The sequence below is a fragment of the Ruegeria sp. CDSA221 genome (assembly GCF_059611825.1).
Genome location: NZ_JBXWPK010000002.1, coordinates 225,651 through 283,321, shown reverse-complemented (window position 1 = coordinate 283,321; position 57,671 = coordinate 225,651). Strand labels below are relative to the sequence as shown.

The window sequence follows — 57,671 nt, the reverse complement described above, 5'->3', positions numbered from 1 at the left end:
GCCTGATCGCGGGAGCGCGAAACAAGCTCTGTTCGAAAGCCCTCGATATCGTCGGCCAGAGAGGGCTCACCGGCGACGGGATTTGCGCGCGTCAGGGCTAGGTGTTCCCACACCCATGCCTCATTCTGCTGATAGTTCGTGAAGCTGGCCCAACTGGTCGCCACCGGCCCCTGATTGCCCGAGGGGCGCAGCCGCATGTCGACCTCATAAAGTCGCCCCTGCGACATTGGGGCCGACAGCGCCGTGATCAGTGCCTGCGTGAACCGGGCATAGTAGGTCCGCGTGGCAAGAGGCCGTGGGCCCTCGGACATGTCCTGATCCAGCGGGTCGTAGATCACGATCATATCAAGGTCAGATTGCGAGTTGATCCGCCCTGCCCCCAGGGATCCCATGCCCAACACAGCGGCACCGCGACCAGGTGCGGGCCCGTGTTTGTTGGTGAACTGGTCCACAACACATGGCAGGATCGCAGCGATCACCGCGCTTGCAAGTTCGGCATATTGCTGCCCCGCCTGCACGCCGTCGATCAACCCGCGCAGATGGTGAACGCCGATCCGGAAATGCCATTCCTTGCACCAGCGCCGCGCCAGATCAAGCTGGCTTTCGTAGTCCTGCTCCTGCGAGAGTTCTCGCTCCAATTCGCCCTGCAGCACCGTCCGGCCCGGCCAGTCGTCAAAGAAGCTGCCGCCAATCACCGCATCAAAGACCGAGGCGTTGTGCGACAAATGCGCGGCCAATGCATGCGACGTGCCTACTATATCGACAAGCAGGTCGATAAGCTGCGGGTTGGCCTCGAACAGAGAAAACAGCTGCACGCCCGCAGGCAACCCGCGAAGGAACCCGTCCAGTGCCAGCAGCGCCTCATCCGGTTGGGCGGTTTTGGCAAGACGCGTCAGCAGCTCTGGTTTCAGCCGTTCGAAAATTCGCGCCCCGCGCTGAGAACGCAGTGATGGGTAGGTCGTCCAGCGCGCCAATATGCTTTCGTCAAATTCAACTTCTGGCAAAGGTGCACGGGCTGTCGGGCCGGGGGCGAAAAAACCTTCGGTCAACTCATGAACCTCGGTCAGCCGCCGTTTCAGATCCGCAGTCAGATCGGCGCTATCAATCCCCATCAGGCATGCAATCCGCTCAATCCCGTCCGAGGATTGCGGAATCTTATGGGTCTGCGCATCATGGATCATCTGAATGCGGTGTTCGACTTCGCGATGCGCGCGGTAGTGATCGGTAAGCTTTTCAGCCACGTCCTCGGGCACCCACCCTTTGCCGGCCAAAGCCGCCAAACCCGGAACAGTACCACACACGCGCAGGTCCGTATCGCGACCCCCGGCAATCAACTGTCGGGTCTGAGTGAAGAATTCGATCTCACGTATCCCGCCTTGCCCTAGTTTCATATCATGACCCGGAATGGTCAGCGCACCGCCTGTCCCTTTGTTTTCGCGGATACGCAAGCGCATGTCATGGGCATCCTGAATAGCCGCGAAATCCAGATGCCTTCGCCAGATGAAGGGGCGGAGCGTATCCAGGAAACGCTGCCCCGCAGCGATATCGCCAGCGCAGGGACGCGCTTTGATATATGCGGCGCGCTCCCAAGTGCGGCCCAGACTTTCATAGTACCGTTCGGCAGCTTCCGCGGCCAGACAAACTGGCGTCACCGCAGGGTCAGGCCGCAGCCTTAGATCGGTGCGAAATACATATCCATCCGCTGTCTTGTCACTGAGTGTGGCGCAGAAATTCCGTGTCGCCCGGACCATCCCTTGCCGCGCTTCATAGAAATCGTCCGGATCATAGCGCGTTTCGTCAAACAAAACGATCAGGTCGATATCAGAGCTGTAGTTCAACTCATGCGCACCCATCTTGCCCATGGCCAATATGATCATTCCCGCGGCAGAGGCGACATCATCTTCGGTCATCCCCGGCAATTTACCTCGCCGGATCAAGGTTGCAATCTCGGCCTTGGCGGCAACATCCGCTACCATGGCCCCGAAATCGGTTAGTGCCCCTGTAACTTTTTCCAACGGCCACGCCCCTGCCAGATCCGCCAGGGCGGTCAACAGCGCCAAACGCCTCTTGGCCTGCCTCAGCCCCGGCCTGAGTTGATCCGAAGGCAAGGTCCTTGCGGTTTCCATAATGGATGCAAGCATCGCGTCCGGTTGCGCCAAAGCTTGCGGTAGCCAGTCGGCTTCCAGATCAATCAGGCCTTTGAGATAGGGGCTGGAGCCCGCAGCCCCTGCGATCAGTTCCCCCTGCTCAGGTGTAATGCCGCCCACTGCATCGCGCGCTTCGGAACCAAGTGAAGGATCAAAGGCGCGCGGTACACGGTTGACGGCAAGAAGTCCTGTCATTTCATCTCCGATGGCGTGGTTTTTAGTATTTCTGTGACCAAATTTCTAACCCGACATTGCAACAATTAGGCGCTTAACTCAAAACAGCGCCGCAGCAGACAACCCAGTCAATGATTGAAAGAAACCGTGGTGCGTTAGACTGAAATTGCGCTTGTTCAGATGTCAGGTCAACCATCCGAAATTCAGAAATGTAAATCATTTTCACATTGACCTCTTGTAACTGGGTTTGGTGCCCCCATCTATTCAATGTGAAAACAATTTACATCTAACCCGGAGAGCACCAATGACCGCATTGACAGAACACGCCGTCCCTGAAAACCCGGGATGGCTCAGCCGCGCAGAGGCCTGGCTTGACGATAAAGGCAAAGGGGCCTGGATCGCTGCCATGGTCCTTGGCTTTATCTTTTTCTGGCCCGTCGGCCTGGCCCTTCTGGCCTACATGATCTGGAGCAAACGTATGTTCAACAAATCCTGCAGCCGTCGCAAATCCTGGCACAGCCACATGAGCGCAATGAAACCCTCGGGCAACAGCGCATTCGACGCCTACAAGTCCGACACTCTGGCTCGGCTGGAGCGTGAGCAACAGGAATTCGAAGCGTTCCTGCATCGCCTGCGCGAAGCGAAAGACAAGGCCGAATTCGACCAGTTCATGGATGAGCGCGTCCGCGAGAACCGCGAAAGCGATGAAACCGGCGATAACGCCTGATCGACCTTGCCCTGTTCCGACAATCGGGACAGGGTATTTGAAACATCTACCGGAATGACCCGTATGCACTCCTTGCCAGACCCGAACCGACAGCCCGAGTTTTACCAGTCCGTCACGACCAAACGGTTCCTGGCCTGGCTGTTCGATATCGCCTTTATTTCGCTGCTTTGTACCGTCGCCATCGTCCTGACCCTCGGGCTAGGCGTACTGATACTCGCCCTGATTTATGCGGTGGTCAGTTTTGTCTATCGCGTCGTCACAATCGCCAACGGCTCGGCCACTCTGGGTATGCGTTTCATGGGGGTCGAACTGCGCGACGCTTTTGGTGAACGAATGGACACAGGTAAAGCGGTCGCACACACAGCCGGTTATTTTGTCAGCATGGCATTTCCGGTGCTGCAAATCATTTCAGTCATCATGATGCTGACCGGCGCGCGCGGCCAGGGCCTGACCGACACCCTTCTCGGCACGGTTATGATTAACCGTCGCGCTTAAAAGACTGTCGCGTGAATCACTTGGCGGCTCCGGGAACGGTTGTTATCATCCCGTTTCAGGAACCATAGGACATTCATGCGACACACGCTGCCAATCGCGCCGCAATTCTACGTTACGGCCCCTCAGCCTTGCCCTTATCTTGAGGGCAAGATGGAGCGTAAGCTGTTTACAGCGCTGCAGGGCGAAGGCGCGAATCAACTGAATGACTCCCTTTCCCAGCAAGGGTTTCGACGGTCTCAGAACGTCCTATACCGCCCTTCCTGCACTGATTGCGCCGCGTGTTTGTCCGCGCGGATTGACGTTTCGGCCTTTCAACCCAGCAAAAGCCAGAAGCGCGCGGTCAGGCGGAACTCATATTTGCGACGCCGGGCGAATTCCCCATGGGCTACCGACGAACAGTATGACCTGTTCCGCACCTATCTTGACACCCGACATGCGGATGGCGGCATGGCGGATATGGACGTCTTCGAATTTGCAGCCATGATCGAAGAGACCCCCATACGCAGCCGAGTGGTCGAATATTCAGACCCGGAATCCGGTAATCTGATCGCTGTCAGTTTGACCGATGTCTTGGATGACGGGCTGAGCATGGTCTATTCATTCTATAGCCCGGATCAGCCCCAGAATTCACTGGGCACGTACATGATCCTGGATCACATCGACATCGCACGCGAGGCGGGTCTGCCCTATATTTATCTTGGCTACTGGGTGCCTGGCAGCCCGAAAATGGGATACAAATCCCGCTTTGCAGGGCTGGAAGTGTACAGTCAGGGCGAATGGAAACGGGTCAAGGATCCCTGTGACATTGCACATGACGGCCACCACCCGCTGTCCACCGCCCCCATCGCCGAACAGGTTGCCAGCATCCAACTGCCTGATCGTCACCCGACCAAAGGCTGAAACCTGATGCGACAAAGCCTCCACGCCGTTACGCTTGTCGTGCCGGATTACGATGATGCCATCGCCTTTTTCACGCATACACTCAGCTTTTCCCTGACGCAGGACATCGACTTGGGCGCTGGAAAAAGATGGGTCCGCGTAAGCCCACCCGGATCCACCGGGGGCTCACTTCTACTCGCCAGGGCCGCCGATGCAGATCAGAGAACCGCAATCGGCAACCAGACAGGTGGTCGGGTCGGCTTCTTTCTGGAAACAGACAATTTCGACCGCGACTATAAGGCCATGCTGGCCAAAGGCGTCCATTTCGAAGAAGCCCCGCGCCATGAACCCTATGGAACCGTAGCAGTCTGGCAGGACCCGTTCGGGAACAGATGGGATCTGATCCAATTCACCTGATCCGCATCTTCATCTGGCCAAAAATACCTCGGGGTTGAAATGACCGCAGGCCAAGAAGGGGCTGGCCCCTTCTACCTACAAACAAAGCAAAGGGGGCCAGCTGGCCCCCTTTTCATTTGAACACCTGATCTTTGATCAATTCGGGATCAGATCCGGCACGATGGTCACAATCGCAGGGAAGAACCAAAGGATTCCGATACCTACCACCTGGATCAGCACAAACGGTACAATCCCACGATAGATGTGGCCGGTGGTCACTTCTTTCGGCGCGACCCCGCGCAGATAGAACAGCGCAAATCCAAAAGGTGGTGTCAGGAACGAGGTCTGCAGGTTCACCGCCACCATGATCGTCACCCATTTCGGATCAAAAGACCCGCCGTAGATTACCGGGCCTACAATCGGGATCACGATGTAGATGATTTCCAGGAAATCCAGTACGAACCCAAGGAAGAACAGCACCAGCATCACGATCAGGAAGACTGTGAATTCATTGTCAAAGCTCTTGAGGAACTGCTGGATATAGTGCTCACCGCCAAACGAGATCACCACAAGGTTCAGCAACTGAGACCCGATCAAGATGGTAAACACCATTGAGGTCACCTTGGCGGTCTCCCGCACCACCGGGGTCAGCACGCCGCTGGAATACAGAACCCAGCAGCCGAACAGCAAACCGAACAGGGCATACAGATAGGCCGCATAGGCTATGATGAAGGCAATCCAGGTTTCGGCCGAGGCGCTGCTCTGATTGATGCGCAGATCAAAATTGACCCCCATCAACAGGGCAATGACCACGGCGAAGGTGGCCCAAATGATGACCTTGCCAGACCGCTCCTGATCTTGCAGCTTTCGATAGGCCGCCAGCATGATCGCACCACCCGCGCCCAGTGCCGCCGCCGGGGTCGGGTTGGTCACCCCACCCAGGATCGACCCCAGCACCGCGATGATCAGAACCAGCGGAGGAAAGACCACCCGGATCAGATCATTGGTGGCACAGCGCGCCGCAGCCTCTTTGCAGCCATAGATGGCCAAGGCAAAGGGCAACGCCAGCATCACAAAGGTCAAACCTGACGACGTTGTTGGCGACACGAACAGAATATCGACAAGCAACATCAGGATCAGACCAATGGCCCCAAGGATCAGCGGCTGCGGCGACCGAGACGGCGCGATGCCCCGACCCATCACAATGGTCAGACCCAGCAACAGAACCATCACCGCAACACCCGTTCCAATCGGAGCGGCGTTGGCAATCTTCTCCTGCTGCGCGGTGGCAAGCTCTTCCTCGGTCAGACGAGTTGATTCTGCGGCACCACCTGCGTCATCAATGGCCGTTTGCTCGGCCACGGCCTGATCCCAAGCGGATTGACCATGCAGCTCGATCATCGAGGCTTTGCAGGTTTCGGAAACGTTGGTCCGCAGGGATGCGCCCTGCCCGATATCGGAGAAGGCCGAGACCGAGACGTTCTGGCTGCCGATAACCCCCAGATTGCCCAGCAGAACTGTACCCACGATCAGCGCGACAGGCGCACCCAGCAACCAGGTGAAACCTTCTGAACGGGTAATGGGCTCTCCGCTGCCGCCGGTCATGGGCACCGCAGGCGCCTTATGCGGGTTGAGCAGCGCATAGCCAAAGGCATAAAGCGCATATAGCAGCGCCAACATGATCCCTGGCAGCAAAGCGGCCTGGAACAATGTACCGACCGAGACAACCGCAGGCTCACCCAGATAGGTCAGTGCGTCCGTGCATCCTGCGTCAACCGCGCGGGTCTCTTGAGCCGTCGAATACAAGTCACCGGCCAGCGTTCCCAGCAGAACAATCACGATCGAGGGCGGGATGATCTGCCCCAGCGTACCTGAAGCCGCAATGACACCCGTCGCCAATTCAGGCGAATAGTTGTTGCGCAGCATGGTTGGCAGCGCCAGCAAGCCCATGGTTACAACGGTCGCGCCCACGATCCCGGTTGAGGCCGCAAGAAACGCCCCCACGACCACAATCGAAACGGCCAGACCACCCGGCAACGGTCCAAAGACGCGCGCCATTGTGGTCAGCAGATCATTGGCGATCTTCGACCGTTCAAGCGTGATGCCCATCAGCACGAACATCAAAACCGCCAGAAGGGTTTCAATGGACTGACCGGCCAGAACACGCTCGTTCATGCGGTTCACGATGAACGACACGTTGCGGTCCAGAGCGGTTTCCCAGCCCGAGACAAAAACAGGCTCGGCAATCCTTGGTAAGTCCGGGAAGCGGAACACTGATATGGTATCGGGTTTAACCCCCGTGCTGACCAGATCCTGATACGCCGCAGAGCCGGTGTCGATCGCCTGGTGAATCAGCAAACCTGCGCTGTCCAATGCGGCGATGATGCCGAATGAGATCACTCCTGCCCCGCCGATGGCGAAGGCCACCGGAAAACCGGATAGAATACCTCCGAAGAGGCAGAAAAATACGATAATGAGGCCTATCTCGACGCCATCAAGTCCGAATAGCATTGTCTGGTTCTCCGTCCCTAATGCGCGCCTTCGTAGGCTTCTTCACCCTCGCCAAGGCTGTCCTTGTCGAGGTATTTTCCAACACTTTCCGGGCCTTCCACATATTCCAGATACGAGCGGTACAGGAATGCAATCGCGTGCAAGAACACCATCGCTGCGAAGGCGATAAGTAGGATCTTGAACAGGAAATAGCCGTTGAATCCGTTGGGGCTGAACCCGATGGTTTCCACGTTCCAGCGCAGCGCGCGGGACTTGGCCACCAGCCGGTCCAAAGTATCACTGGCCGAGGGCTTCGGCACGATCAGATGCCGCCACATGAAGTACCAGCCATACATCCAGGTCAGCACCGCCATCGGCATCATGAACAGTATGGCACCACACATGTCGACCACACGTTTGGCGCCGTGGCTGATGCCAGCATAGATCAGGTCAACGCGGACATGGCCGCCCTGTACAAAGGTGTAGGTGCAGCACAGGCACACGACCATGGCGTTATACAGTTTCAGCTCTTCCGCGAACCAGCTGATATCCATCTGAAACGGGATACCCAGCCCAAAGGACATATCCGGGCGGGTAAAGACCCGCTGCATGAACACGATGATGATCTGCTGAACCACCATCAAGAGGCCTGCCCAGGCGAAGAAACGCCCCGTCGTGTTGGCAAAGCCTTCAAGCCCGCGCACCATCGCCCACATGAAGTTGCGGTAGTAAAGACCGATGGCCGTCAACACCAGAAACAGCGTGAAAACCACAAAGAAGAACTCGACCGACCCGCCGTAATAGACAAAGCGCATGACTGCTTCTTTGTCCGACCAGTCCAGCCAGAGTTGCGGATGCGTGATGGCGTATCCGAAATTAATGAAGGCTTCGGCAATGCTCTGAATGAACCATATCAGTCCATTCCACAGGGCGCCGAAGAACGAGATACCGTTTTCGTCCTGCATGTTGTCCCCAGGTCGCGTCAGTTGCACATTTGAGAGTTACAGTTTGTCCGACCGTCAGATGCGCAACGGGAAAGGCTCCCCCGACATGCGGGGGAACCGATTTCAAAGATCGAAGTGACTTAGCCGCGAACGCGGTCGCGCTGCGAGGTGTAGACACCCGAAGACAGATTGTTCCAGGCCGAAGACGCGGCCATGGATTCCATCGCGCTGTCGTGGATGCGCTTGAACAGCTCGTCGCCCATGTTCTCGTCCAGGACTTCCTGGCTTGCGGCACCAAACGCGTCCCAAACGCTGTCCGGGAACTCCATGACCTTGACGCCACCTGCCTGCAGACGCTGCAGCGCCGCGCCGTTGTTGGCCAGGAATTGCGCCAGGTTCCACTGATGGCATTCACCTGCGGCGATCTCGATGATCTTCTGCTGCGAGGCAGACAGGCTGTCATAGACCTCGCGGTTGGTTGCCAGCGAAAGACCCGCACCCGGCTCATGGAAGCCCGCGGTGTAGTATGTCTTGGTGATTTCCTGGAAACCGGCTTTTTCGTCAGCCCACGGACCGATCCACTCGGTTCCGTCGATCGCGCCGGACGACAGCGCCTGATACACTTCGGAGCCCGGAATGTTCTGTACGGATGCGCCCAGTTTACCCAGAGCTTTACCGCCCAGCCCCGGCATGCGGAACTTCAGGCCGTTGAAATCTTCGGGGCTGTTGATCTCTTTCGAGTACCAGCCACCCGCCTGCGCACCGGTGTTACCAGCCAGGAAGGATTTCAGGCCAAAGATTTCGCCCAGCTCGTCATGCAGTTCCATACCACCGGCATGGTAGTACCAGTTCACCAGTTCCTGGGCGGTCATACCAAACGGAACAGCGGTAAAGAATGCATAGCCCGGATGCTGACCCACAAAATAATAGTCTGCCGCGTGGTACATATCGGCCTGACCGGATGATACCGCGTCAAACACTTCGAACGCGCCAACCAGCTCACCGGCTGCTTTGATCTCAACGTTCAGGTTGCCGTCCGACATGGTGGTGATGCTGTCGGCGCAACGCTGCGCGCTGTCGAACACACCTGCAAGGCCACGGCCCCAGGATGTGACCATGGTCAGCGTGCGCTTGCCCTGTGCATAGGCCGGTGCCGCCAGCGTGGTCGCTGCAGCAGCCGAGCCGCCCAGTGCGGATGTTTTCAGAAATGAACGACGGTCCATATGAGTGATCCTCCCCTTCATAATCATGACCCGGATTGTCCGGGTCTGTCGTATTCAACAGCGGCAAGACTAGTCACAAGGAAGTGAAAGGGAATACCTACTACTGCGTAGAAACGCGGCTTTCTGCGCGAATTGCACAGGCAATAACGGTCCAATCATAGCAAAACAGGGATTTTTGGTGCCGTTTTCCCGCCAGGCGCCCAATCTTTTTGCAATTTTGCTGTGGCTTGCGTATCGATTCGTCCATGCAAAGACTTCGACAACTGGTCTCGTTGACCTATGCTCAAAAGCTGTCGCTGGTGGCGGCGATCCCGCTGGTCGTGGCGGTGGCCGCGATTGCGGTGATGGTTGCCTATGAGGCGCGCGCCACTGCCGAGCGCGAAATTGAAGCACTGGAACGCTCTTTGATTCAGGCCAAGAAGGAAGAGCTGCGCAACTATGTGACTCAGGCGCGCAATGGGTTTGCCTATATCTACGGGCGCGCGGCTCCGGATGACACCGCCGCCAAAACTCAGGTCGCGCAAATCCTGTCGGCCATGATCTATGGGCAGGACGGGTTCTTTTTCGTCTATGACTATGACGGCACCAATCTGGTCAGCCCGCGTCAGACTGAGTTCATCAACCGAAATTGGGAGGGTCTGACCGACAGCGACGGCACACCGGTGGTGAATGAGTTCATTCGCCTTGCTCGTCAGGGTGCGGGTTGGCACAGCTTTATGTGGCAAAAGCCCTCGACCGGGGAAGAAGCGCAAATGATCGCCTATGTCGTCGGCCTTCAGGATTGGCGCTGGGTTGTGGGCACCGGCGTGTTCATCGACGACATCGTTGCCGCCGTTGCCAGCGCCCGGGCCGAGGTTGAAGCGCGCGTGCAGCGTACCTTTATGTATATCGGTGCCATTGTTCTGGCCGCTGTTCTGATCGTCTTTGCCTCGGGCATGCTGTTGAACATCCGCGAAAGACGTCTGGCCGATGCCAAGCTGAAACAGCTGACCCAACGGGTGTTCGACGCACAAGAGGAAGAGCGCGGCCGTGTGGCACGCGAGCTTCATGACGGGATCAGCCAGATCCTTGTGGGCGTGCGCTTTGCGTTGGACAACGCCCGCCGTCGCCTGTCGCGCGGCGATGATGTGGGCGCGCATGATCCACTGGACAAGGGGATCGAGCATCTGGGAACCGCCATCAGCGAGGTCCGCCGCATCAGTCGCGACTTGCGCCCAGGCGTGCTGGACGATTTGGGCCTCGGCCCCGCGCTTGAGGCTCTGACAGATGATTTCCGCGAGAGAACCGGGATCGAGACCGATTTCTCGACCGTTGTTTTCCGCAACCGGCTGGATCAGGATAGCAAGATCGCCCTCTACCGCATCGCCCAAGAGGCCCTGACCAATATCGAACGCCATTCCGGTGCCACCCATGTCACCATCGATCTGCGCGGGCACAAGAAAGGCGCAACCATGCGAATAACCGACAATGGCCGCGGTTTGCGCAACTCTCCGGGTCGGGGCAGTACCGGGATTGGGTTGCGCAATATGCAGGAACGGATCGAGCAACTTGACGGATCGCTGCGTATTCTGTCATCACGCGGCCACCGCAGCGGCACAGTGATCGAGGTCAGCCTGCCACTCAGCCACCTGTTGCCGCCACAGGAAGACGCAACTCCGAACCGAAAGGCCGGTACATGAGCGACCAGACGATCCGGGTCCTGATTGTCGACGATCATCCAATGGTGGCCGAGGGGATCCAGTCGATCCTCGAAAGCTATGACGACATCACCGTGGTCGGGACACTCAGCAGCGGAAAGAAAGCGGTTGACCAGGTTGCCGATCTGAAGCCTGACGTCATCCTGATGGACCTGAACATGCCCGGGCTAAGTGGCCTGAGCGCAACCGAGATCATCCTTGAACGCATACCGGACACCTGCATTCTGATCCTGTCCATGCATGACAGCCCCGAATATATTTCGACTGCTCTCAGCCATGGTGCAAAAGGGTACGTGCTCAAGGACGTCCCAACGGATGAAATCAAAAAAGCCATCGATGCCGTCATGCGGGGTGAACAATATTTGTGCACGGGCGCAAGCGGTTCCCTCAAACCCAAAGGCGACACAACGCGCGAGGCTTTGACCGGGCGCGAGCAGACGATCTTGCTGGAGCTGGCACAAGGGAAATCGAACAAGGAAGTCGCCCATACGCTTGATATCTCAGTGCGAACGGTCGAGACCCATCGCAAGAACATCAAACGAAAATTGGGCATATCCTCAACTGCCGGCCTGACCCGCTATGCGCTGGAGCACGGCGTTCTACAGGGCACCAGCCCAGGGTTCTGATCCCGTAGCGCGGCACGCGCTGCTCGGCCTAGCCTCCGCAGGCAGGCGGGCAACGGGCGAGAGCACTCTTAGTTACCGTCAATCCAGAAGGGCGTCACGCCGGACTCCTTCCTTGTCATGGTGATGCTGAAGAACACGCCCATATAACTGACGGGTCCGTTCCACCCCACCGCACATGCCTTCGGTTTCGACAAAAGAAAAGATCCCGACATATCGTCTGCGCTCTCCTTTCACGGGAGCGACCCGGTGCAAGGAATAGCGCCCTTTGAAAATCTGCAGATCCCCTGGGTTCAACACCAACTGGTGCACCCGTTTCCGATCACCGTCCAGTACTGCAGAAACAGCCGCGAAATTCTCATCCTCGGCGCTTCGCAGGTTGGGGGCATATTCGAATTCACCACCGAATTCTCCATTCTGAATGGCCAGCGTCACGGTGTAGTTGTTGGTGTCAAAATGCCAGGGAAACCCCTGCCCTTCTTCGACCACGTTGATGATGACATCAGCCAAAGGATCATCGTAGCGAAAGAACCGGTCTTCGGACTCGTTCAATGCCGTTCGAATGAAAGGTAAAAAACCAGCGAACTCATAAATACGTCGCAGCGGTCCGGATTTGGAAAAACTGTCCGCTGGCACAAAGGCATTCGACCGATCATAAAATCGACGCACCGGATGGCTTGGCGCCAATGCCGGGTCGTCTTTGGTGAAATACGCATTCGTTCGGCTAAATGACCTATGTGCACCTACGGCAGTCTTATCGGCTTCTTTCAGCAAACGCGCCACGCCATCCTCGTGTACGAAACTTGGAAGAACAGCACAGCCGTCCCGATCCAGCTCGCGCCTCAGATCACCTATCAGCTGCTCATATGCCCATGAACCGGGGCGGTCTATCGGGTATCGCCCGAGATCAACCAGATCCTGCAACATGTTCGGCCTCCCTCGCCACTGCAATTAAGTCCAGCGTGACTCAGCCTAAAATCACGATCATGCCCGTTTCGGACATCGGCATGACGCATTTCGACACTTCCGTGCCACTCACCAAGCATTGCAAAGGGGCGAAAATCCCGAAAGTTCCGAACATGCGTCAAAATGCGCAATAAAATGTCGCAAAAACCCGCCCGAAAGTTAGAAAATTGGCAAATTTGCCTGTTGACGCCCCTTTCCACCGCCCATAATGTCCAACCCACGCAAAAAGGAGCCTCTGGCGATGAGAACGCTAGTCGTAATCGTAGGAACCACGCGCATGGGCCGGTAACGGTAAACCATAATCGAACCCATGCGCCTCCGAAAATCTCGGGGGCTTTTTTTATGCGAAACGCAAGACACATGTCGCCAATGGAGCAAAGCAGATGACACGTGAGATGACCGGCGCAAAGATGGTAGTTCAGGCCCTCAAGGATCAGGGCGTGGACACGGTATTCGGATACCCCGGCGGCGCCGTGCTACCGATCTATGACGAGATCTTTCTGCAAAACGACATTCGCCACATTCTGGTGCGCCACGAACAGGGCGCGGTTCACGCCGCCGAAGGCTATGCCCGCTCGACCGGCAAGCCCGGCGTTGCGCTTGTGACCTCGGGCCCCGGCGCTACCAATGCGGTGACCGGGCTGACCGATGCGCTTCTGGACTCGATCCCGATTGTTGTTCTGACCGGACAGGTTCCAACCTTCATGATCGGCTCGGACGCCTTTCAGGAGGCTGATACTATTGGCATCACCCGCCCCTGCACCAAACATAACTGGCTGGTAAAGGACACGAATTCGCTGTCCGATACCCTGCACGAGGCGTTCCATGTCGCCACCTCGGGCCGCCCTGGCCCGGTCCTGATCGACATTCCCAAGGACGTCCAGTTTGCATCCGGAGAATACAGTGCACCGAAACCATCTACCTCGCACTATCAACCTGTTCTGAAAGGCGATCTGGAAGAGATCACCGAGTTGGTTGCTGCGATTGAAACCGCGAAAAAGCCAGTGTTTTACACTGGCGGCGGCGTCATCAATTCGGGCCCGGCAGCCAGCCAGTTGCTGCGGGAACTGGTAGACGCAACAGATTTCCCAATCACTTCGACCTTGATGGGTCTGGGCGCCTATCCGGCGTCTGGCAGGAATTGGCTGGGCATGCTGGGCATGCACGGGTTGTATGAGGCCAATCTGGCGATGCATGATTGCGATCTGATGATCAATATCGGCGCTCGTTTTGATGACCGCATCACTGGACGGATCGACGCGTTCTCGCCCGATTCCAAAAAAGCGCATATCGACATCGACCCGTCTTCGATCAACAAGGTGATCCGCGTTGATATCCCGATTGTTGGCGATGTGGCCCACGTGCTTGAGGACATCCTCAAGGTCTGGAAATCGCGCGGTCGCAAGACCAACACCGCAGCTATTGCGAAATGGCAGGAACAGATCGGCGAATGGCGCAAGGTGAACTGCCTAGCCTATACCAACAGCGAAAAGACCATCAAACCGCAATACGCGCTGCAACGCCTTGAAGAACTGACAAAAAAACATGACCGGTACATCACGACCGAAGTTGGCCAACACCAGATGTGGGCCGCTCAATACCTTGGCTTCGAAGATCCCAACCGCTGGATGACCTCAGGTGGTCTGGGCACAATGGGTTACGGATTCCCGGCCTCGATCGGTGTTCAGATGGCACATCCCGACGCGCTGGTGATCAACGTGGCCGGTGAGGCCTCGTGGCTGATGAACATGCAGGAAATGGGCACCGCTACGCAGTATCGCCTGCCGGTGAAGCAGTTCATCCTGAACAACGAACGCTTGGGCATGGTGCGCCAGTGGCAGGAACTGCTGCATGGCGAACGGTATTCGCATTCCTGGTCCGAAGCGCTGCCTGATTTCGTCAAGCTCGCCGAGGCGTTTGGCGCCAAGGGTATCTTGTGTTCTGACCCCGCCGATCTGGACGATGCGATCATGGAGATGATCAACTATGACGGCCCCGTGATCTTCGACTGTCTGGTCGAAAAGCACGAGAACTGCTTCCCCATGATCCCGTCGGGCAAGGCCCATAACGAGATGCTGCTGGGCGAGGCCGAGACGCAGGGCGTGATCGATAGCAAAGGTTCGGTTCTGGTATGACAGCGCAGATGATCAGTTTTGACGCAACGCGCTTCCAGCCTACGCCGGACGAGTTGAACGAAGAAGCTGATGATTTCATTAATCCTGATGTGTTTGGCAAGGAACTCAGCATCTTTCTGAGTGAAGAGCTTGCCGCATCCGGGTTTGAGGTTTCCTTCGCCTGTGCCGAGGACTGGGGATGGTATCACGAAATTGATCACGACGAGCCGTTTGCCCTGGTTTTCGGCTGCTCAAACTATGGTGATGGCCACCAGGTTCAATTCTCACCAAAGACCGAGCATGTGAGAAAGATGTTCAAGAAATACCACGCAGCCCCCAAGGTGGATGCATTGCGTGGCGCAATTTGGAAAATTCTGGAGAATGCCGAAGGTGTATCGAACCTTCGCTACGAAGAGGACTAGCTCAGCATGTCTGCCCTACATATCAAAAAAGGCTCCACCCGCCATTCGGCCTATAACCTAAGACCCACGTTTTCCGACGTACAGGAACGCCATACCATCGCAGTTCTGGTCGAGAATGAACCGGGGGTTCTAGCCCGCGTCATCGGCCTGTTCTCGGGTCGTGGTTATAACATCGAAAGCCTGACCGTCGCCGAAGTGGACCATACCGGCCACCTAAGCCGCATCACCATCGTCACCACCGGCACCCCGCAGGTGATCGAACAGATCAAGGCGCAGCTGGGCCGGATCGTATCGGTACGCGACGTGCATGACCTGACGGTCGAAGGCGCGTCGGTCGAGCGGGAATTGGCCATCATCAAGGTGGTCGGCGACGGCGACAAGCGGGTCGAGGCGCTGCGTCTGGCCGATATTTTCCGTGCCAATGTCGTGGACAGCACGTTGAATTCATTCATTTTTGAGATCACCGGCGCACCTGACAAGATCGACGCCTTTGCCGATCTCATGCGCCCACTGGGTCTGATCGAAATCGCCCGGACCGGCGTTGCAGCCCTGTTGCGCGGCGATTGACCAAAACTGCCCCGCCGGCGAATCCAGTTGGCGGCGGGGTATCGGCAATACCCAATTTGCAAGATCACAATACGCCAAACGTGAACATCAACGTCACATTTGCCTAAAAAGTTTAAGCTAAATCAGAATTAACCTATTGCGTCTGTGCATCATCGCGTTAGCCTTCAAGGGTAGCGCGGCGTTGGGATGCGTCCGCTGGGTCATCTGTACGATTTCAGACAGCGCCTGGTTTGTTGGCCAGTTGTGTCGCGGTTATTCGGAATACACACAAGTACCGGGACGAAAATGACGAACGACAGCCGCAGCCCCGACGACCTACGCAGGATGTTCGGCGCCAATCTGCGAACTCTTGCTGGACAATATAATTCAGTTTCCGAGCTGTGCCGCCAGCTTGGAGTGAACCGAACTCAGTTCAATCGCTATCTTGGCGGCGAAAGCTTTCCCCGACCCGATGTCCTTGACCGAATATGCCGCTTTTTTGATGTTGATGCTCGGATTTTGCTCCATCCCTTGGATCAGATTGACCAACCGTCCAAGCACCCGGCTGCCGTCGCCCTGACCGAGTTTCTGGGATCCACCCCAGCCACCCTGACTGAAATTCTGTTTCCCGGCGGGTTCTATTATGCGACCGAGACAGAACTTGATGGCACAAAACCCCTGAGACACAGGCTTTTTCACGCCAGAAGGTTACCGCAATGTACTTTGGTTAGAGGGTTTGAACCAATTTCCGAGACACCCGGAGCATCAGTCGCAGAGCGCGAAGTACAGGGTATTGTGGCCTGTGCCGGGCGGCAGATTTATATGCTCATGTCCTGTCGTGCGTCTCAGAAAAGCAGGATTTATCTGGTGACACGTGGAATTGAAAATCAAACAAACTGTTGGCGCGGTGTCGCAATTTGCCTGTCAAAAACTACAGCTACCGCAACGACGACACGGCGGATATTGCTCAGACATTTAGGGGACGACACCTCGACAGTCCTGGCCGCCGCGCGCATTGCACGCCGACCAGAAGCCATGGCCCGCGCTTGACAACGATCCTGGCGTGTTAACCCGCGATTTCCCCGCCCTGAGAGATCAGCCAGTATAGGTGCCAACTGGCGTGCCCCAATAGCGGCAGTACGATCAACAAGCCGAAAAACCAGGGGATCATTGCGGCAAACGTCAGAACCGCAATCAGCGCGCCCCACCCCAGCATCAATCTGCGGTTTGCGGCCACATAGCTATAGCTGGCAATCATTGCGGTCACAAAATCCAGCTCTCGGTCCAAAAGCATCGGAATTGAAAGCACCGTGATCATGTAGAGGATGGTCACAAAAATCGCGCCAACAGCTGTTCCAACCGCCAACATCGTCAACCCGTTTGATGTAAGGAACACCTCAAGGGACGAAGACACATTGGTCATGGTCGATAGCCCCATAAAAAGGGCAAAGATCATGTGGCCAAGAAAGAACCAGAACAGAAACATCACAACGATGATGGCGCAGATCGAAGGCAACTGACGGCGGCTTTGACCCAGGATTACGCCAAATATGGCCCGAGAATCCAAACCTTCACCCTCTTGAATGCGCCGCGATACCTCATACAGCCCCACCATGGCAAAGGGGCCCAGCATCGGGAAACCGATTGCGGCCAAAATCAGCCAATAGGTCGTTCCGGTCGTGAGAGTGACCCAAACCATCAGCCAACCCATCAAAACATAGAACCCGGAAAAGAGCAGCCCAAAGAGCGGAGCGCGGCGAAAATCGCTCCAGCCTCGCCTTAGGGCCTCGTGCAGCATTTCGACATCTACCCGCCCCATGTTCGGAACACCAAACTGTTTGTCCATGGCTTTTATCCTTCGTATCCGGTCGATTTTCAGGCGGGTCGTTTTTGCGGCCAACTGGTGGCAGAATGATATGCAGATCCGATGGACAAAATGCGAGAATCCGCTCCGCGCGGACCAAAGATCTGCATCCCCATCGGCAAGCCTTCGGATCCAAATCCAACAGGAACCGAGAGGCAAGGCAGTCCGATCAGGCTGACCGGCACCACGACCTGCATCCAACGGTGATAGGTATCCATCCGGGTGCCGTTGATTTCGGTGGGAAATGCAAGCTGCAAGTCGAATGGCCAGACCTGGGCCGACGGCAGGATAAGCGCATCATAGTCCTGGAAAACTTCGGTCGCACGTCGGAACCACTCGGTTCGCACAACACTGGCACGATGGACCTGCATCGCTGTCAGCGCCAGACCACGGTCCAGTTCCCATTGCGCAGTATCCTTCAGTGACGCGCGGTGTTCTGTCCGAGACGCAAGACCGGCGGCCACGCTCCACGAACGCAATGTAATCCAGCTATTCCACATCTGGTCTGCGTCAAAGGGTGGTGTGAGGGGTTCGACCTTGCCCCCGAGTTGAGTGAACACCTCGAGCGCGTCACAGCATACCTCGCGGATACCAGGTTCGAATGGAAAGGCTCCGCCCCAGTCATCCAACCACCCGATACGCATTCCGGTCAGATCTGCGGGTTGGACCGGAGACACGCTTTCCCCCGGATGGCCCAAAGGTTGGGACGGATGAGTGCCGCTGATCACATCAAGCAATAGACCAATATCTTCGGGGCTCCGCGCCATTGGGCCCAATGTAGAAAGCTGGTGCAAGTACCCGTCACCGTCGGGTTCGTTTGGCACCCGCCCCCAACTGGGCCTGAAGCCATAGACGTTGTTCCATGCCGCAGGGTTGCGCAGGCTGCCCATCATGTCAGACCCATCGGCCAGCGCCACCATGCCAGACGCCAGCGCGACTGCTGCTCCACCGGATGAACCGCCGCAGGTACGCTCGGGGTCATATGGATTGCATGTCACGCCATATACTGGGTTGAACGTATGTGAGCCCAACCCGAACTCCGGAGTATTGGTTTTACCGATCAGGATTGCCCCGGCCTCTTTCATCCGCTGGGCTAACAGATCGTCTGTTTCCGGAATGAACCCATTCAGGATTGGCGATCCTTGGGACGAAACGACGCCCGCAACATTCACCAAGTCTTTGACGGCAATCGGCAGACCATGCAGCGGACCACGGTTTGGTCCGGCATCAACAGCACGGGCCTCGGCCATCAAATCATCAGGATCACGCATCGCCACGATTGCATTCAGGCGCTCGTTCACTGCGCCGATCCGCTCTAGCGTCAGTTGCATCAGCTCAGCCGCCGATAAACGCCCAGAGGACAATGCACTCAACAATTCGGCTGCTGTTATTTGGCCTAGATCCATCCCTGGGCTCCACCTTTTTGGTCAGCCTAGCCGGAGCGTATCCTCATTTAAACCCTCAGTTTGAATGCATCTTTTTAGCAAAGACCACCCGAGGTCACTTGGATCGAGACTCAAAATGCAAATTGCTGTCGTGCCCAAGAAAGTGTTTTACGCACAATAGGATGGAAAGGACGCTTAACACAAGCCAGATCCCGCCCCACATCATGGTTGTGCCGCCGAATTCTTGGGCCAGCATGTAGGCATCCGAGCGGACACCCGAGCGCCGGATCGTGTCATCAAAGATATCATAAGGCACATAGATCACGCTGGTCAGCCCGATCACGCGTAAAGCCAGATCACAGATCGGCCGACTTAGATAGAACGCCATGCCGATCATTACCGCCCCAACACCTGCACAAAACGCCATGGCAAAGGGATCGCGGACATAAAGCGCTGTTACCAACAGCATCACTCCGCCAAATCCACCCAGCACCGCCCGGTCCCAATGCGTGCGCAATGCAATCAGCAACAACCCCATCCCTAGCGCCAGCGACCCGAGATAACCGGCGGACAGGCTGAAGAACCTTTGCCCACCACGCGCTGTGACAAGACCACCCTGCTGCGGTGAGATCGAGAAGCTCTCGACCGAACCACCGGTTAGGACGACGGTTATCGCGTGCGACAGCTCGTGTAGGAAAACGATGAGTATCTTCAGAGGCACCACAACCGGCGTAGACCAGAACACAAACACCAAAGCGACAAGCGCAATCAGTTGCCAATGTCCTTTGATCAGCTTCATCATGGGCATCGAACGCGCTGCTATCAGCCCTCGCCCTGTGCTTCGGAGCGGCTTTTTCCGGCCACGTTCAAGGCCAGTGTGGCGGCCATGAACCCGTCAAGATCCCCATCCAAAACCCCCTTGGTATCCGAGGTTTCATAGTTGGTCCTCAGGTCCTTCACCATCTGGTAAGGCTGCAGAACATACGACCGGATCTGGTTGCCCCAGCCCGCATCGCCCTTGGCCTCGTGGGCTGCGTTGATGTCAGCATTGCGGCGGTCCAGCTCTTGCTGGTACAGGCGGGATTTCAGTGCTTTCATCGCAATATCACGGTTCTGGTGCTGGGATTTCACGGATGATGTAACAACGATCCCGGTCGGGATATGCGTGATCCGCACGGCCGAGTCCGTGGTGTTCACGTGCTGGCCTCCTGCCCCCGAGGACCGGTAGGTGTCGATGCGAATCTCGGACGGGTTGACCTCGATCTCGATATTGTCGTCCACCACCGGGTAAACCCAGACCGAACTGAACGAGGTATGCCGTTTGGCCGCCGAGTCATAAGGTGAAATTCGCACCAGCCGATGCACACCGCTTTCCGATTTCAGCCAGCCATAGGCGTTGTGGCCAGAAATTTTGTACGCTGCGGATTTAATGCCCGCCTCTTCGCCCGAGGTCTCGGATTGCAACTCGACCGTATAGCCCTTTTTCTCGGCCCAGCGGACATACATCCGCGCCAGCATCGAAGCCCAGTCGCAGCTTTCGGTGCCGCCTGCGCCCGAATTGATCTCAAGGAAAGTGTCGTTGCCGTCGGCCTCTCCGTCCAGCAGCGCCTCAAGCTCTTTCTTGGCGGCTTTGGCTTTTAGCTTTCTGATCGCCTCTTCGGCGTCGGTGACGACCTCTTCGTCCTCTTCCATCTCGCCCAGTTCGATCAACTCCATATTGTCGCTGAGGTCGGTTTTGATGGACTCATAGATTTCAATAGCATCGACCAGCATCTGCCGCTCGCGCATCAGTTTTTGCGCATTCTCGGGGTTGTCCCACAGGTTGGGATCCTCAACCCGGGCATTGAATTCCTCAAGGCGATGGGGTGCGGTTTCATAGTCCATGCGCTGCGCCAGCAGCTCTAGCGACTTTTCAATTTCCGCCACGGTATTCTGGGTTTCGGCGCGCATGGTTACGTCCCAACTTGCTCAATCAGGCCTGCGTGATAGCAAGAGCGTGGGGCCACCACAAGACAGCGGAGACCTGAATGCATATTGTTCCGGGTGATATCATGGATTGCTGGGGATTATGCCGTGCCACACTGATCGCCGAAGCCCAGCATGCGTTAGTCTGGAAAGTTCACGCGCGGGATTATGGGCCGGCCGCGCTAAAGCTATACCACCGCGCAGATCGCGGGAACGAAGCTGCTTCGACCGGGCTTTTGTCGCTCTGGCGGGATCGTGGCGCGGTTGCCATTTATGCCGAAGCGGGCAAAGCCGTATTGATGGAGTGGTTGGAGGGTCCGACACTGGGTGACATCGCGCGTGACGGAAACGCTGAAAGCGCGCTGCAGGTTTTCTCGGATATGGCCCACCGCCTTCACCAAAAGCCCACGGTTGCCCCGATGCGCTACAACGCGATGTGATCCGCGCAACGGAACTGGCATCAAACCTTCTGACGAGCCAACCGCAGGTGGTGCCGCTGCATGGTGACCTTCACACCGATAACGTAATTCAGACGTCTTCAGGGGCACGGGTAATTGATGCAAAGGGGTATCTGGGCGATCCTGCTTTTGAACTTGCAAACGCATTGCGGCACCCCAAAGGCATGCCTGGTCTGGTTCGCAGCCGCGACCAGATCGAACGCTGCCTCCAGCTTTACTCCGGAGCGTTAGGTGTGTCGCGGAAACGTCTTGCCCAATGGGCCGCTGCAAAATGTGCGCTATCCGTCATGTGCCGCGGCCATGGGATAGTTTCAACAGCGCCCGAGGCAACGCTCTTGAACCGTTTGTTGCGCGCGGCGGATCAGTAAAGCCCGCCGCCCTGCAAATCGCCCTGGCTGGCATTTGGGCCAACGGTGATGGTGTCGCCGGTCGACGTGGTCACCTGACGACCCGAACTGTTGACCTCTTCAAACAGCGGCAGGTCGGAACCCATCGCAAAACCACCGTCATAGATGCGGTCGATAAAGCCGTCGGCGCCATCGCGGAAATACTCGGCCACGACAAAATCTCCGGACGCATCAGAGGGCAAGCGTGCACCGCTGAATCGGTCGATTTTGATAAAGTGACCACCCGGTGGCACCTCGAACGGACCTCCCCCGTATTTCTCGACAGCTGTCTCCATGAAGCTTTGGAACACGGGACCGCACAAAGTGCCGCCATAAGCGCCCCGGCCCATCGGGCGCGGACGGTCGTAGCCGATATAGCAGCCAGCAACGATGTTCGAAGTAAAGCCGATGAACCAGGCGTCTTTGGATTCATTGGTTGTCCCGGTCTTACCTGCGGTCGGCACCGGCAGATTGACAACACGGGATGCCGTGCCACGATCCACGACACCTTTCATCATCGACGTCAGCTGATAAGCGGTGATCGCATCCATGACCTGACTGCGGTTTGTCTCGATCGTGGGGGATTCATCAGGTTCCAGCCAGGCCGAATTACAATCCAGGCACTGGCGGTCATCGTGCCGATAGATTGTCTTGCCGAACCGATCCTGAATACGGTCAACCAGAGTGGGTTCAACCCGCTCGCCGCCATTTGCGAACATCGCATAGGCCGCAACCATCTTGTACAGCGTCGTCTCTTCGGACCCCAGCGAGTTGGCCAGGAAAGCACCCATCCGGTCATAAACGCCAAAGCGTTCCGCGTATCCGGCAACCACCGGCATCGTGACTTCTTGCGCCAGACGGATGGTCATCAGGTTCCGCGACTGTTCAATCCCGGTACGCAATGGCGTCGGCCCGTAGAATTTGTTGGTCGAATTCTTGGGTCGCCACAGGCCCTGCGGTGTGTTCACTTCGATCGGAGCGTCGACCACAATGGTCGCAGGGCTATACCCGCTGTCCAACGCAGCGGCATAGACGAAAGGCTTAAAGCTTGACCCGGGTTGACGCTGCGCCTGCGTGGCACGGTTGAACACAGAATCCTGATACGAGAATCCGCCCTGCATCGCCAAAACCCGGCCCGAGTTCACATCCATCGCAACAAAGCCGCCCTGAACCTCGGGGACCTGACGGGCCGACCATTGGCCTTCTTCCCCGGCCATTACCAGAATGACGTCACCGCGTTTGAAGTTGTCGAAGAAGCTGCCCTGCATCCACTTGATGTCCGAGCGCGGGATGATGCCGTCAGCCGGACCATTTTCAATGCCGACGGTCAGGGCCTGCTCACCGACATCCAGTACTACGGCGGGATACCACTGCGTAGGCAGAACCACATCACGGGGGATTTCCAAAATCGCCAAGGCCTCACGCCACTGCACCTCATCCGCCAGTATTTCTTCGGCGATCACTTCGTCGGTCCCGTGCCATTTTCCACGAGACCGGTCGTATTTCTGCAGCGCCTCGCGCAGGGCGTGCGCGGCTTTGACTTGCATTTCCTCGTCCACAGAGGCGCGGACAGTAAAACCACCTGTGAAGAACTCGCCCTCGCCGAAATCTTCGCTCAGCTGGCGGCGGATTTCGTCGGTGAAGTAATCCCGCGGCGGCAAGGCGGTGCGGAAACTTTCGAAATCACCATTCTGGACAGACCGCAAAGGCATCTCGACCTCGGCCTCATAGGTCGCCGTGTCGATATAACCGTTTTGGTTCATCTCGCGCAGCACGTAATTGCGCCGGTTCACAAGGCGTTCTTTCTGCCGAACCGGGTGATAATCCGACGGCGCCTTGGGCATAGCCGCCAAAGTGGCGGCCTCATGCGGAGCCAATTCCTGAAGGGTCTTGTTGAAATAGGTTTGCGCTGCTGCGGTTACACCATACGAGTTCTGGCCCAGAAAAATCTCGTTCATGTACAGTTCTAGGATCTGTTCCTTATCCAGCGTATTCTCAAGCCGTGTGGCCAGGATGATCTCTTTGATCTTGCGCTCGGCCCGACGGTCCCCCGACAACAGGAAGTTCTTCATTACCTGCTGTGTGATCGTCGATGCACCCCGTACATTCTCGCCCTTGGATTTCACTGCCTCGACACCAGCGGCAATAATCCCGCGCGGATCATAGCCCTTATGGTTATAGAAATTCTTGTCTTCGGCCGAAATAAAGGCCTGCTTAACCAGTTCGGGGATTTCTTCTGACGGGGTGAACAGACGGCGTTCCTGCGCAAATTCGTCGATCAGCTGACCCTCGCCAGAATAAATCCGGCTGATCGTGGGCGGTTTGTACTGCGCCAGGGATTCGTGACTGGGCAGGTCGCGCCCATACATCCAGAACACCGCGCCGATAACCATCGCAGCCATAAAAATACCCAGGGTCACGAGGCTGAATATCGCCCCGAAAATCGAAAGAATGAAACGGATCACGTTACTGCCTTTTGCTCGCGGTGCCGCCTATATAGTGTCGCACCTGTGCAGGGTCAAAACACCATGGCCAATAATAGCCGGTTTGCGCCACGGGGTCACTGTCCAATCAGGGATCGTTTTACCATATCGTCCTGGCGCCATTTCTCTAGCCCATCCCGAATACCGCGCGCCATTCCCATGCGCCATTCCTGATTTCGTATGTTTTTCAAATCTCTAGGGCTGGAAAGGAAGCCAAGCTCAATCAGAACGGAAGGAATATCCGCTGCCTTCAGAACCGAAAATGAGGCTGTGCGAATTGGCTTGTTGTTCATCGGACCACCCTGTTGCGTCATTCCATTCGCCAGCATTTGTGCCAACGCATCCGTACGCGGCCTGGTTTCCTGACGCGCAAGGTCCAGCAGAACATCTGCAACCTGATCATCCGCACCGCTCAGATCGACGCCCGAAATCAAATCACTGCGGTCGTGCCGCTCAGCCAGTTTGTGGCTTGCCACATCCGAGGCATCTTGAGACAGCGTATAAACGGCCGCGCCATGAGCCCGCCCTTCTGTCAGAATGTCGGCATGTAAAGAGATGAACACATCTGCACCTGCACGGTGTGCCAATGCAATACGACGTTCAAGAGAAACGAACTGATCATCGGTCCGCGTCATCTCAACCTCGTATCCGCCCGTGCGCAATAGCATCTCGCGCAGCTCTCGGGCAAAGGTCAGCATCAGCGTTTTCTCATCATCACCGTCAACTTCGGCGCCGGGATCAATTCCTCCATGCCCGGGGTCCAACATGACACGCAAAGTTCCGTTGCCCTGCCCCACCGGAGCGACCGATGTCTCTGCTGGTTCGGGCAAATCCCAGCCGGTTTGCCGGGGCGTTCCGGCGCTGGCTGCGAAACTGTCGAAATCTGTCCCTTGCAGCCCAAGCGTCAAATGCGCGGCCCCAGTCGCAGAGTCCACTCGCATATCCGCCGTCTCTACCGCCAGAGGCGCGCCCAGTTCGAGTACCATGCGGGACCAGCCCGGTACATAAGAGCCGAACTGCACACCGCTGATACGGCCAGTCTGTAGAAAGCGGTCACGATCAAGACCGGTCCAGTCTACCTCCTGGAAATCCAGGATCATCCGATACGGGTCGCGCAGGGTAAAAACGCGATAAGGCACCCCCTGGCTAAGCCCAAGATGGATGCTTACACCGGACCGCCCGTCATCAACAATCGAACTTTGGTCTGGCAAAACACGGGCGAGTGCGCTGAAATCCTGCGCAACTGCGGCACTGCCTAGTGCCCAGATCAGCGCGATGGCGTAAATAATTCTGCTCATGGCCTCAAGTTTTCCCGAGATCGTTTGAAGCGCAGCCTACCCGACCCGCACTTGGATGTGAACGCTTTAGGCTTGGGCAGAAATCAAGCCCCGATCAGCCATGAAACGCTGAAGTCGCCGCAGACCTTCCTCGATATCCTCGGTCGAGCGTGCATAGGAAAAACGGATGGTGCCGTGCCCGCGCTGAGGATCGAAATCCAGCCCCGGAGTGACCGCCACGCCGACCTTATCCAAAATCTCAGCCGCAAAGGCACGGCTGTCGTCTGTCAGGTCAGACACATCGGCGTAAACATAGAATGCCCCGTCAGGTGGCGCGATATCGGTGAAACCGGCTTTGGGCAGACCGTCCAGCATCAGCGCGCGGTTCCGCCGATAGACATCCAGATTTGCCTGCAATTCTTCATCACAATCCATCGCAGCCAACGCCGCCACCTGGCTGGCATGGGGCGCGCAGATAAACATGTTCTGCGCGATCCGTTCGACAACGCGCACCTGATCCTCGGGCACAACCATCCAGCCCACACGCCAACCTGTCATAGAGAAATACTTGGAGAATGAGTTGATCACATAGCACTCATCTGTCAGCTCCAGCGCGGTGACGGCTTTGGCTTCGTATTCCAGACCATGATAAATCTCGTCACTGATGAAAGACGCGCCCTGGCTATGTGCGGCATCGATCAGCGCACCCATTGCGGCATGGTTCAGCATGGTTCCTGTCGGGTTGGCGGGCGAGGCCACCATCAGCCCCTGCAAATTTAGCCCGGCGAAATCGGCTGGCACCGGCTGCAGGCGGTGTTCCGGAGCGGTGGGCAGATCAACCGCGACCAGCCCCAGGGCCCGCAATATCTGCCGATATGACGGATAGCCTGGGGCCCCGATACCCACGCGATCCCCGCTGTCGAACAGCGCGGTGAACGCCAGCAGGAATCCGCCAGACGAACCGGGGGTTATCACCACCCGTTCGGGATTGAGATCGACATTATACCACTCGCCATACATCTGCGCGATCCGGCGGCGCAGTGCTGGCAGACCCAATGCAACGGTATATCCCAGCGGGCCTTGCTCCATTGCCTTAGCCAATGCCTCGGTCGCCCCTTTGGGTGCGCCGGTTCCAGGCTGGCCGACCTCCATGTGGATGATGTGACGGCCGGCTTCTTCAGCTTTGCGGGCAGCCTCCATCACGTCCATCACGATGAACGGATCGACCCCGGACCGGGTTGAGTTTCGCATGGCCATCTCCCATGTTGCAATCATGGCTTTTGAACGCGTATCCAGGCTGGCGTCAATCCCGGCCCTGTTGCTGTTTGCAGTGACTTGGCTCGTAGGCGCTGTTCAGGCCCAAAGCCTGATCCGTGATCCAGATATTGAACACGGTCTGCGAGAGTTGGCCTTTCCCGTACTGCGCGCCGCCGGTCTGAATACCAACCGGGTCCAGATACTGGTGGTCAATGACAGCACGTTCAATGCCTTCGTTCTGGATTACAATGCGATCTATCTGAACTATGGGCTAATCCTTTCAGTCGAAAGCCCCGAGATGTTGCAGGCGGTTATCGCACATGAGGCGGCCCATATCGCCAACGGGCATTTATCGCGCCGTTACGAAAACCTGAATGCAGCACGGCAAAAAGCCGGGCTTGGGACGGCTTTGGCTCTGATTGCTGCAGCTGCTGGCGGCGGCGAGGCCGCATTCGGAATTGCAGCCGGTACTAATTCGGCAGCCCTGCGCAGCTTTCTTGGCCACACCCGCGCTGAAGAGTCCTCGGCGGATCGCAGCGCAGCAAGCTATCTACGTTGGGCCGGTATCTCGCCCAGTGGCATGGTGTCTCTGCACCGTAAATTCGCGGGGCAAGAGCTGTTAAACACGGTCAACCAGGACCCATACATGCGATCACACCCCACCAGCCGCGAGAGGTTGCGCGCCGCCGAGGCGTTTCTGGAAGAGTTCGGCGATAAAGCCAAACCCAGCCAGAATGCCGATTACTGGTTCGCAAGGGCGAAAGGTAAACTATCGGCCTTCATCCGCTCGCCCACATGGACGATGCGGCGCGCCAAAGAAGAAACCGCCCAGGACATACGACTGATGCGCAAGGCAGCAGCCCACCATCAAAACCGTGATCTGACCAAAGCGCGCGCTGCGATTGATGGTGCATTGGCAATCCGGCCCAATGACCCCTATTACTATGACCTCAAAGGCCAGATCATGCTTGAAAACCGTCAAGTGGCTGATGCGGTAGCAGCATATGGCAAAGCCGTTGAATTGGCGCCGAATAACCCACTTATCCTGGCCGGATACGGGCGGTCCCTGTTGGTTCAAGGTAAGACAGTGGAAGCCTTGGCCATTCTTGAAAAAGCGCGGGCCAGAGATTTTCGTAACGCAAGATTGATGCAAGACCTGGGTGCAGCTTATGCCAAAACAGGCAATACTGGCATGGCATCGGCGGTTACAGCCGAAAGATATGCCCTGCAGGGCCGTTTGGATGACGCCGGTATTCACGCGAAACGCGCGGTTGCGCAGTTGCCGGTCGGATCACCGGGTTGGCAACGGGCCCAAGATGTGTTGATTGCGTTTGAACAAGCAAACAAGAGTAATTCGAAAAGGAAACGGAAATGATCCTCAGACACGCTGCACCAGCCCTTCTGGGGCTTTCCCTGATCGCAGGATCGGCGCAGGCCTTGGACCTGAGCCAGCTGACCGACGCCGAAAAACAACAATTCGGAGAGCAGGTACGCGAATACCTTCTGGAAAACCCCGAAGTCATCATCGAAGCGATCAACATTCTGGAACAACGCAACGCCGTTGAAGAAGCGCAGGCGGATAAAGAGCTTGTCGCCAGCAATGCTGATGAGCTTTTCAACGACGGGTACAGCTGGGTGGGCGGCAATCCGGACGGAGATATTACTCTGGTCGAATTCATGGACTATCGCTGCGGATATTGCCGCCGTGCGGTTCCCGAAGTGGCCAGCCTGCTGGCCGAGGATGGCAATATTCGGCTTGTGATCAAAGAGTTTCCGATCCTCGGAGACGCGTCGATGATCTCATCCCGCTTTGCTGTTGCCGCCAAACATGTTGCCGGGGACGATGCCTATAAGCAGGTTCACGATGCCCTGCTTGAATTCACCGGGGAACCGTCGCCGGTTACTTTGCGCCGTATCTCGGACGGGCTGGGTTTGGACAGTGACGCGATTCTGGCGGCAATGGACAGCGAACAGGTCACCGAGGAAATCCAAAAGACCCGTGAATTGGCGCAGCGGATGCAGATTTCGGGCACGCCTTCGTTTGTGCTGGGCACCGAAATGCTGCGCGGGTACCTGAAAGCAGATCAGATGCAGCAAATTGCGAACGCCGTTCGCGCCGAGCAAGGCTGATTTGGCAGGCCGGTTCCGCAACAGGAGCCGGCCTTTCCGTCAGGGCATCGGGTCGCCAGCAAGGTGGCTTAGATATTCCTCTAGATTAGACCAGCCATCGCCGTCCCGGTCCGCCCAGACATCAGAGGGATCATTCGGGTCCAGGCCAGTCCGCTCTGTTTCCCAAGTATCAGACATTCCGTCCCGGTCAGTATCAACTGCCGCGTGAACAATGGGCAAATCCGGCCAACCGCCCGCCTCGCCCGGATCGTTTATCCGATGTCCATCACAGCCGCGGACGTTTTCGATCACCATCGCATCCAGACTGTCCAAAGCTTGGTCATCCCCGTGCCGGGCCCCCACGGTTCCAAGAACGGTTTCGTATGTCGTGCTCACCTCGGCAGGTTCAACCGACAGCGGCTGGTGAGGCTCAGCCACTAGGAATTCGACCGCCGCATCATCCGCAATCTTGCCCTTCACTGATCTGTCGCATAGCAGCTCAATACGGCTGTCCAGATGCAGGTTATCTTGTTCGAAAACCGAGATGCTGAACCCCTTGTCGGCGCCATAAGGGAACACCTCGAATGCGGCGGGGGGCGGCCTGTTCCGTGTACTGGGGCCCGGCAGGACCACGTTTCCCACATAGGCGATCCAGGTGTCGCCGTAATGGTTCCAGAACTCACCGAATTGCGAGGTCGCGTCGTAGAACACGTTGTTAATAATGTCGACTTGCCCAGATGGTGACGACTGAATGTCTGGATTTCTGTCGCGGTTATGGGCAAACAGGTTTTGATACAGGGTAACCCGCCCACATTGCCTTGCCGTTCCATCATCGGAACACAGCAGAGCCCCTTTTGAATGCTTTCCCTTTGTATGGGTGGATTTATCCAGAGCCAGGGCTGAGATGCTGCGGGCAATCGTGATATCTTCGCTTGGCAGGTTTTCCGTTCCAACGCCCAGATTCTCATCCGTGGCAAATTGGATCGAGACACGGTCAACGTAGATATTCGAACTGCTCTCTATGGAAAGCCCGTCCACGTTCGACGAGGGCTTGTAACTGGGTCCGGGCCGAAACTTGAGGTTCCGCAGCAAAACGTCCTGCGCCTCAAAAATCATCAGGGGTGAATCCAGAACCTTGCCAAGTTTGATCTGCACCCCCTGTCCCGGCGCGGTCTGTCCGGCGATATAGGTGTTCGAAGCCACTTTCATCTGGGTGTCTACAGTGATCGTCCCTGAAATATCGAAAACGCAAACCCGTCCGGAGCCGTCATTTTCGACGCACTCACGCAGGCTGCCCGGGCCGGTATCGTCCAGGGTTGTGATATGAAACACTTCGCCGCCACGCCAACCCGTAGCGTTCTGCCCATATCCCACCGCACCGGGAAATGCGGGCTGATCGGCCACTACGCTATCTGCCACCGTGAAACCCGAACACCCGGCGATCACTACACCCAGGCCGAAGGCTTTCAAGTTACGGCGCATTGCATAAGCCCCCTGTAAGAGTTCGGACCGCAAAGACCGAGGGCCGAAGAGGCAGGAGACAATCTAATCTTCAAGCGATCGCTTACTGGCATACGACTAAGAAACCCATGAAACAAAAACAACAAATCTAAGCGGGAATGAAAATCTCATTCCTCACAATAATGTGGACCAACAGCGTCGCATTTTCAATGAGGTGTCTGGGATTGGGGTCCACCAGATACACGCGGCCAATAACGTGCAGGCCCGATGAATTGACCCTGCATGCCTGCCGAACTGGTCATTCAATGGCCAATCAAGCTGGAAAATTACTCAGCGGCTTCCTGCGCGGCGTCCAGTTCAGCGGCCTTCTTCTCGACCTCTTCAACAATGTGGTCGACCATCTGATCGTTGGACATCTTGTGGCTGGCCTTGCCCGCCAGATACACCATACCCGATCCGGCACCGCCGCCGGTAAAGCCGACATCGGTCATCAGCGCTTCGCCCGGGCCGTTCACGACACAGCCGATGATCGAAAGGCTCATTGGTGTTTTGATATGTTCAAGACGCTGTTCCAACGCCTCGACTGTTTTGATCACATCGAACCCCTGCCGCGCACAAGAGGGGCATGAGATGATATTAACCCCGCGATGGCGCAGGCCCAGAGATTTCAGGATCTCGAACCCTACCTTGACCTCTTCGACAGGATCCGCGGACAGGCTGACGCGGATCGTGTCGCCAATGCCCATCCACAATAGATTGCCCAGACCAATCGCCGATTTGATGGTGCCCGAAACCAGTCCTCCGGCCTCGGTAATACCCAGATGGATGGGGGCGTCCGTGGCCTCGGCGATGCCCTGATAGGCAGCGGCCGACAGAAAGACATCGCTGGCTTTCACGCTGATCTTGAATTCGTGGAAATCGTTGTCCTGAAGAATACGGATATGCTCTAACCCGCTTTCAACCATCGCTTCGGGGCAAGGCTCGCCGTATTTCTCGAGCAGATGCTTTTCCAGGCTTCCCGCATTCACCCCGATCCGGATCGAGCAATTATGGTCACGCGCGGCCTGAATGACCTCTTTCACCCGACTTTCATTGCCAATGTTGCCAGGGTTGATCCGCAAGCATGCTGCGCCTGCCTCGGCGGCCTCGATCCCACGGCGATAGTGAAAGTGGATATCCGCCACGATAGGTACTGGACTTTCGCGCACGATCTCTTTCAGCGCCTTGGACGAGGCCTCATCCGGGACCGAAACGCGCACGATATCCGCACCCGCCTCTGCGGCGGCCTGCACCTGAGCCACAGTCGCCGCCACATCCGTCGTCAGCGTGTTGGTCATCGTCTGCACCGCAATCGGAGCGTCACCTCCGACGGGGACGTTTCCAACCATGATCTGACGAGATTTGCGGCGGTAGATATTGCGCCATGGGCGCACGTGATTAAGGGACATGTGGACGGGTCCAAGACTGTCTGAGTTGATCTTTAAATAGTCAGCCTAACTGGCCACTGCAATGGTCAGATCATTCTGTCGGTGCGGCAGAGCTTTGCGCCTGAAGTTCCGCCACCAATTGCTTGAGGGCGACGTTTTGCTCGGCCTCAAGATCAGCTACCGTATAGCGTTCGGAAACCGCATCCTTGGACAGAACGACACCTTTGGCGACAGTTCCTGGTGCTCCGACCGGGCCGAAATGGTCACCATTCATCGAGAAATAGACAGATCCGGCGGCACCTGCACGTAGGTTAGGCGGTTCTTCTGTCAGCGGTACCTCGAATGTACTGCCCTGTTCGACGGTTCCAAGCGTACCCTCGAAGATGATACTTCCATCCGCAGCGGTGACCCGCATCCACGCCGGATCAACGGCGACGATTTTCAGGGTCGTATCAATCTGTTCAACCACCTGCGGCAATGCCGGGCGAAGAACCGTATGGACTTCGGCAACCTCAACCTTGGGCGGCTCAGGCGGCTGGAAGGTGCCAACGGTACGCGGGTCCAGTGTAGAAATCGGCGCATCACGGGCAACGAGCACCGGCAAATCCAGGGCCTGTGGGCGATACAGCCTATCCAGAGCCTCAGCCGAGGGGGTGTCGATCAGCGCGACTTGATCTTCGGTGGTGTCACGCGCCGCCTCAAGCGGGTCCAAATCAGACAAGACAACCGGAGCCTGTTCAACCGGGCTTACCTGCACTTGCTGAATCCGGTTCAGGACGGACCATCCGCCATATCCAATACCGCCGATCACAGCCAACAGAACCAGAGACGAACCGATAGCACGCGGCTCTATCTGGCTGACCAACGATTCCCGTCCGGGAATATAGGGAGTGTTTGGCGAGATAAACGGATCGCGGCCCATCGGACCGCGAGCCGGCAAGCTGCCCGAGGTCTTTCGAACCACCGACGCCTCGGCCGACATGCCATGCGCGACCTCAAACCCGCTTTCCTTACAAAACGCAAAGAAAGTTTCGTCAGGGTTCATCCCCAGATAGCGGGCGTAAGAGCGCACATACCCTGCGATAAATCCGGGCGTATCGAAGGCGTCCGGGTCGGCATCTTCTATGGCTGCAATGTAGTTGGCTTTGATCCGCAGTTCGCGCTGCACATCCAGTAGGGATTTGCCCATTGTTGCGCGTTCACCACGCATCATGTCACCCAGCCGCACCTCATAGTCGTCAAAGCCCTTGGGCCTGACGTCAGTGTCGCCTTCGGATCCGCGCTGTGATCTGCGCCCAATCATCCCTGCTGCCCCATTCTGCCTGTGCGTGTTTCACGCCGTGGTCGAATCATTAAAAGAATGATTCGCGCCGTAGTTTTGTTAGCGTAATTTTAGCACGCGGCATACGAATTGCACACTTTAGCGTTAGGTTAACCGGCAAGTTCGGCGCGATTTAGCGCACAATGTGACCAAAGTTCGTCCATCGCCTGGATCAAACGGTTCATTTCGTCAGGTCCATGAACTGGGGACGGTGTGAAACGCAGGCGTTCTGTTCCACGCGGAACAGTGGGGAAATTGATGGGCTGAACGTAGATTCCATAGTCATCCAGCAGCATATCGCTGAGTTTCTTCGTGTGCACGGGGTTGCCAACAATCACGGGCACAATGTGGCTGCCGTGATCAATCAGTGGCAGGCCCATCCCCTTGAGCCGAAGCTTGAGGATCTTTGCTTGCGTCTGATGCTGCTCTCGCAATTCGGACGCAGTTTTGAGGTAGGCAACCGAAGCTGCGGCACCCGCAGCAACGGCAGGTGGCAGGGACGTCGTAAAGATGAAGCCCGGAGCATAAGACCGCACCGCGTCACACATTTTAGTGCTGGCCGCGATATAGCCCCCCATGACGCCATAGGCTTTGGCCAATGTGCCGTTGATGATGTCGATCCGATGGGCAAGACGATCACGCTCGGTCACGCCACCGCCACGCGGTCCGTACATGCCAACGGCGTGGACCTCATCAATATAGGTCAGCGCACCAAATTCATCGGCCAGATCACATATCTCTTCAATCGGGCCAAAATCGCCGTCCATCGAATACACCGACTCAAAAGCGATCAGTTTGGGCGTTGCGGGATCATCCGCTTCAAGCAGTTCGCGCAGATGGGCGACGTCATTGTGACGGAAGATGCGCTTGGACCCGCCGTTGCGGCGCACCCCTTCGATCATCGAAGCATGGTTCAATGCGTCAGAATAAATGATCAGACCAGGAAACAGTTTCGGCAAAGTGCTGAGTGTCGCGTCATTTGCGATATAGGCGCTGGTGAACAGCAACGCAGCGTCTTTGCCGTGCAGATCGGCCAGCTCAGCCTCAAGCCGTTTGTGGTAAACCGTGGTGCCCGAAATGTTGCGGGTTCCACCTGATCCGGCGCCTGCGGCATCCACGGCCTCGTGCATCGCCTCCAACACCACAGGGTGTTGCCCCATGCCAAGATAGTCGTTGCCGCACCAGACAGTGATATCTTGCTGCGATCCATCGAGGCGCGTGCGCACCGCATGCGGGAAATGACCATTGCGACGTTCGATATCAATGAAGGTCCGGTACCGTCCTTCGTCATGCAGCCTTGCGATCGCTGAATCAAGCTGAGCAGTATAATCCACCGGTTTCTCCTTAGTTGCCCGACCGATAATACGGCGACCGAACGTCTTCTTCTGCGCAGGATACGAATCTGCACCAGAACATTTCCCACTGCCTGCTTGATACCGCAAGCACAGTGAAAGCTTATTTGATTTGCATCAAATATCCGCTCTGACCCTGACCGACAAGTAAAGTTACGCCCCCTGGACGCGAGGAAACGACGCAGGCACAGCACATTATCTCATCCGGGTTTCCGATATTGTACCAGATTCCTGTCCTTGCGGGCTAGACGGCAAAAGTGGCGCTGATAGGGTTCCGGAAAATCCAAATCAAGCAGGAGCCCTCTTATGTCGCTGGACGCTGTTCTGAACCGCATCGACGCCGATTTGCCAACCTCAATCGACCGCCTGATGGAACTGCTCCGCATTCCGTCAATTTCAACCGATCCGGCCTTTGACCAACAGGTCAACCAGGCAGCTGACTGGCTGGTATCTGACCTGAAAAACATAGGAATTCAGGCTGAAAAACGTGAAACCACCGGACATCCCATGGTGGTCGGGCATATAGGTGAGGACAACAGCGCGCCCCATGTTCTGTTCTACGGCCATTATGACGTTCAACCCGTTGACCCGCTGAACCAGTGGAACCGGGATCCGTTCGATCCGGCCATTGAAGAAACCGAAAATGGGCCAGTTATCCGGGGTCGAGGCTCTTCGGACGATAAGGGACAGTTGATGACCTTCGTCGAAGCGTGCCGCGCATGGAAGGCCGTCCATGGCACCCTGCCCTGCCGCATCACCTTCTTCTTCGAAGGCGAAGAAGAATCCGGTTCGCCGTCGCTCGTCCCGTTCCTGCGTGAAAACGTGGCCGAGTTGAAAGCGGATCTGGCATTGGTATGCGACACTTCGATGGTGTCGCGTGGGGTGCCATCAATCGCGTCACAGCTGCGCGGGATGCTCAAGGACGAATTCACCATCATCGGTCCGCGGATCGACCTGCACTCGGGCCATTACGGCGGACCGGGGCTAAACCCGCTGCGAGAGCTCTCCAAGATCGTCGCCTCGTTCTATGACGACGAAACCGGTCGCGTCGCTGTCGAAGGCTTTTATGACGGGGTTCATGAGGTCCCGGCCGAACAGTTGCGCCAATGGGAAAACTGCGGGTTCGATGAGGCGGATTATCTGAACTCGGTGGGGTATTCTCAGCCACATGGCGAAAAAGGATATTCTACATTGCAGCAACAATGGGCGCGCCCGACGCTTGAGGTAAACGGGCTTTGGGGCGGTTATAACGGCGCCGGTTCGAAGACGGTCATTCCCTCACAGGCGCATTGCAAGATCACCTGCCGTCTGGTGGGTGACATGAACCCTGACGCCTTGCGTGACCAGATTCGCAAGCATGTAGAAGACCGCCTGTCACCCGACGCGAAAGTACAGTGGGACAACGATCTTGAAGGCGCGCCCGCATCCGTCATGAATATCAACCGCCCCGAATTCGAAGCCGCCCGAGGCGCATTGTCCGATGAATGGGGGCGCGAAGCCGTCTTTACCGGAATGGGCGGGTCAATCCCTGTCGTTGGCTACTTCGACACGGAACTTGGCATGGATTCCATGCTTGTGGGCTTTGCCAATGATGATGACGCAATTCACTCACCGAATGAGAAATATGACGTCAAAAGCTTTCACAAAGGCATCCGGTCCTGGGCGCGCATTCTCGACGCTTTGACCCGATAACCAAATCCGGGAATCAAAAGGCCAGATGAAGCTTGGTTCGCTGCTTCATCTGGCCAAAGATACTTTTGGTAATGTGCCGCAGATCGGCAGAGGTACCCCCTGCCCTGAGTTACATATGGATCACACGCCCGTAAGCGTCCAAAACGCTTTCATGCATCATCTCGGACAAAGTCGGATGCGGGAACACTGTGTTCATCAGATCCTCTTCGGTGGTTTCAAGCTGCCGCCCGACCACATACCCCTGAATTAACTCAGTGACTTCCGCGCCAATCATGTGGGCGCCCAACAGCTCTCCGGTTTTGGCGTCGAAGACTGTTTTGACCAGCCCTTCGGGCTCTCCAAGCGCGATTGCCTTGCCGTTGCCGATGAAGGGAAAACGGCCGACCTTGATGTCATAGCCAAGCTCTTTCGCCTTCGCCTCGGAATAGCCGACCGACGCAACCTGCGGATGGCAATAGGTGCAGCCCGCGATGCTTTCGGGTTTGACCGGATGGGCATGTTTCCCGGCGATCAGATCGGCCACCATGACACCCTCATGGCTTGCTTTATGCGCCAGCCATGGCGCTCCGGCAATGTCACCGATGGCATACAGGCCATCGACACCGGTGCGACAGAATTCGTCAGTCACAACATGGGTCCGGTCGATTTTGACACCCAAAGCCTCAAGCCCCAGATTTTCGATATTGCCGACGATGCCCACGGCAGAAATCACGGTGTCAAAGTCGTGCTTTTCGACCTTTCCCTTCACCTCGATATGCGCAGTGACTTTACCCTTAGCGCGGTCCAACTGCTTGACCATCGCCTTTTCCATGATCTTCATGCCCTGTTTGATAAAGGCTTTCTTGGCGAAGGCGCTGATCTCGGCATCCTCGACGGGCAGAACGCGGTCCATGACTTCAACCACCGTCGTATCTGCACCGAGCGTATTGTAGAAGCTAGCGAACTCGATCCCGATTGCACCCGACCCGATGACCAGCAATTTCTTTGGCATCCGTGGCGGCTGCAGGGCGTGTTTGTAAGTCCAAACCAGATCACCATCCGCTTCCAGCCCGGGAAGCTCGCGGGCGCGCGCGCCGGTTGCCAGAACGATGTTCTTGGCTGTCAACTCTTCGCTGCCCTTGTCGGTCTTGACGGAGACCTTGCCCTTGGCCGGGATCGTCGCCTCGCCCATGACAACCGTCACTTTGTTCTTTTTCAGCAGGTGACCGATACCGCCCGAAAGTTGCCCGGCGACACCGCGCGATCGCTTGACCACAGCATCCAGATCATATCCGATCTTCTCGGCCTTCAGCCCAAAATCCTTTGCGCGCTCCATCAGGTGGAACACTTCTGAAGACCGCAGCAGCGCCTTGGTTGGGATACAGCCCCAGTTAAGACATATCCCCCCGAGATGTTCGCGCTCGACCACGGCGGTTTTCAAACCAAGCTGTGCTGCGCGAATGGCTGCGACATACCCGCCAGGACCAGCGCCGATTACGATCAGATCAAAAGATTGTGCTGCCATGTTTCCCTCTCGGAGCAGGTCATTTCCAAATTAGTTTACCATTAAACTAATACCAGCCACCCTTCAACACTTAGTCCCCGCGACAAAAGCTACGCAGGGTAAACCCATACGGATTGCAGAGGTTCGAGCCTATACCGCACCCGTTCGAAACGCTAGAAGATAGCTAAGTATCCCAGTTGCTCCATTCTAAATCCATTTACGCGAAAGGCATAACATGGCTAAAACGCTGAAAGATCTGGTCCTCGCCCTAATCAACGCCACGCTTATCCTGGTGGCCTTGTGTTTGTTTTTGGGCTGGAAGCTGACCACAACAGCGCAGTCCCTGATGTCTGATTTTTCACAGAAGGTTCAGATCGTCGCCCCTTTGCGCGAAGAGGTTCAAGGGGTGCGCAGTGAATTGGCAGCACTTCGCACTGAACTCGCGACAATACAAGTCAATGGCGCGCTTGCCGACACCGCCACCGCCCAACGGGTCTCGCAAACGCTCGACCGTCTGAGCCAAATCGAAGATACGCTGCAGGCGGCGCAGTCTCGTATCGTTGCGGTTGCCGAAACGCCTGACGCCTTCATCGGCACCGCAATAGAAAAAACGGCCGACACTGTGGCCGACCGTATTATCACAATCAAAGGTTGTTCGGTCGAAGGCTAACCTGCGGCCTGAAGCTCTCGGACGGTGGATCCGTACCCGCCCATGTTTACATAGGCGGCCTCATGTTCGGTCATGGGGCGCGACAATGCTTCGTTACGATAGGGGAAACGGCCGAACTTTCGGATCACCTCCCTATGCGCCCTTGCATGCAGCAGGTTGGTTGACTTGGATTCGTCGATATTCTGGCACATCAGGCGTACACAACGCTCTTGGTCACACAGATTTTCCGAGTGCATCAGTGGAAGATAAAAGAACTGCCGCGCGGGTTCGTCAATCTTCAGATCCCAGCCCTTGTCGATGGCGCATTTCGCTGCCGACAAGGCCGCCTTGTCAGTGGCGAACGCCTTACCACTGCCGCGGAACATATTTCTAGGAAACTGGTCCATCAGAATGATATAGGCCAGTGCCCCGCTGGGGTATGTCAGCCAGAGAGAGAACTTTCCCTCATTAGCAATTTCCCATGTGGAAAGAAATTTTTCGCGGATCTCTGCGTCTAGCGCTTCATCCTCAATATACCAACCATCTGGACCCACTTGATCCAGCCAAAAACTCAATACTTCTTCAGGCCCTACCATTGCCTTGCTCCGTCGTTTTGCCCTCCCCAGGGACGTAACGTCATTTAAGGCTGATTTACAGATTTGTGACAGTAAAAATTTGCAACACTTGCGACATAATTTCGTGTCCTAGGCTACATCTTGCGTTTCCTGATCGGCTTCGGCGGCTTCGATAGCCACCTCTTGCGCCAATTCGAACGCCACCGGCGAGGCCGTTGGGTAAAGCGGAGACATCGTGCCCGTCTCGTCCACAGGAATCGCCGCACGCTGTGTCATGCGATACATCGCATAGACCGCAGTGGCTGCAAGCAGTGCAAAGATGATCAGGAAAAAGCCCGACGGTCCGAACACGTCATCGCCCATCAACCACCCGGTAATCAGCGGGCCGGCAATGGCGCCCATTCCATTGATGAAGACCAGTCCGCCAGAGGCCGCCGCCATATCCTCATGCTCCAGAAAGTCATTCGTATGCGCAATCAGCAGCGAATACAGTGGGTTAGACATGCCTCCGATCACAAAGGCCGAGGCCAGAAGGAACGGAAATGAGGTCGACCCGAACATCATCGCAGTGGCCGCCCCGCAAGCACCAATGATACCCGCCAGCATGATCAGGAACCGGCGATCCATCCGGTCCGAGAACCAACCCAGCGGATATTGCAGCAGAATTGCTCCGATATAGAAGGCGGCCACGAAGGTCGAAATCTCAACCAGTGTCAGCCCAGCGCGCGCGCCATATACCGCCGCCATACCAAACTGGGCCGAGAACACACCGCCCAGCAGGAACATGCCGACGCAGCCCAGTGGTGATTTCCCCATCAGATCACGCAATGTCATGGGCTTGGTCGTGTCAAATGCCGGTGTCGGTGAAATCGACAGCAGAATCGGAGCAAAGGAAACCGAAACCAGAATGGATGCGATCACAAAGGTTTCGTAACCAGCAGGATCGCCAACCAGCATAAGCCCCTGAGCAGTGATGATCCCAGTCATCTGTACGATCATATAAAGGGAAAGCGCCTGGCCCCGGTTCTCGTTATTGGCCGCGTTGTTCAACCAGCTTTCAGCGGTGACATACACGCCCGAGAAACAAAACCCGATCACAACACGCCCCAAAGCCCACGCGACTGGCTCGGTCAACATCGGATACATGATCATCACGGCCGAAATAAAAGAAGCTAGCGCAGCAAAGACCCGCACATGTCCAACCCGCCGGATCATCTCCGGTGCAAGGCGAGAACCTCCGAGGAAACCTACGAAATAAGCTGACATCACAACAGACATCTGAAGGGTCGAAAACCCTTCGATCTCGCCTCGAACGCCCAGGATTGTGCCCTGTAGGCCATTGCCAATCATAAGCAGGCCCATGCCAAGAAGAAGTGACCACGCGCTGGTAATGACCTGAAGCATAGAGGCCTCCGAGATTGCTAACCTGAACTAGAGATTCGTTTTTATATCAAAAACGGCTTTGAGCCAGCTTGTCTACGACATCGAAACGCAACGATCCCGACAACACGCCGCTCAAGGGATCAAAAGCGACCCATCCCCATATGAAAAGAACCGATAGTTCTGCGCAATCGCGTGCTCATAAACCTCTTGCATCCGATCCTGCCCCATCAAAGCTGAAACCAACATCAGCAGCGTGGATTTCGGCAGATGGAAATTGGTGATCAGCGCATCCGTGACGTAAAACTGAAAGCCCGGATAGATGAAGATGTCGGTATCGCCCTCCCAGGGTACGATCTGCCCACTGCGGGCGGCGCTTTCGATCAATCGCAGCGCGGTTGTGCCCACCGGAATGACACGGCCACCTACGGCTTTGGTTTCACGAATTTCACTGACGGCTTCCGCACTGACCCTGCCCCATTCTGCATGCATCTTATGGGTCGTCACGTCCTCGACCTTGACTGGCAGAAACGTTCCGGCACCAACATGAAGCGTAACGTAGGAAACAGAAACACCGCGCGCGGTAAGCGCTTGCATCAGCGCTTCGTCAAAATGCAGCGACGCGGTGGGCGCGGCCACTGCCCCGGAGTTGCGCGCCCAGATCGTCTGGTAATCCGTCTTGTCCTGCGCATCGGCAGGGCGCTTGGCGGCAATATAGGGCGGCAGCGGCATGGCGCCGGCCTGTTCCAGCGCAGCATCGAAATCCTGCCCCGTAAGGTTAAACCGCAGAAAGGCCTGCCCGTCCGCCACCCTATCCAACTCAGCGCTCAGTTGATCCGAAAACCGGATCAACTCACCTGTCTTGACTTTCTTGAGCGGTTTGATCAACGCGGCCCAGGTGCCATCTGCCTGCGGATCAAGCAACGTCGCTTCGATCGACGCAGACACCGGCCCTTGCGCACTGTCGCGATGACGCCGCCCGCTGAGGCGTGCCGGGATGACCCGCGTATCATTCAACACCAGCCGGTCACCGGGTCGCAGCCAATCTGGCAGGTCAAAGACATGCGCATCCGAGATTGCATCGCCCTCGGCCACAAGCAAACGCGCCGAAGACCGCGGGTTGGCAGGCCGGGTGGCAATCAAATTCTCGGGCAGGTGGAAATCGAAATCGCTGAGTTTCATGGGCGCGCCTTACAGGGTCGTATCAGATTCGGCTATATCCCTGTTCAGTTGTCTTTTGGCGGCGATCCAAAGGTGCGCTTGGGCTCATCCGGCTTGGCTTTCTGTGCATTTGGCCCATCCTGAACCTTCGGCGCGGGCTCCCTTAGAAGGTTGCGCAAGAACAATGGCGCAAGCCCTGACAGAGGGTTGACCGAGACAGAGGGTGATTTCAAAGGGCCGGTCAGAGTATAATTGAACGCGATCACACCCTCACCTTTTTTGGTGAAGACACTTCCAATCGCATTCACCAGATAGATTGGGGAAATCGCGCCACGCAAATTCAGCATTTCGCTAACCGTGTCGATTGTCCCGTCGAAGGACAATCCCATCGAAGGACCGACGGCGCTGCCGCTCAGAACCTTGATTTCGGTCGGCGTAATCCGCATTCGGCTTTCGATGCTCGAGAAAAAGATGCCTTGCCCAGCCATTTCATCCACAAGCCCAACAAGGCTGATTGCGTTCAGCAAGGCAGCCATGGCCGGGGCGTCATGAATTCGGGTGTTCGCGATCTTCATGATGACATCGAAGTTCCCGGCCCCGCCGACCGGTTCCAGTTGCAGGTCCAGTTTGCCTCCGCGCGCCTGGGTTATCATTTTGGCCGATCTCAGAACGTCGCCTGCATCACCAGAGGTCAGATTGACGGCGCTGCGCCCTCCGCGCGGGGACACCTGTCCGCGCACAGCAGCACCGCCGTTTACATTCGCCGTGAACGCGCCGCTGACACCGCCAGTTGTCGCAAATTTTCCCTTGAACCCGGTCAGGGCGATCGTCTCTGTAATCTGGAGGCGATCCAACACTACATCCAGCTCGGGCCCCTGCCCGGAACCACCGCCACCACCTTCGGAGGATCCAAAGGTCGCGCCCCCCAGATTCATCACGCCCCCCAGAACCCTGATGTCGGGCAAGGCTGATCCCCGTGATATCAGCTCCGCCGGAACCGCAAGCCAGTTCCCCAGTTCGAATGAGCTGAACTCAACACGATCGAAAGCACCATTTTTGAAATTAATGGAGGCCAGGCTTCTCAACCCCGCCGCATCCAGCCGAAGTGTATCCACGCGCATCTGATCGCCCAGCGTTGCCTCGACATCCATCGACCCCTTGGTACCAGCGCCTTTGCGCCACCCGAGCTCGGGGATAGACAGCACTACGCCTTCCAGATCCGATGTCGCCGTCAGTTTCGGGGGGCGGCCAGCACCGATGCCCAAGGTTATGTCGGCCACGCCTTTTCCGGTCAGCATACCCTTTGGTAACCCGGCACGCAGCTCGGTCACCAACCGGGGCGAAATCTCGATCTGCCCTTTCAGTTCACTGGGTTTCGGTTCTCGACCCCCAATAGGCTGGCGCCAGGTTGCCTGCAGGGGCACGTCGCCGAAATATCCGTCGCCGCCGACTTCGACAGCGGATTGGTCACCTGAAATAGTCAACTGAGGCGCGCTGACGACAAAACCTTTGACCAAGCGATCACTGTGCACATCACCAATCTTACCAGTAAAGTGAAACTGGGTTTCATCGAACTTCAGCCCCTTCTTCATCGGCAGAGATAAGGTGCCTGACAGTTCCACATCGCCAGAGGCCACATCCACGGGCAAATTTGCCTTTGTCATCAGCTGCAGAGGGGGACGATCCATCAAAGACAAGGCGGCCGTTGCCGAGCCCTTGGCCTTGACGCGCACAATCGCCGGCGAAAGCTTTTTGATCGACGTATCCGGAATAATGAAGGATGTTCCTGACCCGTCTATCGGGCCGCCCTGATCGGCAATGACAACCGCTTTCTCGGCTGTCACGGTAAACCGTTGGTTGATCAGGCTGGCCTGCCCCTGAGCGTCCTGGACCGGAGGTAAAGTTTTGGCAAAGCGGACTTTGGCGTCGTCGAACCCGAAGTCCAAGTAAATGTCCGGCTTGGTGTCCGGCTTCAACCGTAATGCAAAATCGACATCCGAGAGCCGGCCTTCATATAAATTGTCGGACACCCATTTACGCGGCTTTTCGGCAAGTAATTGGGGCCAGTATCTCAGCAACTGGCCTGACTCCAACTCGTCCAGATGAGCCTCGAGGTACCCCGACCAACCTTCGGCTTCACCAATCAGATTTCCCCTAGCACGCAGCGTTAGGTTTTCGTCTTCAACCGTCATCTGTCCGAGGCGCAACTCGAACGGGGCCAGCTTCATCTTCAGATCAAGGTCGGCACGCGCCAACTTGAGGGGTTCCGGAAACAGCCCAGCCGGGTTGATGTCGATGCTGCTGAGGCGGAGTTGAGAGGTCAGGCTTTCCAGCAGTCCATTCTCGATACCTCTCAAAAAGGCCCTTCCCTCGGCCTGAACGGACCCCCAGGCAGAGACCACAGAAACCTCGTCGAAATCCAGCTCCTGCCGACTTGGGTCATAGCTGAAATAAGCCCTGGCGGATTCAAACGGGATCGGTTTTGTCTCTTGGTTGGCTTGCACCGCGCCTGCCGCAAGGTTCAGGGTCGCAAATAACGGCCCCAGCGCCGCGTTGCCATCAACGCTGCCGCGCACCGCGCCCGAGATCGGAGCGTCAAGGACCTGTAACCATGACAAGGCAAGGCTTTGACTTGCAATATCCTCGGCAGGCAGGTCGGTTATGGCAAAGCCAAAGCTTGCCTGGGGCGTTCCAAGTACGCTGGTATAATTTACCTCAATCGAACTGGCATAATCGCGCCCTGTCAGAACAGAGAACCCGGTGGACATGCGCATTTCGTCACCGGTACGGATGATCGAAATATGTCCGCCGTCGAAAACCCAGGCGCGCGACAGGCGCAAATCCTGATAGTCCAGCGTCAACGACTCAAGCTCGACCGACCGCAGGCCCGACAGCAGCGGTGACAAAAAGACATCGTCAGATTCCTCGATCAACTCGATCAATGTCCGCGCCCGCTGAACCGGTGCACTGCCAGAACCGACTGTCAACGAAAGCGCCCCGTCCAATCCGCGGGTCAATGCGATTTGGGCATCGCGCAGGGTAATCGTGCGCGGCCGGATTTTCCCCCGTAGCAGCCACCGCATCGACAACCGTGTGCGCATATCCGCCACTTGCGCGATCTGTTGTCCCGCCGCGTCGCTTATGGTCACGTCCGTCAGTCGCAAACGTGGCAACCAGTTTTCGTTGACAATAAAGCTGGCATCGCCAAAGCGGATCTTGATCCCCCCAAGGCTTTGATCCAGCCGTTTTTCGGCCTGGGCCCGCATCCAGTCGGGTGCGTGCAGCTGTTTGCCAATCAGAAAGAACCAGCCGCCAAAGGCCAGCAGGCAAAGCAACAGGAAGGTTCCGACGATCCCCCACGCAGCGATGCGGCGGCGTGACCGACGGCGGCGGGGCTTCCCGTCCGGGCCTTCTTGTGTATCTTCTTGCCGCGCCAAATTCCGACCCACGCCCTATTACCTGCTTGCACCAAACCATGATGTCAGGCAGCACTTAAAAACCTTTAGCGGAGTTTCCAATGCCCGACGTTACAGACATCGCCCCCGGTTTCACTTTGCCCCGCGACGGCGGTGGTGAGGTTACGCTGTCAGACCTGCAAGGCAGCGCCGTCGTTTTGTTTTTCTATCCCCGTGATGATACGCCGGGCTGCACCAAGGAATCCATCGGTTTCTCGGAACAACTTCAAGCCTTTGCTGATGCCAGCGCCCAGGTTTTCGGCATCTCGCGCGACACGGTGGCTAAGCATGACAAATTCGTCGCCAAACACGGTCTTACGACGCCACTTTTGTCCGACGAAGGCTCGACCGTTTGCGAGGATTACGGTGTGTGGGTCGAGAAGAACATGTACGGGCGCAAGTCGATGGGGATCGAGCGTTCAACCTTTCTGATTGACGCCGACGGTAAGATCGCTCGCATCTGGCGAAAGGTCAAAGTGCCCGGCCATGTGGAAGAGGTACTGGAAGCCGTGCGCGCGCTGTAACCCCTTCACCGCGGTCGTCATCCGGATTATGACCCGCACAAATCTTGAAAGCGGAGATATCCCGGTGTCGAAAACACTGACCCAAATGGCGACCGAAGTTCTGACCACAGCAGACGGGCGCGAAAAGACCGCCCTGTCCAAGCGCCATGCCGCAGCTTGGTTTGCGGCGCGATCAGGGGACGCTCCTGCGATTGAAGTGGGCACCGCAACACCGCCGTTGAATCCCGCCCGACCGGACAAACCGGATTTGCTGTCCCCCCGGGATGTCCCAAGGCGCCGCCCCGGCTCCGAGGCTGGGCGCATTGCCCTGCTACACGCGGTCGCCCATATCGAACTGAACGCAGTTGATCTGCATTGGGATATAATCGCCCGATTTGGCCATGTCCCTATGCCTATCGGTTTCTACGACGACTGGGTCAAATGCGCCGAAGAGGAATCGCGCCACTTCGAAATGGTCTGCGATTGCCTGGAACAGATGGGCAGTCATTACGGCGCCCTGCCCGCCCATGCGGGTATGTGGCGCGCGGCCGAAGATACAGCAGAAGATTTGATGGGCCGTTTGGCCGTAGTGCCAATGGTGCTTGAGGCGCGGGGTCTGGATGTGACCCCCGGCATGATTGACATCTTCCGCAAGGCAAAGGCTGAACAGGCCATTGCAGCGCTCGAGGTGATCTACGCCGAAGAAGTCGGGCATGTTGCTTACGGGTCCAAGTGGTTCCATTTCCTTTGCGGACGCGAGAACGCTGACCCAAAGGGTATCTTTCACGATCTGGTCCGGCGCTATTTTCATGGCGTTCTTAAACCGCCCTTCAACGAAGAAAAGCGGGCCGAAGCCGGATTACCGCCGGATTTCTATTGGCCGCTGACCGAAGGCCTGCCGCCGCCCGGCTCTGCCTGCTAGGTCGGCATGCACGGTCATAGCGGTCTTTGAAACATCCTCCAGTTGATGTAATCGGCAATTTCTCGCCGAGAATTGGCGGGATTAACCCTGTTTGTTGTGTGAACTAGTTAACAAACTTGCCCAAATCGGACGTCCCCTCTATTCAGTTGCCCCAAGGGACGGAGACCACTCACAACCGATCCCGAATTTGGGGATCGAGAGGTAAGGCGCGTGCGAACACGTCTGGCAATCAAACTACATTCGCTGCTTGAGCAGCACTTCCCGGAACGCCGGGTCTTTCTGAAATCTGACAATGACACACGGTTCATCCGGCTCAGCTCAGAGACACAAATCTTTGCAGTTGCTGGTGTTGCCCTGTTTGTTGGCTGGACTGCGGTCACTACGGCAATCCTGTTGATGGACAGCATCGGATCAGGCAACTTCCGGGAACAGGCCAAGCGCGATCAGGCGACATATCAGGAGCGGCTGAATATCCTGTCAGCAGAGCGTGACGTGCGCGCTCATGAGGCTCTGATGGCTCAGGACCGGTTCAACGCTGCGCTTGAACAGATCTCTGCGATGCAATCCGAGCTGCTGGCGTCCGAAAACAGCCGCCGTGAATTGGAAACGGGGATCGAGGTAATCCAGTCCACCCTGCGCACCACCATGAAACAACGGGAATTTGCCCGTCAGGAGCTTGCGGCGCTGCAACAATCAGATTCCGATGATGGGCTCATGTTGGCAAACACTGCCAGCCCCGAACAGATGGAATTTATGACCGTTGCTCTGACTCGCACCGCGCAAGAGCGTGATCAGATCGCAGCCGACGCCCGGAACGCATTGGATCAGCGGGACGATCTCGAGCTTGAGATCCGGCTGATGCAGGAACGCAGCGACGAAATTTTCCGTCAGCTAGAAGAAGCAATGATCATCTCGGTCGAACCGCTCGACAAGATGTTCCGACAGGCAGGTATGCCAACTGACCGTATCATTGAAGAAGTACGGCGTGGCTATAGCGGCATGGGTGGCCCCCTCACCCCAATTTCCTTCAGCACGCGCGGTGAGGACCTGACCCCCGACGAGATCCGCGCGAACACTCTGTTGCAACAGATGGACCAGCTGAACCTCTATCGTATCGCAGCAGAAAAGGCCCCGTTTGCCAGCCCGGTGAAAGCGGCTGTCCGCTTTACCAGTGGCTTTGGCACGCGCCGTGACCCTAAAACGGGCGGTCGTCGCATGCATAACGGTTCCGATTTTGCAGGTGCACATGGAACTGATATCTTTGCGACCGCCGACGGCGTAGTCACCCATGCGGGCTGGCAATCGGGTTTCGGGCGTCTGGTCAAAATCCGGCACGCCTTTGGAATTGAGACACTTTACGCTCATAACACCAAGTTACGGGTTAAGGTTGGCCAAAGGGTCTCGCGCGGGGATCATATTGCTGATATGGGTAACACCGGACGGTCGACCGGAACGCACCTGCACTATGAGGTTCGCGTAAACGGAAAACCAGTTAACCCAATGACTTACATCAAGGCTGCAAGAAATGTTTTCTAAGAGCAAAATCAACGAGCCCGGAACCAATGCCCCAGAGGCCGCCAAGCCTGCCGCTCCGGCCACTCCGGCAACCCCTGCACCGACGGAAACCAAGGCCAGCACCGCGCCCAAACCCAAGCCACCCGCATCGGTCCTGTCTTCGGATCTGCACATCACCGGCAACCTGAAAACCTCGGGTGACATTCAGGTCGAAGGTACGGTGGAAGGTGACATTCGTGCGCATCTGCTGACCATCGGTGAAACGGCGACCATCAAGGGCGAAGTCACTGCAGATGACGTTGTCATCAACGGCCGTATCGTTGGCCGCGTGCGTGGCCTGAAAGTGCGCCTGACCTCGACCGCACGGGTCGAAGGCGACATCATTCACAAGACAATCGCCATCGAAAGCGGCGCGCATTTCGAAGGCTCCGTTCAGCGTCAGGACGATCCTCTGAACCCTGGCCGCAGCGGAAAACCGGGCGCTAACCCGGCTGCTGACGTCAAACAGTAATCCTGACAGACTGACAGGAAACAAACGCCGCGGGACAGCCTGCGGCGTTTTCTTTTGCAATTCTGACCGAAAGGCTTTCACTGATCAGGTTGGTTCCAGGTCGCATTGGCCTCGATCACTTCTGCGACCATCAGCGCCTTTTCGGACAATTCTGGTGGCGTGCCGTCATCAAAGGCAAGCTGCTGCATTCTTCGATACATGACTTCAGACGTGTAAAAATCGAATGCAGCCGTGCCGTCGGGGCTTTCCCAGAAGGCCGTGATCCAAACCGAGGGCGCATACCCGTAACACCAGTCCTGCCAGAACCGTTCTGCCAAAGTCGCCGTTTTAACTGCGGCTACTTGCGCCAAAAGGCTATCCATTGGCCAACCCCCGAGGCGAAACATGCAGAGCGTATCGTCCAGACATTCTTCTGAGCCCCCTTCGATCGCCTTCAGAAGAAAGCGTTTCTGGAAATCGTCCAGGACACGCCACTCCTCCGACGACCAGTTCCGGGCCTGTCCCGTCGGATACCGGCTCAGGCTGACTTCGATCCCGACAGAGCTTACCTCTTCGCCACAGGCCAAGACCTCTAGCACACGCGGCAAAAGATAGGCCCAGGTATTCTTGGCAATCCCTCCCGGATCACTCGCTGCAAAATACCAGTCCTGAAGATAGTGCAACGGCAGTTCCTGAATGGGCGGGTGAAAGAAATCAGCCTCGATATCCGGTTCCATGCAGCACCCTTCGCAGACCTCGATGCTGCTTGGCTTTGGACGTTTAAAAACGCGATAAGCATCCTGAATAAGCGGGAAGAACGGATCATCCGGCAATAACTTGGCCTTAACCGGCTTATTCGTCTTTGACGTCATCGTAGACTGAACCCATATTTCCATGCCACACCCATAGGTCTATCTGCCCACTTTTGACGTGGCAAGCGCGCCCAAATACCCCTTCATTCTCCGCCGAATTTCTATGTGTGATGAGTAGCTTCGATATTTCTGCGTTTTGGATTACACTACAGCCCATTGGTTTTCGGAGGACTTTTCATGTCAACAAAACTCATGGCTGAATTTTTCGGTACATTCTGGTTGGTGCTTGGCGGTTGCGGTAGCGCTGTTTTAGCGGCTGGCGTCGCGGATGTCGGTATCGGCTGGTTGGGCGTATCTTTCGCCTTTGGCCTAACAGTGCTGACTATGGCATTTGCCGTTGGCCACATTTCAGGCGGGCATTTCAATCCGGCAGTCAGTCTGGGTTTAATGATCGGCGGACGGTTCCCGGCTAAGGATCTGCTGCCCTATTGGATTGCTCAGGTCATCGGAGCCATTGCAGCAGCGGCTGTTCTGTATCTGATCGTCAGCGGCGCACCAGATTTCGCCGGGGTTGGAGGCTTTGCGTCCAATGGCTATGGCGAGGCTTCACCCATGGGCTATTCGATGATGTCCGCCTTGGTGATCGAGATCGTACTGACGGCATTTTTCATCCTGATCATTCTGGGCGCGACCTCAAGCGGTGCTCCGGCAGGGTTCGCGCCGATTGCCATCGGTCTGGCGCTGACGCTGATCCACCTGATCTCGATCCCGGTGACCAACACATCTGTCAACCCGGCACGGTCAACCGGTGTTGCCCTGTTTGCCGATGGGCCGGCGCTGGCTCAGCTATGGTTGTTCTGGGCTGCCCCGCTGATTGGTGGCGCGATTGGTGCGCTGATCTGGAAGGCCATGTCTGACGACTGATCCAAGCGCACGCTTACAAAAAGACCCCGGCACCTGACCAGGCACCGGGGTCCTTTTATCTATTCGGTCACGGTGACCTTTTTCATCGCATCCGGCTGGCCGATTACGGCTCCGTTCGGGCCTTCGCCCCGCTTGATCGCATCAACAACGTCCATTCCGTCAGTGACCTGACCGACAACCGTATACTGACCGTTCAGGAACGGCCCAGGTTCAAACATTATGAAGAATTGCGAGTTGGCACTGTCGGGATCCTGCGCCCGCGCCATGCCAATAACACCACGATCAAAGTTATAGTCCGAGAACTCAGCTGGCAGATCCGGCCGATCCGAACCGCCAGTACCGGCACGACGCATATCGCCACCGACCCGACCGTGTTCAACGTCACCGGTCTGAGCCATAAAGCCGTCGATCACGCGGTGAAACACCACGCCATCATACTGGCCAGCAGCGGCAAGGGCGCTAATTTGTTCAACATGCTTGGGGGCAATATCGTCAAACAGATCAACGGTTACGGTGCCATTGGCCCCCTCGCCCTCAATCTCGATCTCTAGGCCCGTGGCCAGTGCAGGACCGGCCAACAGGACAAATGCGGCGGCCAGCTTATACATCGGCAGCCACCTTGACGCTGATCATACGATCCGGGCTTGCAGGTGGCTCGCCCCGAACAATGGCGTCCACATGCTCCATCCCGTCGATAACACGGCCATAGACCGTGTATTGGCCGTTCAGGAAATGGTTGTCGCTAAAGTTGATGAAAAACTGCGAATTGGCCGAGTCCGGATTCTGCGACCGAGCCGCGCCCAACGTGCCGCGATCATGCGGCAGTTTCGAAAACTCTGCCGGAACATTCGGCAGCGATGACCCGCCTGTGCCTGCACTGCGCAGGTTGAATCCGTCTTCCATATCGCCGTGCTGCACGTCACCGGTTTGCGCCATGAAACCGTCGATCACACGGTGAAATGCCACGTTGTCATATTCACCGCTGCGCGCCAGTTCCTTCATCCGAGCGCTATGCTGCGGGGCCACATCTGGCAGCAGCTCGATGACGACATTGCCGCCCTTCAGCTCGATGATGATTGTGTTTTCGGGATCCTTGATCTCGGCCATGTGGCCCTCCTGTCGTTTGTCTTGCGCAAATACCTATGCGCCACGCACGCGAAAGCCAAGTGACGCATTGACCTGAGGGCAAAATGCAGGAAAAGAACCGCCTAGATCGGTTGCCAAACACGAGGATCGCGCGATGAGCTGGAAAACACTGGACGATATGGACCTGAACGGTAAACGCGTGCTGGTGCGCGTGGATATCAATGTGCCCGTGGTGGATGGGGTCGTGACCGACGCTACCCGGATTCAGCGCATCGTACCCACAGTACGCGATATTCTCGCCGCAGGTGGCAAGCCTATCCTTCTAGCCCATTTCGGACGCCCGGGCGGAGAGCGGCGCGAGAGCCTGTCGCTGAAACAACTTATCCCCACATTGGAAAGCGCCTTTGGTGCGCAAGTTCTGTTCGCAGCCGATTGCGTCGGAACCGAGGCCGAGCTTGTCGCAGACACACTGCAAGCCGGGCAAGTATTGCTGTTGGAAAACACCCGTTTTCATGCCGCGGAAACCAAGAATGATCCTGATCTGGCTGCTGGCATGGCCAAACTGGGCGAGGTCTATTGCAACGACGCCTTTTCCGCTGCGCACCGCGCCCACAGCTCAACCGAAGCTATCGCTCGCCTGCTGCCTGCCTGCGCTGGTCGGCTGATGCAGGCCGAGCTGCAGGCACTTGAAAGCGCTCTTGGCGCGCCCGAGCGTCCGGTAACAGCAGTGGTCGGTGGGGCAAAAGTGTCAACCAAGCTGGAGCTGCTGGGCAACCTGATCGACAAGGTGGATCACCTGATCATCGGCGGTGGCATGGCCAACACCTTTCTGGTGGCACAAGGTATCAGTGTCGGCAAATCGCTGGCCGAAATCGCGATGAAAGACACTGCCGCAGAGATTCTTGCCAAGGCGGAAAACTCTGGTTGCCAGATCGTTTTGCCGTGTGACGTGGTTGTTGCAAAAGCCTTCCAGGCCAATGCGCCGCATCAGGTTTTGCCCGCAGACCAATGCCCCGAAGACGGCATGATCCTGGATGCAGGCCCCGAGAGTGTCGCCGCTATCACTGAAGTCATCAGCCAAAGCCGAACCCTGATCTGGAACGGCCCTTTGGGCGCCTTTGAACTGGAACCGTTCGATGCCGCAACGAATGCGGCCGCACTGAAAGCTGCCGCGCTCAGCCGTTCGGGCCAGTTGGTCTCGGTCGCGGGCGGTGGTGATACCGTAGCCGCCCTGAACGCGTCCGGCGCGGCGCGGGATTTCACCTATATCTCGACAGCAGGCGGCGCATTCCTGGAATGGATGGAAGGTAAAACCCTGCCCGGTGTCGCCGCGCTGGAACAATAAATTCAGCTGCACGGGTAATTTTGCGAATCGGGGGATTCACAAGCCGAATCACCTGTGACATAGTGCAGTCAGATGCCAAGCATAATGGCACGACATTGAGGCAGACTTCATACGGCGGTAAACAGAGTGTCCCGTTCCCATCGGCCCGGTTTGGGCTCAGTTGCTTTTTTCTCGGTGGCTTTCATGCTGGGTGTGTATTTCACCTTTGCTGCCGTCCAGGGAGACTATGGCCTGTTTCGACGGGTCGAGATTGCAGCGGAACGGGATGCTCTGTCGCGCGACCTTGCAGCGTTGAGCACCGAAATCGCCGAAATGGAAAATCTGACCCGCAGGCTTTCAGACACCTATCTTGACCTCGATTTACTGGATCAGCAGGCGCGCTCGATCCTTGGTATGATCCGCTCGGATGAGATTGTCATCCGCTGAGCGGGACCAAAATTCTTCGTCGGAAATCCCTGCTGTGGTAACGCATACGTCCCTACCTGAACGGTTTTCCGCGTGTCAAACAACAGCGCAATATTTCCACTCGCCAGAAAGCCTCAAATGTTCTATTAGATAGTTTAACGCTAAACTATCTTGCCGAGAGGGGGAGATCGCCACAATGGCTGCGCGAAAAACCACAAAGAAACCAAACGTTTCTGCGGAAGAACTCAAGACCTATTACCGTGAAATGTTGCTGATCCGCCGATTCGAAGAAAAGGCTGGCCAGCTATACGGCATGGGTCTGATCGGTGGTTTCTGCCACCTGTATATCGGTCAAGAGGCAGTTGTTGTGGGACTGGAAGCAGCCGCCGAAGAAGGTGACAAGCGGATCACCTCTTATCGCGATCATGGGCATATGCTGGCCTGCGGCATGGATCCGGGCGGCGTAATGGCAGAACTGACCGGGCGCGAGGGCGGATTGTCCAAGGGCAAAGGCGGTTCGATGCATATGTTCTCGAAAGAGAAGCATTTCTATGGCGGTCACGGCATCGTCGGGGCGCAGGTTCCTCTGGGTGCCGGTCTGGCCTTTGCCGACAAGTATCAGGAAAACGGCCGCGTCACCTTCACCTATTTTGGGGACGGCGCCGCAAACCAGGGGCAGGTCTATGAGACCTTCAACATGGCCGCGATCTGGGAACTGCCCGTGATCTTTGTGATCGAGAACAACCAATACGCCATGGGGACGTCCCAGGCACGTTCGACCTCGACCAAAGACATCTACCATCGGGGCGAGGCGTTCGGCATCCCTGGCGAGATCGTCAACGGCATGGATGTGCTAGCGGTCAAAGAGGCCAGCGAAAAGGCTGTCGCCCATTGCCGCGCGGGCAAAGGTCCGTACATTCTGGAAATCAAAACCTATCGCTATCGCGGACACTCGATGTCCGACCCGGCCAAGTACCGCACCCGCGAAGAGGTTCAGAAGGTGCGCGAACAAAGCGACCCGATCGAACATGTCCGCGAGCTGCTGCTTTCCGGCAAACACGCGACTGAGGATGACCTGAAGGCGATCGACAAAGAGATCAAAGAGATCGTCAATCAAGCCGCTGAATTCTCGAAAGAAAGCCCCGAGCCGTCGCTGGACGAGCTTTGGACAGATATCTACGCCTGAGAGGACGATTAAGACATGGCAACCGAAATTCTCATGCCCGCCCTTTCCCCCACGATGGAAGAGGGCACGCTGGCCAAATGGCTGGTCAAGGAAGGCGACACCGTATCAAGCGGCGATATCATGGCCGAAATCGAAACCGATAAGGCCACGATGGAGTTTGAAGCCGTTGATGAAGGGATCATGGGCAAGATCCTGATCGCTGAAGGCACCGAAGGGGTCAAAGTAAATACCCCTATCGCCATCCTCGTCGAAGAAGGCGAAGACGCCTCCGCCCTGCCCGCGGCTGCACCCACAGCCGCAGCGACGACCGAAGCCGCCCCTGCTGCGGTTGAGGCCCCTGCTCCTGTCTCTGCCCCAGCCGCACCTAAGGTAGATCTGTCCCCAGATTGGCCAGCTGATGCCGAGATGAAGTCCGAAACCGTGCGTGAAGCCCTGCGCGACGCCATGGCCGAAGAAATGCGCAATGACGGTGACGTCTACCTCATGGGTGAAGAAGTCGCGGAATATCAGGGCGCTTATAAAATCTCGCAAGGTTTGCTGGATGAGTTTGGCGCCAAGCGCGTAATCGACACCCCGATCACCGAACATGGTTTTGCCGGGATCGCAGTTGGTTCGGCCTTTGGCGGGTTGAAACCGATTGTCGAGTTCATGACTTTCAACTTCGCCATGCAGGCGATTGACCAGATCATCAACTCGGCCGCGAAGACGCTCTATATGTCCGGCGGTCAGATGGGCTGTCCCATCGTGTTCCGGGGTCCGAACGGTGCCGCCGCACGCGTGGCAGCCCAGCACAGTCAGGACTATGCGGCCTGGTATATGCAGATCCCCGGCCTCAAAGTCGTCATGCCCTATTCAGCGGCCGACGCCAAAGGCTTGCTGAAATCCGCGATCCGTGACCCGAACCCGGTGATCTTCCTGGAAAACGAAATCCTCTATGGCCGCTCATTCGAAGTACCGCAGGTGGATGACCTGAGCATTCCGTTGGGCAAGGCCCGCATCTGGCGCGAGGGCACAGACGTGACCATCGTCAGCTTTGGCATTGGCATGCAGTTCGCACTGGAAGCTGCAGACAAGCTCGCCGAGGACGGTATCAGTGCCGAAGTGATCGACTTGCGTACCATCCGCCCGATGGACACTGGTGCAATCATCAATTCGGTGATGAAGACCAACCGGCTTGTGACCGTCGAAGAAGGCTGGCCACAAGGATCGGTCGGCAGCTACATTTCATCGGTGGTGATGCAGGAAGCGTTTGATTACCTCGACGCGCCTGTCATCAACTGCACCGGCAAGGATGTTCCGATGCCCTACGCAGCGAACCTCGAAAAACTGGCGCTGGTGACCACCGACGAGGTGATCGCAGCCGTCAAACAAGTGACCTACCGGTAAGGGAGCAACAGACAGATGCCCACCGAAATTCTGATGCCCGCCCTGTCGCCGACCATGGAGGAAGGCACGCTTGCCAAATGGCTAGTCAAAGAGGGCGACACCGTCTCCTCTGGAGATCTGCTCGCCGAAATCGAAACCGACAAGGCCACGATGGAGTTCGAGGCCGTTGACGAAGGCACAATCGGCAAAATCCTGATCCCTGAAGGAACCGAAGGGGTCAAAGTCAACACCGCCATCGCGGTTTTGCTGGAAGAAGGCGAAAGCGCTGATGATATCAGTGCAACGCCTGCAGCGGCTCCGGCGGCGGCGCCAGCCGCCACGGACAACGAGGCTTCCGCTCCAGCGGCGTCCGAAGCGCCCGTCCCCGCCCCGGCAGCGCCGGTCAAGGCAGATGGCGGTCGTATCTTCGCCTCGCCCCTGGCTCGTCGCATCGCTGCGCAAAAAGGTCTCGACCTAGCGCAAATCAGTGGATCCGGCCCACATGGGCGTATCGTCAAGGCGGATGTCGAAAGCGCAACCGCAGCCCCTGCTGTGGCGGCTGCCCCTGTACAGGCCGCATCAGCACCAGCCTCCACAGCCGCGCCAACCGGCCCCTCGACGGATATGGTCATGCGGATGTACGAATCCCGCGATTATGAAGAGGTTAAGCTGGACGGGATGCGCAAAACCATCGCCGCGCGCTTGACCGAGGCCAAACAAACCATCCCGCATTTCTATCTACGCCGGGATATCAAGCTGGACGCACTGCTGAAATTCCGCGGTCAGTTGAATAAGCAACTTGAGGCCCGTGGCGTCAAACTCAGCGTCAATGACTTCATCATCAAGGCCCTGGCCAATGCGCTGCAACAGGTGCCCGAATGCAATGCCGTCTGGGCGGGAGATCGGGTTCTGCAGCTGAAACCCTCGGACGTGGCCGTTGCCGTCGCGATCGAAGGTGGCCTGTTCACGCCGGTCCTGCAAGACGCCGACACCAAGTCGCTATCAGCGCTTTCAACCGAGATGAAGGACCTGGCTGCCCGTGCCCGCGAACGCAAGCTGGCCCCGCATGAGTATCAGGGCGGCACATTTGCGGTCTCGAACCTGGGCATGTTCGGCATCGACAATTTCGACGCTATCGTGAACCCACCGCATGCGGGCATTCTGGCCGTCGGCACTGGCGCAAAGAAACCTGTTGTTGGTGACGATGGCGAACTGACGGTTGCAACGGTCATGTCGGTTACGATGTCGGTCGATCACCGGGTCATCGACGGTGCCCTCGGTGCGCAGCTGCTGCAGGCGATCGTCGACAATCTGGAAAACCCGATGGTCATGCTGGCCTGATATCTGACTAAAAAATGGCCGCCCTCTTCTGGGCGGCCTTTTTCTTTAAGAACCTTCAGATCTAGTGATCTTTGCCCAGCATATGATCCATCGAGATCGAGGGCTGGTCACATCCTGCTTCACCGACAATCTTGGCCGGAATACCGGCAACGGTTTTGCAAGGTGGCACCTCTTGCAGCACCACCGAACCGGCGGCAATCCGGCTACAATGGCCCACTTCGATATTGCCCAAGACTTTGGCGCCGGCGCCGATCAAAACGCCATCACCAATCTTGGGGTGACGTTGCTCCTCTTCTTTTCCGGTCCCGCCCAGCGTGACCGAATGCAACATCGAAACGTTGTCGCCAACGATGGCCGTTTCACCGATCACGATGGAATGAGCATGGTCGATCATGATCCCCTTGCCGATTTTGGCAGCCGGGTGAATGTCGATGCCGAAGATTTCGGAGGACCGCATCTGGAAGAAATAGGCCAGATCATATCGCCCCTTGAGCCATAGCCAATGGGCGACGCGGTAGGCCTGCATCGCTTGATAACCCTTGAAATACAGAATCGGTTGCAGAAGACGGTGGCAGGCCGGGTCCCTCTCGTAGACCGCCATCAGATCTGCGCGGGCGGCCTCAATCAAATGGGGATCGTCAGCATAAGCTTCGTCCACGATCTCGCGCAGAACCATCATCGACATTTCGTTCGAACATAATTTTGCGGAAACGCGATAGGACAATGCTCTGGTCAGGCTGCGATGATGCAGAATACAGGCGTGCACCAATCCACCCATCAGTGGTTCATTCTCG

The 57,671-nt window shown here is 56.9% G+C and carries 51 protein-coding genes (2 of these 51 cut by a window edge); 26 read left to right on the top strand and 25 right to left on the bottom strand.

Going from position 1 to position 57,671, the window contains the following annotated elements; genetic code table 11:
- On the bottom strand, positions 1 to 2,342 hold the 5' portion of the coding sequence (locus tag AC2FJ5_RS03775; protein ID WP_496792503.1) for a [protein-PII] uridylyltransferase family protein. 448 nt of this gene lie to the left of the window's left edge; 2,342 of the gene's 2,790 nt are visible here — the first part of the coding sequence; the start codon lies at positions 2,340 to 2,342; its stop codon lies off the left edge, out of view.
- 283 nt (positions 2,343 to 2,625) lie between these two features.
- On the opposite strand from AC2FJ5_RS03775, the gene AC2FJ5_RS03770 reads away from it, so the two are divergent.
- From AC2FJ5_RS03770 to AC2FJ5_RS03755, 4 genes are all read left to right on the top strand, one after another.
- A complete protein-coding gene (locus AC2FJ5_RS03770) occupies positions 2,626 to 3,048 on the top strand; it encodes a DUF2852 domain-containing protein (protein WP_142633305.1) in 423 nt (140 codons plus the stop codon).
- Positions 3,049 to 3,111: 63 nt separating this feature from the next.
- On the top strand, positions 3,112 to 3,543 hold the full coding sequence (locus AC2FJ5_RS03765; RefSeq protein WP_142635100.1) for an RDD family protein: 432 nt from the start codon (positions 3,112 to 3,114) through the stop codon (positions 3,541 to 3,543).
- A gap of 75 nt (positions 3,544 to 3,618) precedes the next feature.
- Positions 3,619 to 4,443 (top strand): arginyltransferase, encoded by an 825-nt coding sequence (locus tag AC2FJ5_RS03760; protein ID WP_281971951.1) that lies wholly within the window; start codon positions 3,619 to 3,621, stop codon positions 4,441 to 4,443.
- Between the two features lie 6 nt (positions 4,444 to 4,449).
- Positions 4,450 to 4,839, top strand: coding sequence for a VOC family protein (locus AC2FJ5_RS03755; RefSeq protein WP_142633301.1), 390 nt, complete (start codon positions 4,450 to 4,452; stop codon positions 4,837 to 4,839).
- 135 nt (positions 4,840 to 4,974) lie between these two features.
- Here the strand turns inward: AC2FJ5_RS03755 and AC2FJ5_RS03750 are convergent, their stop codons facing one another.
- From AC2FJ5_RS03750 to AC2FJ5_RS03740, 3 genes are all read right to left on the bottom strand, one after another.
- On the bottom strand, positions 4,975 to 7,329 hold the full coding sequence (locus tag AC2FJ5_RS03750) for a TRAP transporter large permease (protein WP_496700511.1): 2,355 nt from the start codon (positions 7,327 to 7,329) through the stop codon (positions 4,975 to 4,977).
- Positions 7,330 to 7,346: 17 nt separating this feature from the next.
- The gene (locus AC2FJ5_RS03745) at positions 7,347 to 8,273 is read right to left on the bottom strand and encodes a TRAP transporter small permease subunit (RefSeq protein WP_496792501.1); all 927 of its coding nucleotides are present in this window, start codon (positions 8,271 to 8,273) and stop codon (positions 7,347 to 7,349) included.
- Between the two features lie 119 nt (positions 8,274 to 8,392).
- Positions 8,393 to 9,475: a TRAP transporter substrate-binding protein gene (locus tag AC2FJ5_RS03740; protein ID WP_142633295.1), complete on the bottom strand. Its 1,083-nt coding sequence runs from the start codon at positions 9,473 to 9,475 to the stop codon at positions 8,393 to 8,395.
- A gap of 245 nt (positions 9,476 to 9,720) precedes the next feature.
- On the opposite strand from AC2FJ5_RS03740, the gene AC2FJ5_RS03735 reads away from it, so the two are divergent.
- Positions 9,721 to 11,154 (top strand): cache domain-containing protein, encoded by a 1,434-nt coding sequence (locus tag AC2FJ5_RS03735; RefSeq protein WP_142633292.1) that lies wholly within the window; start codon positions 9,721 to 9,723, stop codon positions 11,152 to 11,154.
- Positions 11,151 to 11,798: a response regulator transcription factor gene (locus tag AC2FJ5_RS03730; protein WP_281994485.1), complete on the top strand. Its 648-nt coding sequence runs from the start codon at positions 11,151 to 11,153 to the stop codon at positions 11,796 to 11,798. The genes AC2FJ5_RS03735 and AC2FJ5_RS03730 overlap by 4 nt, the downstream gene beginning before the upstream one ends.
- A 78-nt stretch (positions 11,799 to 11,876) precedes the next feature.
- On the opposite strand, the gene AC2FJ5_RS03725 is transcribed toward AC2FJ5_RS03730, so the two are convergent.
- Complete coding sequence (locus tag AC2FJ5_RS03725) at positions 11,877 to 12,722, bottom strand: HalD/BesD family halogenase (RefSeq protein WP_496788352.1); 846 nt, start codon at positions 12,720 to 12,722, stop codon at positions 11,877 to 11,879.
- 422 nt (positions 12,723 to 13,144) lie between these two features.
- Here AC2FJ5_RS03725 and AC2FJ5_RS03720 point away from each other — a divergent pair, with 422 nt between their 5' ends.
- The 4 genes from AC2FJ5_RS03720 (at position 13,145) to AC2FJ5_RS03705 (ending at position 16,893) form a co-directional block, all read left to right on the top strand.
- Positions 13,145 to 14,896, top strand: a complete 1,752-nt coding sequence (locus tag AC2FJ5_RS03720) for an acetolactate synthase 3 large subunit (protein ID WP_496688368.1) — start codon at positions 13,145 to 13,147, stop codon at positions 14,894 to 14,896.
- An 8-nt stretch (positions 14,897 to 14,904) separates the two neighbouring features.
- Complete coding sequence (locus tag AC2FJ5_RS03715; RefSeq protein ID WP_496792500.1) at positions 14,905 to 15,297, top strand: hypothetical protein; 393 nt, start codon at positions 14,905 to 14,907, stop codon at positions 15,295 to 15,297.
- Between the two features lie 6 nt (positions 15,298 to 15,303).
- Entirely contained in the window at positions 15,304 to 15,864 is a 561-nt protein-coding gene (gene ilvN, locus AC2FJ5_RS03710; RefSeq protein WP_142633282.1) for an acetolactate synthase small subunit, read from the top strand.
- 285 nt (positions 15,865 to 16,149) lie between these two features.
- Positions 16,150 to 16,893 (top strand): helix-turn-helix domain-containing protein, encoded by a 744-nt coding sequence (locus tag AC2FJ5_RS03705; protein ID WP_282021886.1) that lies wholly within the window; start codon positions 16,150 to 16,152, stop codon positions 16,891 to 16,893.
- Between the two features lie 16 nt (positions 16,894 to 16,909).
- Here AC2FJ5_RS03705 and AC2FJ5_RS03700 read toward each other — a convergent pair whose 3' ends face one another.
- From AC2FJ5_RS03700 to prfB, 4 genes are all read right to left on the bottom strand, one after another.
- Positions 16,910 to 17,689 (bottom strand): DUF2189 domain-containing protein, encoded by a 780-nt coding sequence (locus AC2FJ5_RS03700; RefSeq protein ID WP_281971948.1) that lies wholly within the window; start codon positions 17,687 to 17,689, stop codon positions 16,910 to 16,912.
- Between the two features lie 29 nt (positions 17,690 to 17,718).
- Entirely contained in the window at positions 17,719 to 19,113 is a 1,395-nt protein-coding gene (locus AC2FJ5_RS03695; protein ID WP_496792499.1) for an amidase, read from the bottom strand.
- 94 nt (positions 19,114 to 19,207) lie between these two features.
- Positions 19,208 to 19,900 (bottom strand): M50 family metallopeptidase, encoded by a 693-nt coding sequence (locus tag AC2FJ5_RS03690; protein WP_496691084.1) that lies wholly within the window; start codon positions 19,898 to 19,900, stop codon positions 19,208 to 19,210.
- 14 nt (positions 19,901 to 19,914) lie between these two features.
- Positions 19,915 to 21,042: a peptide chain release factor 2 gene (prfB, locus tag AC2FJ5_RS03685; protein WP_496691083.1), complete on the bottom strand. Its 1,128-nt coding sequence runs from the start codon at positions 21,040 to 21,042 to the stop codon at positions 19,915 to 19,917.
- A gap of 77 nt (positions 21,043 to 21,119) precedes the next feature.
- Here prfB and AC2FJ5_RS03680 point away from each other — a divergent pair, with 77 nt between their 5' ends.
- On the top strand, positions 21,120 to 21,497 hold the full coding sequence (locus AC2FJ5_RS03680) for an aminoglycoside phosphotransferase family protein (protein ID WP_496792497.1): 378 nt from the start codon (positions 21,120 to 21,122) through the stop codon (positions 21,495 to 21,497).
- Positions 21,494 to 21,883 (top strand): aminoglycoside phosphotransferase family protein, encoded by a 390-nt coding sequence (locus AC2FJ5_RS03675; RefSeq protein ID WP_496792496.1) that lies wholly within the window; start codon positions 21,494 to 21,496, stop codon positions 21,881 to 21,883. The genes AC2FJ5_RS03680 and AC2FJ5_RS03675 overlap by 4 nt, the downstream gene beginning before the upstream one ends.
- On the opposite strand, the gene AC2FJ5_RS03670 is transcribed toward AC2FJ5_RS03675, so the two are convergent.
- The 3 genes from AC2FJ5_RS03670 to AC2FJ5_RS03660 all read right to left on the bottom strand — a co-directional run bounded on the left by AC2FJ5_RS03670 (position 21,877) and on the right by AC2FJ5_RS03660 (position 26,912).
- Positions 21,877 to 24,366: a penicillin-binding protein 1A gene (locus AC2FJ5_RS03670; RefSeq protein WP_496792495.1), complete on the bottom strand. Its 2,490-nt coding sequence runs from the start codon at positions 24,364 to 24,366 to the stop codon at positions 21,877 to 21,879. The genes AC2FJ5_RS03675 and AC2FJ5_RS03670 overlap by 7 nt on opposite strands.
- A 95-nt stretch (positions 24,367 to 24,461) precedes the next feature.
- Positions 24,462 to 25,682, bottom strand: coding sequence for an N-acetylmuramoyl-L-alanine amidase (locus tag AC2FJ5_RS03665; protein ID WP_496792494.1), 1,221 nt, complete (start codon positions 25,680 to 25,682; stop codon positions 24,462 to 24,464).
- A gap of 66 nt (positions 25,683 to 25,748) precedes the next feature.
- Complete coding sequence (locus AC2FJ5_RS03660) at positions 25,749 to 26,912, bottom strand: pyridoxal phosphate-dependent aminotransferase (RefSeq protein WP_496792492.1); 1,164 nt, start codon at positions 26,910 to 26,912, stop codon at positions 25,749 to 25,751.
- Between AC2FJ5_RS03660 and AC2FJ5_RS03655 the strand changes: the two genes are divergently transcribed.
- Together AC2FJ5_RS03655 and AC2FJ5_RS03650 are read left to right on the top strand one after the other, a co-directional pair.
- The gene (locus tag AC2FJ5_RS03655) at positions 26,911 to 28,293 is read left to right on the top strand and encodes a M48 family metalloprotease (protein WP_496792639.1); all 1,383 of its coding nucleotides are present in this window, start codon (positions 26,911 to 26,913) and stop codon (positions 28,291 to 28,293) included. The genes AC2FJ5_RS03660 and AC2FJ5_RS03655 overlap by 2 nt on opposite strands.
- The gene (locus AC2FJ5_RS03650) at positions 28,290 to 29,048 is read left to right on the top strand and encodes a DsbA family protein (protein WP_271947549.1); all 759 of its coding nucleotides are present in this window, start codon (positions 28,290 to 28,292) and stop codon (positions 29,046 to 29,048) included. The genes AC2FJ5_RS03655 and AC2FJ5_RS03650 overlap by 4 nt, the downstream gene beginning before the upstream one ends.
- 39 nt (positions 29,049 to 29,087) lie before the next feature.
- Here the strand turns inward: AC2FJ5_RS03650 and AC2FJ5_RS03645 are convergent, their stop codons facing one another.
- The 4 genes from AC2FJ5_RS03645 to hemA all read right to left on the bottom strand — a co-directional run bounded on the left by AC2FJ5_RS03645 (position 29,088) and on the right by hemA (position 34,570).
- On the bottom strand, positions 29,088 to 30,509 hold the full coding sequence (locus AC2FJ5_RS03645; RefSeq protein ID WP_496792491.1) for a pectate lyase family protein: 1,422 nt from the start codon (positions 30,507 to 30,509) through the stop codon (positions 29,088 to 29,090).
- A gap of 305 nt (positions 30,510 to 30,814) precedes the next feature.
- Entirely contained in the window at positions 30,815 to 31,936 is a 1,122-nt protein-coding gene (gene ispG, locus AC2FJ5_RS03640; protein WP_142633254.1) for a flavodoxin-dependent (E)-4-hydroxy-3-methylbut-2-enyl-diphosphate synthase, read from the bottom strand.
- 70 nt (positions 31,937 to 32,006) lie between these two features.
- On the bottom strand, positions 32,007 to 33,218 hold the full coding sequence (locus tag AC2FJ5_RS03635; RefSeq protein WP_496792490.1) for a helix-turn-helix domain-containing protein: 1,212 nt from the start codon (positions 33,216 to 33,218) through the stop codon (positions 32,007 to 32,009).
- A gap of 128 nt (positions 33,219 to 33,346) precedes the next feature.
- Positions 33,347 to 34,570: a 5-aminolevulinate synthase gene (gene hemA / locus AC2FJ5_RS03630; protein ID WP_496792488.1), complete on the bottom strand. Its 1,224-nt coding sequence runs from the start codon at positions 34,568 to 34,570 to the stop codon at positions 33,347 to 33,349.
- Between the two features lie 324 nt (positions 34,571 to 34,894).
- Here hemA and AC2FJ5_RS03625 point away from each other — a divergent pair, with 324 nt between their 5' ends.
- The gene (locus AC2FJ5_RS03625; protein WP_496784917.1) at positions 34,895 to 36,280 is read left to right on the top strand and encodes a M20/M25/M40 family metallo-hydrolase; all 1,386 of its coding nucleotides are present in this window, start codon (positions 34,895 to 34,897) and stop codon (positions 36,278 to 36,280) included.
- A 109-nt stretch (positions 36,281 to 36,389) separates the two neighbouring features.
- Here AC2FJ5_RS03625 and lpdA read toward each other — a convergent pair whose 3' ends face one another.
- Positions 36,390 to 37,784, bottom strand: coding sequence for a dihydrolipoyl dehydrogenase (gene lpdA / locus AC2FJ5_RS03620; RefSeq protein WP_271947557.1), 1,395 nt, complete (start codon positions 37,782 to 37,784; stop codon positions 36,390 to 36,392).
- A gap of 214 nt (positions 37,785 to 37,998) precedes the next feature.
- On the opposite strand from lpdA, the gene AC2FJ5_RS03615 reads away from it, so the two are divergent.
- On the top strand, positions 37,999 to 38,433 hold the full coding sequence (locus tag AC2FJ5_RS03615; protein ID WP_496792487.1) for a hypothetical protein: 435 nt from the start codon (positions 37,999 to 38,001) through the stop codon (positions 38,431 to 38,433).
- Here AC2FJ5_RS03615 and AC2FJ5_RS03610 read toward each other — a convergent pair.
- From AC2FJ5_RS03610 to AC2FJ5_RS03595, 4 genes are all read right to left on the bottom strand, one after another.
- Entirely contained in the window at positions 38,430 to 39,008 is a 579-nt protein-coding gene (locus AC2FJ5_RS03610; RefSeq protein WP_142633241.1) for a DUF924 family protein, read from the bottom strand. The genes AC2FJ5_RS03615 and AC2FJ5_RS03610 overlap by 4 nt on opposite strands.
- A gap of 108 nt (positions 39,009 to 39,116) precedes the next feature.
- The gene (locus AC2FJ5_RS03605) at positions 39,117 to 40,391 is read right to left on the bottom strand and encodes an MFS transporter (protein ID WP_496693406.1); all 1,275 of its coding nucleotides are present in this window, start codon (positions 40,389 to 40,391) and stop codon (positions 39,117 to 39,119) included.
- Between the two features lie 111 nt (positions 40,392 to 40,502).
- On the bottom strand, positions 40,503 to 41,549 hold the full coding sequence (gene queA / locus AC2FJ5_RS03600; protein ID WP_496792486.1) for a tRNA preQ1(34) S-adenosylmethionine ribosyltransferase-isomerase QueA: 1,047 nt from the start codon (positions 41,547 to 41,549) through the stop codon (positions 40,503 to 40,505).
- 44 nt (positions 41,550 to 41,593) lie between these two features.
- Positions 41,594 to 44,977 (bottom strand): YhdP family protein, encoded by a 3,384-nt coding sequence (locus AC2FJ5_RS03595; RefSeq protein ID WP_496792485.1) that lies wholly within the window; start codon positions 44,975 to 44,977, stop codon positions 41,594 to 41,596.
- A gap of 68 nt (positions 44,978 to 45,045) precedes the next feature.
- Between AC2FJ5_RS03595 and AC2FJ5_RS03590 the strand changes: the two genes are divergently transcribed.
- The 4 genes from AC2FJ5_RS03590 (at position 45,046) to AC2FJ5_RS03575 (ending at position 48,434) form a co-directional block, all read left to right on the top strand.
- Positions 45,046 to 45,507: a peroxiredoxin gene (locus tag AC2FJ5_RS03590; RefSeq protein WP_496792483.1), complete on the top strand. Its 462-nt coding sequence runs from the start codon at positions 45,046 to 45,048 to the stop codon at positions 45,505 to 45,507.
- A 28-nt stretch (positions 45,508 to 45,535) separates the two neighbouring features.
- Complete coding sequence (locus AC2FJ5_RS03585) at positions 45,536 to 46,408, top strand: ferritin-like domain-containing protein (RefSeq protein ID WP_496700521.1); 873 nt, start codon at positions 45,536 to 45,538, stop codon at positions 46,406 to 46,408.
- A 210-nt stretch (positions 46,409 to 46,618) separates the two neighbouring features.
- On the top strand, positions 46,619 to 47,944 hold the full coding sequence (locus tag AC2FJ5_RS03580; protein WP_496676091.1) for a DUF5930 domain-containing protein: 1,326 nt from the start codon (positions 46,619 to 46,621) through the stop codon (positions 47,942 to 47,944).
- Positions 47,934 to 48,434, top strand: coding sequence for a bactofilin family protein (locus AC2FJ5_RS03575; protein ID WP_271947570.1), 501 nt, complete (start codon positions 47,934 to 47,936; stop codon positions 48,432 to 48,434). Before AC2FJ5_RS03580 ends, AC2FJ5_RS03575 begins: the two co-directional genes overlap by 11 nt.
- A 77-nt stretch (positions 48,435 to 48,511) precedes the next feature.
- On the opposite strand, the gene AC2FJ5_RS03570 is transcribed toward AC2FJ5_RS03575, so the two are convergent.
- Positions 48,512 to 49,285 carry a hypothetical protein gene (locus tag AC2FJ5_RS03570; RefSeq protein ID WP_496792482.1) on the bottom strand — a complete coding sequence of 258 codons (774 nt, stop codon included), beginning with the start codon at positions 49,283 to 49,285 and terminating at the stop codon, positions 48,512 to 48,514.
- A gap of 177 nt (positions 49,286 to 49,462) precedes the next feature.
- Here AC2FJ5_RS03570 and aqpZ point away from each other — a divergent pair, with 177 nt between their 5' ends.
- Positions 49,463 to 50,149: an aquaporin Z gene (gene aqpZ, locus AC2FJ5_RS03565; protein ID WP_496792481.1), complete on the top strand. Its 687-nt coding sequence runs from the start codon at positions 49,463 to 49,465 to the stop codon at positions 50,147 to 50,149.
- Positions 50,150 to 50,208: 59 nt separating this feature from the next.
- Here the strand turns inward: aqpZ and AC2FJ5_RS03560 are convergent, their stop codons facing one another.
- On the bottom strand, positions 50,209 to 50,757 hold the full coding sequence (locus AC2FJ5_RS03560) for a peptidylprolyl isomerase (RefSeq protein WP_142633219.1): 549 nt from the start codon (positions 50,755 to 50,757) through the stop codon (positions 50,209 to 50,211).
- The gene (locus tag AC2FJ5_RS03555) at positions 50,750 to 51,256 is read right to left on the bottom strand and encodes a peptidylprolyl isomerase (RefSeq protein ID WP_271947577.1); all 507 of its coding nucleotides are present in this window, start codon (positions 51,254 to 51,256) and stop codon (positions 50,750 to 50,752) included. Before AC2FJ5_RS03555 ends, AC2FJ5_RS03560 begins: the two co-directional genes overlap by 8 nt.
- Before the next feature lie 133 nt (positions 51,257 to 51,389).
- Between AC2FJ5_RS03555 and AC2FJ5_RS03550 the strand changes: the two genes are divergently transcribed.
- From AC2FJ5_RS03550 to AC2FJ5_RS03530, 5 genes are all read left to right on the top strand, one after another.
- On the top strand, positions 51,390 to 52,580 hold the full coding sequence (locus AC2FJ5_RS03550; protein WP_496792479.1) for a phosphoglycerate kinase: 1,191 nt from the start codon (positions 51,390 to 51,392) through the stop codon (positions 52,578 to 52,580).
- A 126-nt stretch (positions 52,581 to 52,706) separates the two neighbouring features.
- Positions 52,707 to 53,006 carry an FtsB family cell division protein gene (locus AC2FJ5_RS03545; RefSeq protein WP_185956602.1) on the top strand — a complete coding sequence of 100 codons (300 nt, stop codon included), beginning with the start codon at positions 52,707 to 52,709 and terminating at the stop codon, positions 53,004 to 53,006.
- Between the two features lie 175 nt (positions 53,007 to 53,181).
- On the top strand, positions 53,182 to 54,171 hold the full coding sequence (pdhA, locus tag AC2FJ5_RS03540; protein ID WP_142633213.1) for a pyruvate dehydrogenase (acetyl-transferring) E1 component subunit alpha: 990 nt from the start codon (positions 53,182 to 53,184) through the stop codon (positions 54,169 to 54,171).
- Positions 54,172 to 54,186: 15 nt separating this feature from the next.
- Entirely contained in the window at positions 54,187 to 55,557 is a 1,371-nt protein-coding gene (locus AC2FJ5_RS03535; protein WP_142633211.1) for a pyruvate dehydrogenase complex E1 component subunit beta, read from the top strand.
- 15 nt (positions 55,558 to 55,572) lie between these two features.
- On the top strand, positions 55,573 to 56,877 hold the full coding sequence (locus AC2FJ5_RS03530; protein ID WP_496792478.1) for a pyruvate dehydrogenase complex dihydrolipoamide acetyltransferase: 1,305 nt from the start codon (positions 55,573 to 55,575) through the stop codon (positions 56,875 to 56,877).
- Positions 56,878 to 56,938: 61 nt separating this feature from the next.
- On the opposite strand, the gene cysE is transcribed toward AC2FJ5_RS03530, so the two are convergent.
- Positions 56,939 to 57,671, bottom strand: partial view of a serine O-acetyltransferase gene (gene cysE, locus AC2FJ5_RS03525; protein WP_496676121.1) — the 3' portion only. It continues 77 nt past the right edge of the window; only the last 733 of its 810 coding nucleotides appear in the window; the start codon falls outside the window, past its right edge; the stop codon is at positions 56,939 to 56,941.

Bases quoted from the DNA above. Each gene is read 5' to 3' on its own strand.
- AC2FJ5_RS03770 (WP_142633305.1), top strand. From the start codon at position 2,626: ATGACCGCATTGACAGAACACGCCGTCCCTGAAAACCCGGGATGGCTC.
- AC2FJ5_RS03765 (WP_142635100.1), top strand. From the start codon at position 3,112: ATGCACTCCTTGCCAGACCCGAACCGACAGCCCGAGTTTTACCAGTCC.
- AC2FJ5_RS03760 (WP_281971951.1), top strand. From the start codon at position 3,619: ATGCGACACACGCTGCCAATCGCGCCGCAATTCTACGTTACGGCCCCT.
- AC2FJ5_RS03755 (WP_142633301.1), top strand. From the start codon at position 4,450: ATGCGACAAAGCCTCCACGCCGTTACGCTTGTCGTGCCGGATTACGAT.
- AC2FJ5_RS03750 (WP_496700511.1), bottom strand. From the start codon at position 7,329: ATGCTATTCGGACTTGATGGCGTCGAGATAGGCCTCATTATCGTATTT.
- AC2FJ5_RS03745 (WP_496792501.1), bottom strand. From the start codon at position 8,273: ATGCAGGACGAAAACGGTATCTCGTTCTTCGGCGCCCTGTGGAATGGA.
- AC2FJ5_RS03740 (WP_142633295.1), bottom strand. From the start codon at position 9,475: ATGGACCGTCGTTCATTTCTGAAAACATCCGCACTGGGCGGCTCGGCT.
- AC2FJ5_RS03735 (WP_142633292.1), top strand. From the start codon at position 9,721: ATGCAAAGACTTCGACAACTGGTCTCGTTGACCTATGCTCAAAAGCTG.
- AC2FJ5_RS03730 (WP_281994485.1), top strand. From the start codon at position 11,151: ATGAGCGACCAGACGATCCGGGTCCTGATTGTCGACGATCATCCAATG.
- AC2FJ5_RS03725 (WP_496788352.1), bottom strand. From the start codon at position 12,722: ATGTTGCAGGATCTGGTTGATCTCGGGCGATACCCGATAGACCGCCCC.
- AC2FJ5_RS03720 (WP_496688368.1), top strand. From the start codon at position 13,145: ATGACACGTGAGATGACCGGCGCAAAGATGGTAGTTCAGGCCCTCAAG.
- AC2FJ5_RS03715 (WP_496792500.1), top strand. From the start codon at position 14,905: ATGATCAGTTTTGACGCAACGCGCTTCCAGCCTACGCCGGACGAGTTG.
- ilvN (WP_142633282.1), top strand. From the start codon at position 15,304: ATGTCTGCCCTACATATCAAAAAAGGCTCCACCCGCCATTCGGCCTAT.
- AC2FJ5_RS03705 (WP_282021886.1), top strand. From the start codon at position 16,150: ATGACGAACGACAGCCGCAGCCCCGACGACCTACGCAGGATGTTCGGC.
- AC2FJ5_RS03700 (WP_281971948.1), bottom strand. From the start codon at position 17,689: ATGGACAAACAGTTTGGTGTTCCGAACATGGGGCGGGTAGATGTCGAA.
- AC2FJ5_RS03695 (WP_496792499.1), bottom strand. From the start codon at position 19,113: ATGGATCTAGGCCAAATAACAGCAGCCGAATTGTTGAGTGCATTGTCC.
- AC2FJ5_RS03690 (WP_496691084.1), bottom strand. From the start codon at position 19,900: ATGCCCATGATGAAGCTGATCAAAGGACATTGGCAACTGATTGCGCTT.
- prfB (WP_496691083.1), bottom strand. From the start codon at position 21,042: ATGCGCGCCGAAACCCAGAATACCGTGGCGGAAATTGAAAAGTCGCTA.
- AC2FJ5_RS03680 (WP_496792497.1), top strand. From the start codon at position 21,120: ATGCATATTGTTCCGGGTGATATCATGGATTGCTGGGGATTATGCCGT.
- AC2FJ5_RS03665 (WP_496792494.1), bottom strand. From the start codon at position 25,682: ATGAGCAGAATTATTTACGCCATCGCGCTGATCTGGGCACTAGGCAGT.
- AC2FJ5_RS03655 (WP_496792639.1), top strand. From the start codon at position 26,911: ATGGCCATCTCCCATGTTGCAATCATGGCTTTTGAACGCGTATCCAGG.
- AC2FJ5_RS03660 (WP_496792492.1), bottom strand. From the start codon at position 26,912: ATGCGAAACTCAACCCGGTCCGGGGTCGATCCGTTCATCGTGATGGAC.
- AC2FJ5_RS03650 (WP_271947549.1), top strand. From the start codon at position 28,290: ATGATCCTCAGACACGCTGCACCAGCCCTTCTGGGGCTTTCCCTGATC.
- AC2FJ5_RS03645 (WP_496792491.1), bottom strand. From the start codon at position 30,509: ATGCGCCGTAACTTGAAAGCCTTCGGCCTGGGTGTAGTGATCGCCGGG.
- ispG (WP_142633254.1), bottom strand. From the start codon at position 31,936: ATGTCCCTTAATCACGTGCGCCCATGGCGCAATATCTACCGCCGCAAA.
- AC2FJ5_RS03635 (WP_496792490.1), bottom strand. From the start codon at position 33,218: ATGATTGGGCGCAGATCACAGCGCGGATCCGAAGGCGACACTGACGTC.
- AC2FJ5_RS03625 (WP_496784917.1), top strand. From the start codon at position 34,895: ATGTCGCTGGACGCTGTTCTGAACCGCATCGACGCCGATTTGCCAACC.
- lpdA (WP_271947557.1), bottom strand. From the start codon at position 37,784: ATGGCAGCACAATCTTTTGATCTGATCGTAATCGGCGCTGGTCCTGGC.
- AC2FJ5_RS03615 (WP_496792487.1), top strand. From the start codon at position 37,999: ATGGCTAAAACGCTGAAAGATCTGGTCCTCGCCCTAATCAACGCCACG.
- AC2FJ5_RS03610 (WP_142633241.1), bottom strand. From the start codon at position 39,008: ATGGTAGGGCCTGAAGAAGTATTGAGTTTTTGGCTGGATCAAGTGGGT.
- AC2FJ5_RS03605 (WP_496693406.1), bottom strand. From the start codon at position 40,391: ATGCTTCAGGTCATTACCAGCGCGTGGTCACTTCTTCTTGGCATGGGC.
- queA (WP_496792486.1), bottom strand. From the start codon at position 41,549: ATGAAACTCAGCGATTTCGATTTCCACCTGCCCGAGAATTTGATTGCC.
- AC2FJ5_RS03590 (WP_496792483.1), top strand. From the start codon at position 45,046: ATGCCCGACGTTACAGACATCGCCCCCGGTTTCACTTTGCCCCGCGAC.
- AC2FJ5_RS03585 (WP_496700521.1), top strand. From the start codon at position 45,536: ATGACCCGCACAAATCTTGAAAGCGGAGATATCCCGGTGTCGAAAACA.
- AC2FJ5_RS03575 (WP_271947570.1), top strand. From the start codon at position 47,934: ATGTTTTCTAAGAGCAAAATCAACGAGCCCGGAACCAATGCCCCAGAG.
- AC2FJ5_RS03570 (WP_496792482.1), bottom strand. From the start codon at position 49,285: ATGACGTCAAAGACGAATAAGCCGGTTAAGGCCAAGTTATTGCCGGAT.
- aqpZ (WP_496792481.1), top strand. From the start codon at position 49,463: ATGTCAACAAAACTCATGGCTGAATTTTTCGGTACATTCTGGTTGGTG.
- AC2FJ5_RS03560 (WP_142633219.1), bottom strand. From the start codon at position 50,757: ATGTATAAGCTGGCCGCCGCATTTGTCCTGTTGGCCGGTCCTGCACTG.
- AC2FJ5_RS03555 (WP_271947577.1), bottom strand. From the start codon at position 51,256: ATGGCCGAGATCAAGGATCCCGAAAACACAATCATCATCGAGCTGAAG.
- AC2FJ5_RS03550 (WP_496792479.1), top strand. From the start codon at position 51,390: ATGAGCTGGAAAACACTGGACGATATGGACCTGAACGGTAAACGCGTG.
- pdhA (WP_142633213.1), top strand. From the start codon at position 53,182: ATGGCTGCGCGAAAAACCACAAAGAAACCAAACGTTTCTGCGGAAGAA.
- AC2FJ5_RS03535 (WP_142633211.1), top strand. From the start codon at position 54,187: ATGGCAACCGAAATTCTCATGCCCGCCCTTTCCCCCACGATGGAAGAG.
- AC2FJ5_RS03530 (WP_496792478.1), top strand. From the start codon at position 55,573: ATGCCCACCGAAATTCTGATGCCCGCCCTGTCGCCGACCATGGAGGAA.